At 67.7% G+C, this 54,465-nt stretch carries 59 protein-coding genes (1 of these 59 cut by a window edge); 31 read left to right on the top strand and 28 right to left on the bottom strand.

All coding sequences use genetic code 11. The annotated features are described in order from the left end of the window. Positions 1-40: 40 nt before the first annotated feature. The 6 genes from TSH64_RS14355 (at position 41) to TSH64_RS14380 (ending at position 6,587) form a co-directional block, all read left to right on the top strand. A complete protein-coding gene (locus tag TSH64_RS14355; protein ID WP_109445830.1) occupies positions 41-1,315 on the top strand; it encodes a pentapeptide repeat-containing protein in 1,275 nt (424 codons plus the stop codon). Positions 1,316-1,584: 269 nt separating this feature from the next. Then, a complete protein-coding gene (gene ihfB / locus TSH64_RS14360) occupies positions 1,585-1,866 on the top strand; it encodes an integration host factor subunit beta (protein ID WP_085090428.1) in 282 nt (93 codons plus the stop codon). A gap of 63 nt (positions 1,867-1,929) precedes the next feature. Continuing rightward, positions 1,930-2,331, top strand: coding sequence for a lipopolysaccharide assembly protein LapA domain-containing protein (locus TSH64_RS14365; protein WP_109445832.1), 402 nt, complete (start codon positions 1,930-1,932; stop codon positions 2,329-2,331). Positions 2,332-2,466: 135 nt separating this feature from the next. Continuing rightward, positions 2,467-3,426: an ornithine cyclodeaminase family protein gene (locus TSH64_RS14370; RefSeq protein WP_109445834.1), complete on the top strand. Its 960-nt coding sequence runs from the start codon at positions 2,467-2,469 to the stop codon at positions 3,424-3,426. A 179-nt stretch (positions 3,427-3,605) separates the two neighbouring features. Further along, positions 3,606-5,399: a histidine kinase dimerization/phosphoacceptor domain -containing protein gene (locus TSH64_RS14375; protein ID WP_109445836.1), complete on the top strand. Its 1,794-nt coding sequence runs from the start codon at positions 3,606-3,608 to the stop codon at positions 5,397-5,399. A 246-nt stretch (positions 5,400-5,645) separates the two neighbouring features. Then, the gene (locus TSH64_RS14380) at positions 5,646-6,587 is read left to right on the top strand and encodes a DMT family transporter (RefSeq protein ID WP_247872939.1); all 942 of its coding nucleotides are present in this window, start codon (positions 5,646-5,648) and stop codon (positions 6,585-6,587) included. Here TSH64_RS14380 and TSH64_RS14385 read toward each other — a convergent pair. Further along, positions 6,584-7,009: a YkvA family protein gene (locus tag TSH64_RS14385; protein WP_109445838.1), complete on the bottom strand. Its 426-nt coding sequence runs from the start codon at positions 7,007-7,009 to the stop codon at positions 6,584-6,586. The genes TSH64_RS14380 and TSH64_RS14385 overlap by 4 nt on opposite strands. A gap of 187 nt (positions 7,010-7,196) precedes the next feature. On the opposite strand from TSH64_RS14385, the gene TSH64_RS14390 reads away from it, so the two are divergent. Continuing rightward, positions 7,197-7,958: an SDR family NAD(P)-dependent oxidoreductase gene (locus TSH64_RS14390; protein WP_109445840.1), complete on the top strand. Its 762-nt coding sequence runs from the start codon at positions 7,197-7,199 to the stop codon at positions 7,956-7,958. 92 nt (positions 7,959-8,050) lie between these two features. On the opposite strand, the gene TSH64_RS14395 is transcribed toward TSH64_RS14390, so the two are convergent. Then, positions 8,051-8,248, bottom strand: coding sequence for a hypothetical protein (locus tag TSH64_RS14395; protein WP_109445842.1), 198 nt, complete (start codon positions 8,246-8,248; stop codon positions 8,051-8,053). A 342-nt stretch (positions 8,249-8,590) separates the two neighbouring features. Between TSH64_RS14395 and TSH64_RS14400 the strand changes: the two genes are divergently transcribed. Next, positions 8,591-9,139 carry an NAD(P)H-dependent oxidoreductase gene (locus tag TSH64_RS14400; RefSeq protein ID WP_109445844.1) on the top strand — a complete coding sequence of 183 codons (549 nt, stop codon included), beginning with the start codon at positions 8,591-8,593 and terminating at the stop codon, positions 9,137-9,139. Between the two features lie 69 nt (positions 9,140-9,208). Here the strand turns inward: TSH64_RS14400 and TSH64_RS14405 are convergent, their stop codons facing one another. Further along, entirely contained in the window at positions 9,209-10,414 is a 1,206-nt protein-coding gene (locus TSH64_RS14405; RefSeq protein WP_109445846.1) for an aspartate transaminase, read from the bottom strand. A gap of 383 nt (positions 10,415-10,797) precedes the next feature. Between TSH64_RS14405 and TSH64_RS14410 the strand changes: the two genes are divergently transcribed. Beyond that, positions 10,798-11,235, top strand: coding sequence for a cytochrome c (locus TSH64_RS14410; RefSeq protein ID WP_109445848.1), 438 nt, complete (start codon positions 10,798-10,800; stop codon positions 11,233-11,235). Between the two features lie 98 nt (positions 11,236-11,333). On the opposite strand, the gene TSH64_RS14415 is transcribed toward TSH64_RS14410, so the two are convergent. After that, positions 11,334-12,452, bottom strand: coding sequence for a cytochrome-c peroxidase (locus TSH64_RS14415; RefSeq protein WP_109445850.1), 1,119 nt, complete (start codon positions 12,450-12,452; stop codon positions 11,334-11,336). Positions 12,453-12,683: 231 nt separating this feature from the next. Continuing rightward, positions 12,684-13,382, bottom strand: coding sequence for a cytochrome b/b6 domain-containing protein (locus tag TSH64_RS14420; RefSeq protein WP_109445852.1), 699 nt, complete (start codon positions 13,380-13,382; stop codon positions 12,684-12,686). 238 nt (positions 13,383-13,620) lie between these two features. Between TSH64_RS14420 and TSH64_RS14425 the strand changes: the two genes are divergently transcribed. Further along, a complete protein-coding gene (locus TSH64_RS14425; RefSeq protein WP_098738845.1) occupies positions 13,621-13,857 on the top strand; it encodes a DUF4170 domain-containing protein in 237 nt (78 codons plus the stop codon). A 78-nt stretch (positions 13,858-13,935) separates the two neighbouring features. Then, complete coding sequence (locus TSH64_RS14430) at positions 13,936-14,466, top strand: metallophosphoesterase family protein (RefSeq protein ID WP_109445854.1); 531 nt, start codon at positions 13,936-13,938, stop codon at positions 14,464-14,466. Here TSH64_RS14430 and TSH64_RS14435 read toward each other — a convergent pair. The 6 genes from TSH64_RS14435 to TSH64_RS14460 form a co-directional block, all read right to left on the bottom strand. After that, positions 14,452-16,821: an EAL domain-containing protein gene (locus tag TSH64_RS14435; RefSeq protein WP_109445856.1), complete on the bottom strand. Its 2,370-nt coding sequence runs from the start codon at positions 16,819-16,821 to the stop codon at positions 14,452-14,454. The two genes, TSH64_RS14430 and TSH64_RS14435, sit on opposite strands and share 15 nt — an antisense overlap. Before the next feature lie 242 nt (positions 16,822-17,063). Next, the gene (locus tag TSH64_RS14440) at positions 17,064-17,864 is read right to left on the bottom strand and encodes a hypothetical protein (protein WP_247872940.1); all 801 of its coding nucleotides are present in this window, start codon (positions 17,862-17,864) and stop codon (positions 17,064-17,066) included. A 44-nt stretch (positions 17,865-17,908) separates the two neighbouring features. After that, positions 17,909-18,193, bottom strand: a complete 285-nt coding sequence (locus TSH64_RS14445) for a hypothetical protein (protein ID WP_109445859.1) — start codon at positions 18,191-18,193, stop codon at positions 17,909-17,911. Next, positions 18,186-19,727, bottom strand: coding sequence for a portal protein (locus tag TSH64_RS14450; protein ID WP_109445862.1), 1,542 nt, complete (start codon positions 19,725-19,727; stop codon positions 18,186-18,188). Before TSH64_RS14450 ends, TSH64_RS14445 begins: the two co-directional genes overlap by 8 nt. Further along, entirely contained in the window at positions 19,706-20,104 is a 399-nt protein-coding gene (locus tag TSH64_RS14455) for a hypothetical protein (RefSeq protein WP_109445864.1), read from the bottom strand. Before TSH64_RS14455 ends, TSH64_RS14450 begins: the two co-directional genes overlap by 22 nt. Next, entirely contained in the window at positions 20,101-20,505 is a 405-nt protein-coding gene (locus TSH64_RS14460) for a hypothetical protein (protein ID WP_109445866.1), read from the bottom strand. Before TSH64_RS14460 ends, TSH64_RS14455 begins: the two co-directional genes overlap by 4 nt. A gap of 162 nt (positions 20,506-20,667) precedes the next feature. Here TSH64_RS14460 and TSH64_RS14465 point away from each other — a divergent pair, with 162 nt between their 5' ends. Together TSH64_RS14465 and TSH64_RS14470 are read left to right on the top strand one after the other, a co-directional pair. Then, positions 20,668-21,300: a helix-turn-helix transcriptional regulator gene (locus TSH64_RS14465; protein ID WP_109445868.1), complete on the top strand. Its 633-nt coding sequence runs from the start codon at positions 20,668-20,670 to the stop codon at positions 21,298-21,300. Positions 21,301-21,386: 86 nt separating this feature from the next. Continuing rightward, a complete protein-coding gene (locus TSH64_RS14470) occupies positions 21,387-21,692 on the top strand; it encodes a hypothetical protein (protein ID WP_109445870.1) in 306 nt (101 codons plus the stop codon). Here TSH64_RS14470 and TSH64_RS14475 read toward each other — a convergent pair. Continuing rightward, positions 21,668-22,516 (bottom strand): branched-chain amino acid aminotransferase, encoded by an 849-nt coding sequence (locus TSH64_RS14475; RefSeq protein WP_109445872.1) that lies wholly within the window; start codon positions 22,514-22,516, stop codon positions 21,668-21,670. The two genes, TSH64_RS14470 and TSH64_RS14475, sit on opposite strands and share 25 nt — an antisense overlap. A 232-nt stretch (positions 22,517-22,748) precedes the next feature. Here TSH64_RS14475 and TSH64_RS14480 point away from each other — a divergent pair, with 232 nt between their 5' ends. Continuing rightward, complete coding sequence (locus TSH64_RS14480) at positions 22,749-22,958, top strand: hypothetical protein (protein WP_109445874.1); 210 nt, start codon at positions 22,749-22,751, stop codon at positions 22,956-22,958. A 67-nt stretch (positions 22,959-23,025) separates the two neighbouring features. Here TSH64_RS14480 and TSH64_RS14485 read toward each other — a convergent pair whose 3' ends face one another. From TSH64_RS14485 to TSH64_RS14515, 7 genes are all read right to left on the bottom strand, one after another. After that, positions 23,026-23,802 (bottom strand): succinate dehydrogenase iron-sulfur subunit, encoded by a 777-nt coding sequence (locus TSH64_RS14485; protein WP_109051847.1) that lies wholly within the window; start codon positions 23,800-23,802, stop codon positions 23,026-23,028. Between the two features lie 26 nt (positions 23,803-23,828). Continuing rightward, positions 23,829-25,613 (bottom strand): succinate dehydrogenase flavoprotein subunit, encoded by a 1,785-nt coding sequence (sdhA, locus tag TSH64_RS14490; protein ID WP_109051846.1) that lies wholly within the window; start codon positions 25,611-25,613, stop codon positions 23,829-23,831. 5 nt (positions 25,614-25,618) lie between these two features. Beyond that, complete coding sequence (sdhD, locus tag TSH64_RS14495) at positions 25,619-26,014, bottom strand: succinate dehydrogenase, hydrophobic membrane anchor protein (RefSeq protein WP_098738834.1); 396 nt, start codon at positions 26,012-26,014, stop codon at positions 25,619-25,621. 11 nt (positions 26,015-26,025) lie between these two features. Next, positions 26,026-26,415, bottom strand: coding sequence for a succinate dehydrogenase, cytochrome b556 subunit (sdhC, locus tag TSH64_RS14500; RefSeq protein WP_098738833.1), 390 nt, complete (start codon positions 26,413-26,415; stop codon positions 26,026-26,028). A 276-nt stretch (positions 26,416-26,691) separates the two neighbouring features. Further along, positions 26,692-26,955: a hypothetical protein gene (locus tag TSH64_RS14505; protein ID WP_014248979.1), complete on the bottom strand. Its 264-nt coding sequence runs from the start codon at positions 26,953-26,955 to the stop codon at positions 26,692-26,694. Positions 26,956-27,150: 195 nt separating this feature from the next. Beyond that, positions 27,151-28,320: a 23S rRNA (adenine(2503)-C(2))-methyltransferase RlmN gene (gene rlmN, locus TSH64_RS14510; protein WP_109445876.1), complete on the bottom strand. Its 1,170-nt coding sequence runs from the start codon at positions 28,318-28,320 to the stop codon at positions 27,151-27,153. A 78-nt stretch (positions 28,321-28,398) separates the two neighbouring features. After that, positions 28,399-28,965: an invasion associated locus B family protein gene (locus TSH64_RS14515; protein WP_109445878.1), complete on the bottom strand. Its 567-nt coding sequence runs from the start codon at positions 28,963-28,965 to the stop codon at positions 28,399-28,401. 232 nt (positions 28,966-29,197) lie between these two features. On the opposite strand from TSH64_RS14515, the gene TSH64_RS14520 reads away from it, so the two are divergent. From TSH64_RS14520 to TSH64_RS14545, 6 genes are all read left to right on the top strand, one after another. Further along, positions 29,198-29,572, top strand: a complete 375-nt coding sequence (locus tag TSH64_RS14520) for a response regulator (RefSeq protein ID WP_109445880.1) — start codon at positions 29,198-29,200, stop codon at positions 29,570-29,572. A gap of 65 nt (positions 29,573-29,637) precedes the next feature. After that, positions 29,638-31,299, top strand: coding sequence for a response regulator (locus TSH64_RS14525; protein ID WP_109445882.1), 1,662 nt, complete (start codon positions 29,638-29,640; stop codon positions 31,297-31,299). 134 nt (positions 31,300-31,433) lie between these two features. Next, positions 31,434-31,682: a DUF1272 domain-containing protein gene (locus TSH64_RS14530; protein WP_109445884.1), complete on the top strand. Its 249-nt coding sequence runs from the start codon at positions 31,434-31,436 to the stop codon at positions 31,680-31,682. Positions 31,683-31,805: 123 nt separating this feature from the next. Continuing rightward, entirely contained in the window at positions 31,806-32,441 is a 636-nt protein-coding gene (locus tag TSH64_RS14535) for a glutathione S-transferase C-terminal domain-containing protein (RefSeq protein ID WP_109445886.1), read from the top strand. Positions 32,442-32,522: 81 nt separating this feature from the next. Further along, positions 32,523-33,704: a M20 aminoacylase family protein gene (locus TSH64_RS14540; RefSeq protein ID WP_109445888.1), complete on the top strand. Its 1,182-nt coding sequence runs from the start codon at positions 32,523-32,525 to the stop codon at positions 33,702-33,704. A 7-nt stretch (positions 33,705-33,711) separates the two neighbouring features. Then, entirely contained in the window at positions 33,712-34,203 is a 492-nt protein-coding gene (locus TSH64_RS14545; protein WP_109445891.1) for a protease complex subunit PrcB family protein, read from the top strand. Positions 34,204-34,233: 30 nt separating this feature from the next. On the opposite strand, the gene TSH64_RS14550 is transcribed toward TSH64_RS14545, so the two are convergent. Continuing rightward, the gene (locus TSH64_RS14550) at positions 34,234-35,979 is read right to left on the bottom strand and encodes an EAL domain-containing protein (RefSeq protein WP_109445893.1); all 1,746 of its coding nucleotides are present in this window, start codon (positions 35,977-35,979) and stop codon (positions 34,234-34,236) included. Positions 35,980-36,499: 520 nt separating this feature from the next. Here TSH64_RS14550 and TSH64_RS14555 point away from each other — a divergent pair. The 3 genes from TSH64_RS14555 to TSH64_RS14565 all read left to right on the top strand — a co-directional run bounded on the left by TSH64_RS14555 (position 36,500) and on the right by TSH64_RS14565 (position 39,512). Next, a complete protein-coding gene (locus tag TSH64_RS14555) occupies positions 36,500-37,339 on the top strand; it encodes a universal stress protein (RefSeq protein WP_109445895.1) in 840 nt (279 codons plus the stop codon). Between the two features lie 330 nt (positions 37,340-37,669). Beyond that, complete coding sequence (locus tag TSH64_RS14560) at positions 37,670-38,590, top strand: replication protein RepA (RefSeq protein WP_109051836.1); 921 nt, start codon at positions 37,670-37,672, stop codon at positions 38,588-38,590. A 151-nt stretch (positions 38,591-38,741) separates the two neighbouring features. After that, positions 38,742-39,512 (top strand): sulfite exporter TauE/SafE family protein, encoded by a 771-nt coding sequence (locus tag TSH64_RS14565; RefSeq protein WP_109445897.1) that lies wholly within the window; start codon positions 38,742-38,744, stop codon positions 39,510-39,512. A 19-nt stretch (positions 39,513-39,531) separates the two neighbouring features. Here the strand turns inward: TSH64_RS14565 and TSH64_RS14570 are convergent, their stop codons facing one another. Continuing rightward, a complete protein-coding gene (locus tag TSH64_RS14570; protein ID WP_109445899.1) occupies positions 39,532-40,443 on the bottom strand; it encodes a methyltransferase domain-containing protein in 912 nt (303 codons plus the stop codon). Between the two features lie 111 nt (positions 40,444-40,554). On the opposite strand from TSH64_RS14570, the gene TSH64_RS14575 reads away from it, so the two are divergent. From TSH64_RS14575 to TSH64_RS14590, 4 genes are all read left to right on the top strand, one after another. Next, positions 40,555-40,821, top strand: a complete 267-nt coding sequence (locus TSH64_RS14575; RefSeq protein ID WP_109051833.1) for a flagellar biosynthetic protein FliQ — start codon at positions 40,555-40,557, stop codon at positions 40,819-40,821. Between the two features lie 12 nt (positions 40,822-40,833). Beyond that, positions 40,834-41,601, top strand: coding sequence for a ComF family protein (locus TSH64_RS14580; protein ID WP_109445901.1), 768 nt, complete (start codon positions 40,834-40,836; stop codon positions 41,599-41,601). 117 nt (positions 41,602-41,718) lie between these two features. After that, positions 41,719-41,982 carry a glutaredoxin 3 gene (gene grxC, locus TSH64_RS14585; protein WP_014248998.1) on the top strand — a complete coding sequence of 88 codons (264 nt, stop codon included), beginning with the start codon at positions 41,719-41,721 and terminating at the stop codon, positions 41,980-41,982. Continuing rightward, a complete protein-coding gene (locus TSH64_RS14590; protein WP_109445903.1) occupies positions 41,979-42,833 on the top strand; it encodes a carbon-nitrogen hydrolase family protein in 855 nt (284 codons plus the stop codon). The genes grxC and TSH64_RS14590 overlap by 4 nt, the downstream gene beginning before the upstream one ends. A gap of 15 nt (positions 42,834-42,848) precedes the next feature. On the opposite strand, the gene TSH64_RS14595 is transcribed toward TSH64_RS14590, so the two are convergent. From TSH64_RS14595 to TSH64_RS14615, 5 genes are all read right to left on the bottom strand, one after another. Next, positions 42,849-43,322 (bottom strand): DNA polymerase III, encoded by a 474-nt coding sequence (locus tag TSH64_RS14595; RefSeq protein ID WP_109445905.1) that lies wholly within the window; start codon positions 43,320-43,322, stop codon positions 42,849-42,851. Positions 43,323-43,332: 10 nt separating this feature from the next. Continuing rightward, positions 43,333-45,198, bottom strand: a complete 1,866-nt coding sequence (locus TSH64_RS14600; protein ID WP_109445907.1) for a DUF294 nucleotidyltransferase-like domain-containing protein — start codon at positions 45,196-45,198, stop codon at positions 43,333-43,335. A 254-nt stretch (positions 45,199-45,452) separates the two neighbouring features. Beyond that, on the bottom strand, positions 45,453-47,174 hold the full coding sequence (locus tag TSH64_RS14605) for a cation acetate symporter (protein WP_109445909.1): 1,722 nt from the start codon (positions 47,172-47,174) through the stop codon (positions 45,453-45,455). Beyond that, the gene (locus TSH64_RS14610) at positions 47,174-47,476 is read right to left on the bottom strand and encodes a DUF485 domain-containing protein (protein WP_109445911.1); all 303 of its coding nucleotides are present in this window, start codon (positions 47,474-47,476) and stop codon (positions 47,174-47,176) included. Before TSH64_RS14610 ends, TSH64_RS14605 begins: the two co-directional genes overlap by 1 nt. A 366-nt stretch (positions 47,477-47,842) precedes the next feature. Then, positions 47,843-48,430, bottom strand: coding sequence for a DUF1178 family protein (locus tag TSH64_RS14615; protein WP_109445913.1), 588 nt, complete (start codon positions 48,428-48,430; stop codon positions 47,843-47,845). A gap of 199 nt (positions 48,431-48,629) precedes the next feature. Here TSH64_RS14615 and TSH64_RS14620 point away from each other — a divergent pair, with 199 nt between their 5' ends. After that, on the top strand, positions 48,630-49,190 hold the full coding sequence (locus TSH64_RS14620; protein ID WP_109445915.1) for a methyltransferase domain-containing protein: 561 nt from the start codon (positions 48,630-48,632) through the stop codon (positions 49,188-49,190). 21 nt (positions 49,191-49,211) lie between these two features. Here the strand turns inward: TSH64_RS14620 and TSH64_RS14625 are convergent, their stop codons facing one another. Then, the gene (locus TSH64_RS14625; protein WP_109452670.1) at positions 49,212-49,796 is read right to left on the bottom strand and encodes an RNA methyltransferase; all 585 of its coding nucleotides are present in this window, start codon (positions 49,794-49,796) and stop codon (positions 49,212-49,214) included. A gap of 79 nt (positions 49,797-49,875) precedes the next feature. On the opposite strand from TSH64_RS14625, the gene TSH64_RS14630 reads away from it, so the two are divergent. Together TSH64_RS14630 and TSH64_RS14635 are read left to right on the top strand one after the other, a co-directional pair. Further along, positions 49,876-51,009: an asparaginase gene (locus tag TSH64_RS14630; RefSeq protein WP_109445917.1), complete on the top strand. Its 1,134-nt coding sequence runs from the start codon at positions 49,876-49,878 to the stop codon at positions 51,007-51,009. Positions 51,010-51,097: 88 nt separating this feature from the next. Continuing rightward, positions 51,098-52,336 carry a class I SAM-dependent methyltransferase gene (locus TSH64_RS14635; protein ID WP_109445919.1) on the top strand — a complete coding sequence of 413 codons (1,239 nt, stop codon included), beginning with the start codon at positions 51,098-51,100 and terminating at the stop codon, positions 52,334-52,336. Positions 52,337-52,363: 27 nt separating this feature from the next. Here the strand turns inward: TSH64_RS14635 and TSH64_RS14640 are convergent, their stop codons facing one another. Beyond that, positions 52,364-53,746, bottom strand: a complete 1,383-nt coding sequence (locus tag TSH64_RS14640) for an aspartate aminotransferase family protein (protein ID WP_109445921.1) — start codon at positions 53,744-53,746, stop codon at positions 52,364-52,366. Between the two features lie 224 nt (positions 53,747-53,970). Between TSH64_RS14640 and TSH64_RS14645 the strand changes: the two genes are divergently transcribed. After that, positions 53,971-54,465: the 5' portion of a glutathione S-transferase N-terminal domain-containing protein gene (locus tag TSH64_RS14645; protein WP_199237559.1), read on the top strand. Its footprint extends 141 nt past the window's final position; 495 of the gene's 636 nt are visible here — the first part of the coding sequence; the start codon lies at positions 53,971-53,973; its stop codon lies off the right edge, out of view.

Raw genomic sequence — 54,465 nt, forward strand, 5'->3', positions numbered from 1 at the left:
CTCGCAGGCCGACATCGACGCCTTGTTCGCGTGACCGGCCATGGCGCAAGACGGCAAATCCCGCATCCGACTGACCCAGGACCAGCTCGACCGTGTGTGCGAGCGTCATGTCCGATTCGCCGAGGGGCGTCCGAACGGCGCCCGCGCCAACCTGCCCTTCTTCGACTTGTCCGGCCTGTCGCTGGCCGGCCGTAACCTGACGGGCGCCCATCTGGCCGGCGCCATCCTGCGCGACGCGGACCTGCGCGGCACCGTGCTGGACCATGCAGACCTCTATGGCGCCGACCTGCGCGGGGCCGACCTGTCGGAGGCGCGGCTGTTCCGCACCGACATGCGCGGCGCCAACGTGCGCGGCGCCAAGCTCGACGGCGCCACCATGGTGGAGGTCGACCTGCGCGACGGCAGCATGGTCAACCGCAACAGCGCCGGCGAACTGAAGGTGGTGGGCTTCGATCCCGGTCCCGCCGACATGGCGTCGGCCCGCCTGACCAACGCCGACATGGCGCGGGCCAAGCTGTCAGGCAGCTTCGCCCAGGCGGCGGACTTCACCAACACCCGGCTGTCCGGCGCCCGGCTGGATCGCACCGACCTGCGCGGGGCCAACTTCTCCGGTGCCGACCTGCGCGGCGCCGACCTCAACGGCTCCGACCTGCGCGGCGCCATCCTGGAGGGGGCGAGCCTGGATGCCGATGGCCTGGAACAGGCGATCCGCACCGACGAGCAGGCCGTTGCTGCCCGGCAGGCGCCGCTCCAAGCCCCGGCGGCGGAGCCCGAACCGGAGGAATCCGTCGCAGACGAACTGCCGGCCCTGCCGGTGGACCAGCTGGACAGCATGCTGCGCCAGCACATGATCTGGCTGGGCACCAGCGGCAAGCAGGGCTGCCAGCTCGACCTGACCGGGCTGAACCTGGAAGGGGCGGACCTGACGGGCAAGATCCTGACGCTGGCCAAGGGCAGCGGCGCCCGGCTGCGCCACGCCCGGCTGAATGGCGCCCAGTTGCAGGCCGCCCAATTCGACGGTGCCGACCTGCGGTCCGCCGATCTCAGCCGCGCCGACCTGCGCGGGGTGAAGCTGGACCGCGCCATCCTGATCGACAGCCGGCTGGATGGAGCCAATCTGGGCATGCTGCTGGTCAGCGCCGGCGCCAAGGTGATGCGCGCATCGCTGGTGCGGGCGCGGCTGGCCGGCGCCTCGCTGGCCCAGACCAACCTGAAGGGCAGCGACCTGACCCTGGCCGACCTGACCGGCTGCGACCGCTCGTCGGCGGTGCTGGAGGGCGCCATCCTGGAAGGGACGCGGCTGAGCGGAGCCTGAGCCGGTTCCCGGGTTTTCTTTCGCGAAGCCGTTGATTGCTTTCAAATTTCCGTCACGATCCATGCCGGAGATTGCCGCCGCGCGCCCTGGAAGGAACAGGGTCTTTGGTGGCAAAACACTTTCCACCGTTCGGAAAAACGATTGTGTCGTAACGGCTTAGCACCGCGGGTGGGGCTTGACGCCTTATTCGCCCGGTGGCACGCTGCTGTCCAAGCGCGGCGCAATCCGACCAAAATGTGCCCGCATCTGATGGGGGAACGTCAACGGTCATGACCAAGTCGGAACTGATCCAACGGCTGGCGGAGCGGAACCCGCACCTGTACCAGCGCGACATCGAAAAGATCGTCGGCACCATCTTCGACGAGATCACCGAGGCGCTGGCGCGGGGCGACCGGGTGGAGCTGCGCGGCTTCGGCGCCTTCTCCATCAAGAAGCGGGACGCGCGCACGGGTCGCAACCCCCGGACCGGGGAATCGGTTGACGTCGGCGAGAAATGCATTCCTTTCTTCAAGACCGGCAAGCAGCTTCGCGAGCGTCTGAACACGGAGTGAGCGCCGGCCCGGCCCTGTCCCAGCGCCGTATTCCGGCCGTATCACTCTCAAGGAACCTTAGCCTTGCGCCATCTTTCCTGGATCGTCACCATTCCCGTGGCCCTCGTCGCGATCCTGTTCGCGATCTCCAACCGCGGTATCGTGACCCTGTCGCTGTGGCCGCTGCCCTTCACGCTCGAAACGTCGGTGTATCTGGCCACGCTGATCGCGCTGGTGGTGGGCTTCGTTGCCGGCGGCTTCATCGTCTGGAACAGCCAACGCCGCCATCGCCGCCGGGCCCGCCGCGAGGGCAACCGCGTGCTGTATCTGGAGCGTGAACTGAAGGAGGCGCAGGCCCGCGCCGCCGCGGCCGAGAAGCGTCTGGCCGAAAGCACCCGTCCGGTTTCCGGCCCGGTTTCGGGCACACTGCCCGGCTCCACCCTGCCGGTCGCGGCCGCCCAGGGCAGCGCGCCGACCGTTCACTGAACGTCACACTGGGCCTCATCGGTCGGAACCGTCGGCCTGAACCGTCGGCCAAGACCATCGATTGATCATCGGTTCAGGGGTTCCGCCCCTTTCCATCGGGGCGGAACGCGATGCCGGCCGGCGGGAGGGGGTTCCATGCGCACCGTCAGCGGCGCCGAGCTTCGATCCGTTCTGCACCACCGCATGCTGGTCGAACGCCTGCGGCAGACCTTTCGCGCCGGCGTGGAAGCCCCGCCGGCTCACCGCCATCGGGTCGAGACCTATGGCGCCAGCGACGCCGCACTGCTGCTTGCCCCCGCCTGGCAGGTCAATCAGGCGATCGGGCTGCGCATCGACACCGTCTTTCCCGACAATGCCGGCAGTGACCTGCCGCGGACCCAGGGCGTCTATCTGCTGGTCGACGGCAAGACCGGTGTGCCCCAGGTTCTGATGGACTCCTCCACTGCGCTCGGCCGGCGCAGCGGTGCCGCATCCTCCGCACTCGCCGCCTCCTATCTGGCGCGGCCGGACGCCGACCGGATGCTGGTGGTCGGCACCGGTCCGCTGGCCCTGGAACTGGTGGAGGCGCATACCGCGGTGAGGCCGCTCCGCCATGTGCTGGTCTGGGGGCGAGATCCGCAGAAGGCCCGCAAGCTTGCCGCCCGTTTCCACAGGCCGAAATTCCGCATCGAGGCGACTGCCGACCTCGAAGGGGCGGTGCGTGGCGCCGACATCGTCGTCTGCGCCACCGCGTCGCACAGCCCGCTGATCCGCGGCGACTGGCTGCAGCCGGGCCAGCATCTGGACCTGCTGGGCGGCGTGACGCCGGAGATGCGGGAGGTCGATGACGAGTGCATCCGCCGCGCGCGCGTCTTCGTCGATTGCCGCAACCGCACGCCGGACGAGGCCGGCGACATCGCACAGCCGGTGGCCTCAGGCGTGCTGACGTCCGACGACATCGCCGGCGACCTGTTCGAACTCGGCCGCGGCGAACGGGCCGGCCGGCGTTTCTACGACCAGATCACCCTGTTCAAGTCGGTGGGCACCGCCCTGGCCGACCTGTGCGCCGCCCGGCTGGCGACGGAGATGGTGCTGCACAACGATTCGATCCGCTGAAGCCGTTCGATCTTTGAATCGCTTCAGTTGCCGAGCCGGTCTTGCCGGAGCCAAGCGTAACCTTGAGTCTACGAAAGATAAGGTTACGGGCAGCCAACCCTGCGCTACTATTCCACGATTCCGCCCATCTGCCCGACAACCTGCATGGCGATCCGCATCGAAGGATAAGGAACGGCCGATTGAATGGCCCTGCCCTCCCCCCGCTTTCCGACGAGTCCACCGGTTCCGAACGCATTGCTGCGGACGGTTCGCTGCCTTTCCGCAAGCCGAGGCTGGAGGCCGCCATCGGCTGGCTGGCCGCCTGCGGCTTCCTGTTCCTCGCCGTCGTCACCGTGGTCGTCGGGGTGCAGTCGCGCGAACGGGCGATCGATGGGGCACAGGAACGCGCGCGGGCAGCCGTCCGTGTCCTGGCGGAACACGCCGCCCGCCTGTTCGATGCCGCCGACCTGCTGGTGGAATACGCCGCCCAGGAAAGCGCCGGACGGCCCTGGGCCGAGGTCGCACAGTCGCGCGCCCTGTGGGACAAGCTGAACGCCCAGCGCGCCCGGCTGCCCTTCCTGGACGCCATCTGGCTGAACGATGCGACGGGGCTGCTGCGGCTGACGACGGCAGCCTTCCCGGCACCTTATTCCGATGCGTCCGACCGCGAGATCTTCCTGTTCCATCAGCGCAACGCGCAGCAGGGCCGCCTGCTCGACCAGCCCCATGTCGGGCCCCGCATCATCGGCCGGGTGACCAACAAGGCCACCTTCCTGCTCAGCCGCCGGCTGTCCGAACCGGATGGTGGCTTCCGCGGCATCGCCTCCGTCACCATCGATCCGTCCTATCTGTCGGGCTTCTACAAGGAATTGGACCTCCCGCACGAGCCGGTGACCGTTCTGGTGCGGGCCGGCAGCCTCGACGTGCTGGTGCGCGAGCCCGACAGGTCCGCCGAGCCCGCCCCGCTGTCCGACACCGCCCGCCGGGCAATCGAGGTCGAGCCGGACGGCGGCGTCGCCCGGGACGGCGCCACCATCGTCGCCCATCGCCGGGTCGACAGCTGGCCCGTCCATGTGGTGGTCCGGCTGGATCTGGCACCGATTCTGGCGTCCTGGCAGCGGTTGATCGCGCCCTATGCCGGTTTGGCGGCGGCGGCGGCCATGGCGCTGGCCGCCCTCTCGGTCTTCGGCTTCCGGCAGGCCGGTGCCGCCCGTCAGGTTCAGCGCGAACTGGAGCGGCGGGTGCGCGACCGCACCGCCTCGCTGGAGCGGACCATCGGTGAGCGCGACGCGGTGCTGGCGCAGAAGGATTTGCTGATGCGCGAGGCCAACCACCGCATCAAGAACAGCCTGCAGGTGGTCTCCAGCCTGCTGAGCCTTCAGGGGCAGGCGGTCGGCGATGCGCAGCTGAGCGAGCATCTGCTGGAAGCCGGACGCCGCGTCCAGGCCATCGCCGACATCCACCGTCTGCTCTACCGCGTGGACGACGTCCATTTCATCCCCTTCCACGACTATCTGACCGAACTGTGCCGGGAGTTGGAGCGTTCCGCCCGTTCCGAAGGCGGCAACTGGCGGCTGGAATTGGTGGTTGAGCCGGTGGAGGTGCCGACCGACCATGCGGTGCAGTTGGGCCTGCTTGCCAACGAACTGGTGATGAACGCCATCAAGCACGCCTACCGGCCGCTTGCCTCCACCGTGGTCGGCGTGCCGGCCGCATCGCAGGCCGATGCTGCTGACCGAGCCCCGGAAAACACGAACGTCATCGTCGTCGGGCTGCGGCGGGACGGTGAGACCTTGCAGATGATCGTCGGCGACCGCGGTGTCGGCCTGCCGCCCGATTTCGACTGGCGCCGCAGCCGCAGCCTGGGCATGCGGCTGATCCACACCCTGTCCAAACAGCTGGACGCCATCCTATCGATAGAGAACGCCGATCCCGGGGTGCGCTTCACGGTCAGCCTGCCGCACCGCTTCGCCGCTGGCGGTATCCCGGAATAAGCCATCCTACCGAGAAAGAGGCCGAACTTCGCAACTTCCGAACCACCACTCGTCATACGGGAGTATAATAACGTCTCATTCCCGTATTTTGCTTGCGCTGGCGAGATTTCCTTCGGAGGATCGCTGTCACGGCACTGGCCGCGGGTGGTCCGACCGCAGATGGTCCTGACGGATCCATGTTTGCGCTAACGGCCTTCCGCGAGTCGGACCGGACCATCCGCCAACGGCTTGCCAGGGACGATGACCGTGACCGTCTCCGCCTCTTCCATGGACGCTGCCCCCCGCCTGCGGGCGCCGTCCAACCGGCTTCTGCTCGGCGCCGGCTTCATGCTGCTGTCGGCACTGCTGTTCGGAATCGGCAACACGGCGGTGCGGTGGGCCTCGACGGTGATGGACCCGCTTGAGGTCGTGTTCTTCCGCAACCTGTTCAGCCTGCTGTGGATGCTGCCCTGGGCACTGACGGCCGGTGCGCCCGCCTGCCGGGCGGTGCTGGCGGAACGGCGGCTCGGACCTTATGTGACGCGGGCGCTGACCACGCTCTGCGCCATGAGCGCCTGGTTCTACGCCATCTCCCAAATCCCGCTGCCCACCGCGACGGCGGTCAGCTTCGCCATCCCGCTGTTCGTGGCGGCGGGGGCGGCATTGCTCCTGGGCGAGCGGGTGCGGCCACGGCGCTGGGCCGCGGTCTGCGCCGGCCTGATCGGCGTGATCATCGTGCTGAGGCCAGGGGCGGCGCCGATCGATCTGGCCTTTCTGGCCCTGTTCGTCCATTGCGTCGCCGCGGCCGGCACTGTCCTGCAGATGCGGCTGCTCAGCCGGAAAGACAGCTCTCCGGTGATCGTGACCTTCCTCGGTCTGCTGGTGACCCCGATGGCCCTGGTGCCGGCGCTGTTCGTCTGGACCTGGCCGAGCTTGAGCACGCTGGGCTGGCTGGCGCTGCTGGGCGGCGTGCTGACACTGGGGCAGTTGGCGATGACGAAGGCGCTGTCGCTGGCCGAATCCTCGGCGATGATGCCCTACGATTATGCCCGGCTGCCCTTCACCGCCATCGTCGCCTGGATCGTCTTCGGTCAGACCATGGACTTGTGGGGCTGGGTGGGTGCCTTGGTGATCGCCGGCTCCGCCCTCTATACCATGCACCGCGACGCGGCGGACGGACGCAAGATGGCGCAGTCCAAGCCCAACTAGCCGGCGCTTTCCGTCTCTCCGCCCTTTTCGGCGCGCAGGGTTTCCTTCGCCCGCAGCCAATGGCCAGGGGTCAGGTTGGTGCGCACGGTCTGCACGGCGGCTGCCAGCACCGCGGCATCATCGGTGAAGCCGGCGATCAGCAGCCAGTCCGGCACCGCGTCCACCGGCAGCACGAAATAGGCCAGCGCCGCCAGCAGGATCGCCTTGGCCCGGTATGGGGTCGCCGGGTCGGTCGCGCAGAAATAGGCGGCCAGCAGTTCCTCCAGAAAGGGGACGCGATGCAGGTTGGCCCGCAGCTTCCGCCAGAATCGGCGGCGGACCAGCCGTTCGTCACGCTCGACCCGGTCGGGATCGGAAACCGCCAGCGCGGTGCCGGTGCCCAGAGAGCGGCCAAGCGAGGGAGAGACGGACGATGCGGTCATGGACGCGAGACTCCCTTTTGGAATTGGCCCGTTCGCAGATGGAAGATCGCGGCGTCGGCATGATGCCTCGCACCATACGGTGTGGTATGGTTCAGCGGCCATCTGGTAAACGACAAGTGCGATCGCATCCTGTTGGACACAAGGCCGGCGCCATACGCGGACCGGTCGCAATTAAGGAGGAGATGCCATGAACATCCAGGGACTGTCCGCAATCGTCACTGGCGGCGCCTCGGGCATGGGAGCGGCGACGGCGCGCCATCTGGCCGGGCTCGGCGCCAAGGTGACCGTGCTGGACGTCAACGAGGACGCGGTGCTGAAGACCGCGCATGAGATCGGTGGGCTGGGTCTTGTCTGCGACGTGACCGACGGCGCTTCGGCCGAGCGGGCGTTCGATCAGGCGCGCTCGGCCCATGGGCCGGCCCGCATCGCGGTGAACTGCGCCGGCATCGCGCCCGCCCAGCGCATCGTCGGCCGCGATGGCCCGATGCCGCTGGAGAATTTCCGGTCGGTGATCGAGATCAACTTGATCGGCAGCTTCAACATCCTGCGGCTGGCTGCGGCCGACATGGCCAAGCTGGACCCGTTGGAAAGCGGCGAGCGCGGCGTGATCGTCAACACCGCCTCGGTCGCCGCCTATGAGGGGCAGATCGGGCAGGCCGCCTATGCCGCGTCGAAAGGCGGCATCGTCGCCCTGACCATCTGCGCCGCCCGCGATCTCGCCCGCAACGGCATCCGCGTGATGACGGTGGCCCCCGGCCTGATCGGGACGCCCATGCTGCTGAACATGCCGCAGGAGGTCCAGGACAGCCTCGCCGCCACCGTCCCCTTCCCCAAGCGCTTCGGCAAGCCGGAGGAATATGCCCGCCTCGTGCAGCATATCCTGGAGAACGAGATGCTGAACGGTGATGTCATCCGCCTGGACGGCGCCATCCGCATGGCCCCCCAGTAAGGACATCGCATCGGTCAGGGGCGGCTCCCTCCATCAGGGTTGGGACCGCTCCTGCAACTGTCGATGTGGTGCCTTGGGATGAGGCGATGCCCTCAGACTTCCACCATGGCGGCTTCGTCAGCGCGTTCCGCCTCGCCCAGCAGGTCGATCAGCAGGGTGGTGCAGTGCTGAAGCCGCTGGTCGGCGGTGGCGGTCGCCATGTCGCGGCCGGTCATCTCCTGCCATTCCTGCAGCATCAGCGCCAGATGCTTCCGGACGTGATCGTCCCGATCCAGTCGCCGCGTCGCCATGTCGCCTCCCCATTTTTTCGATCCGTCGGAACCGAAGCCCGACTCCGATGGCCGCGCCCGGTGGCGCGTCCTACCCTTTGTGTGGCCTCTAAGTGGGTAGTCAACCAGCCAATCAACAGTCGCAGCCCAAGATGGTCACAGCCGGCATGCGTCGCTCTTCCGGGCTTGCTCCGATGGCAACGGGGGCATGACCTGTTGGAAAAGCTGGCCCTGTTGGAAAGCGGGGCCTGAACCGACCGTTTCAGTGCCATCGGATCCGTCCCACGGCTCCATCGACTGGACCGGGACCGGCAATTCCCCGTAAGAAAACAGATCGAAGATTAGAGGAAAGGCAACCGCTTCATGACCGATGCAACGGTGCGTGCCAAACTGCTGGGCCTGCCCGGCAGCCTGCGCAGCAACTCCAACTCGCTGGCCATCCTGCGCGGACTGCAGGACGCCCTGCCGGCCGGCGCCAGCATGGACATCCGCGACCTGCGCCTGCCGCTCTACGACCAGGACATCGACACGCCGGACGCCCCGGCGGAGGTGCATGCCTTCCGTCAGGCCATTGCCGACGCCGACGGCGTGGTCATCGTCACGCCGGAATACAATTACGGCATGCCGGGCGTGCTGAAGAACGCGCTGGACTGGGCCTCGCGCCCCTATGGCAAGTCGGCGCTGATCGGCAAGCCGGTGCTGGTGATTTCCAACTCTCCCGCCTTCACCGGCGGCGTGCGGGCGCACCAGCAGGTGAACGACACACTGCTGGCGCTTCCGGCCAAGCTGCTGGGCGGCCCCCAGGTCGTGATCGGCGGCGTCGGCGAGAAGATCAAGGACGGCAAGCTGGCCGACGAAGCGGTGCTGAAATTCACGCTTGGCGCCATCGACAGGATGATCGCCGCAAAGTAGCGCCCAAAGGAAAAGGGCCGGCCCCTTCCGGAGCCGGCCCTTTTCCTTGTTCGGGTCCTGCCGACGCGATCAGTCGCGCAGGTTGCCGCAGGCGCGCTGGATGCGCTTGCACGCCTCTTCCAGCGCTTCCGTCGAGGTCGCGTAGGAGATGCGGAAGTGCGGGGCGAGGCCGAAGGCCGAACCCTGGACGACGGCGACGCCTTCGGACTCCAGCAGGTAGGTGACGAAATCCTCATCGGTCTCGATCACCTTGCCGTCCGGCGTGGTCTTGCCGATGGTCCCGGCGCAGGACGGATAGACGTAGAAGGCGCCTTCCGGCTTCGGGCAATGCAGGCCATTGGCCTGGTTCAGCATCGACACCACCAGGTCGCGGCGCTGGCGGAAAGCCTCGCCACGCTCCTTGATGAAGTCCTGCGGACCGTTCAGCGCCTCTACGGCGGCGGCCTGGGCGATGGAGGTCGGGTTGGAGGTCGACTGGCTCTGGATGACGCCGATGGCCTTGATCAGTTCCTTCGGGCCACCGGCATAGCCGATGCGCCAGCCGGTCATCGCATAGGACTTCGACACGCCGTTGACGGTCAGGGTGCGGTCGTACAGCGACGGCTCGACCTGGGCCGGGGTGACGAACTCCAGGCCGTCATACAGCAGGTGCTCGTACATGTCGTCGGTCATCACCCAGACATGCGGGTGCTTGACCAGAACGTCGGTCAGCGCCTTCATCTCGGCGCGGGTGTAGGCAGCGCCCGACGGGTTCGACGGTGAGTTCAGGATCAGCCACTTGGTCTTCGGCGTGATCGCCTTCTCCAGCTCGGCGGGCTGTAGCTTGAAACCCTGCTCGGCCGGGCAGGAGACGAAGACCGGCGTGCCTTCCGCCAGCTCGACCATGTCCGGATAGCTGACCCAATAGGGCGCCGGGATGATGACCTCGTCGCCCTGGTTCAGCGTCGCCATCAGGGCGTTGTACAGCACCTGCTTGCCGCCGACGCCGACGGTGATCTGCTCCGGCGTGTAGTTCAGGCCGTTCTCGCGCTCGAACTTGGCGCAGATCGCCTTCTTCAGAGCGGGCGTGCCGTCCACCGCGGTGTATTTGGTGTCACCGGACTCGATCGCCTTGATGGCGGCGGCCTTGATGTTGTCGGGGGTATCGAAGTCCGGCTCGCCGGCACCCAGGCCGATGACGTCGCGACCGGCCGCTTTCAGTTCGCGGGCTTTGTTGGTCACGGCGATGGTCGGCGACGGCTTGATGCGGGACAGGCGGGACGCGATGATCGACATGGCGATGGGCCCCCTCAGGGCTATGGAGACGGTGTGGCGGAGACGTCGTTGGGACGCCTGCCCCTCCGGGTGGAAGGCGCGAGGCCGGACCTTACTTGCGCTCTACCCCGGTTGCAAGGCCGGTCGGCCGGTGAAAGCCGTGCGGTTCGGCGGTTTTTCCGCCCTGTGGCTGTGCTGTACCGGACCGAGCCCGCGGGTATTTCCAACCGTCCGCGGATCGGACCCGCAGCCCCGGCAAATCCCGCACCCGACCCTTTGCAGCATTATTTCTTACAGCACAAATGAACGCCATGACGGCACGGCAGCGTCATGGCCGCTTCACTTGACAGCTTTGGCGTTGCGGTGTGTAAGGTCTGGCGTTGGGGACAAAATTCAACGAAGGGATGAGAACCGTGTTTTCCCGTATCGTGCTTGCGGCCTCGGCCGCGCTGATGCTGACCGGCGGCGTTGCTCTGGCCCAGGACGTGATCCAGACCCGCAAGGCCGGGTTCGAGGACTACAAGAAGGCGATGGGCGAGATCAAGGACGCGGTGGGCAAGGGCGACCTCGCCGCCATCGGTCCGGTCACCGATCGCATCGACGCCTTCGCCGCCAAAATCCCCAGCCTGTTCCCGCCCGGCTCCGACAAGGGCAAGACCGCGGCCAAGGAAGTGATCTGGGCCAATTTCCCGGATTTCACCGCCAAGGCGCAGGGCCTTCAGGCGTCCGCGCAGGCCCTGAAGGTTGCCGCCGCTTCCGGCGACAAGGCTGCGACGGCCAAGGCGTTCGGCGCCATGGCCGACAGCTGCAAGGCCTGCCACCAGCGTTACCGCTCCGAATAAGCGGTGCTGCTGACGGAAAAGTCCTTCCCCACCGGCGTGGGGAAGGGCTTTTTCTTTGCCCGGTCTTTCTTCGGAACAGGCCTTCTTGAAGATGGGCCTTACTTGAAGACGGGTTGCGGCGTGGCCGGCGTGCTGGCCGGCAGCAGCGGGTAGTCGACACGCGGCTGCTGGCCGGTCAATGCGGTCAGGAAGGCGGTGATCTTGTCGATCTCCTGGTCGGACAGGGTGGCGCCGAGCTGGCTCGACCCCATCACCGCGACCGCCTGGCGCAGGTCCCACACCTTGCCGGAATGGAAATAGGGGGCGGTCAGCGCGACGTTGCGCAGGGTGGGCGCGCGGAAGACATACTCGTCGTCGGCGGTCTTGGTGACGGCGAAGCGGCCCTTGTCGACCGGCGGTAGGATCTCCGCCCCCGGCTTGGTCACGACGCCGAAGGGGAAGTAATCGTGGCCGCCGACATTGACGCCGTTGTGGCAACCGGAACAGCCCTTGTCGATGAACAGCTCAAGCCCGGCCTTCTGCGTGTCGGTCAGCGCGTCGGCCTTGCCCTCCAAATACTGGTCGAAGGGAGCGGCGGGGGTGGTCAGCGTCGCCTCGAACGCCTCGATCGCCATGGCGACATTGTCGAAGCTGACCGGGTTCTTCTCGTTCGGGAAGGCGTCGGCGAATTTGGCCTGATAGGCGGGAATGCTGTTCAGCACCGCCATCACGCGGTCGGGCGTGCTGTTCATCTCCACACCGGCCTGGATCGGCCCCTTGGCCTGGGCCTTCAGGTCTTCGGCACGGCCATCCCAGAACTGGGCGACGTTCAGCACGGCGTTCAGCACCGTCGGCGCGTTGCGCGGCCCCTTCTGCCAGCCATGGCCGACCGAGGTTTCCAGCCCGTCGACACCGCCGAGCCCCAGATTGTGGCAACTGTTGCAGGAGAAGATGCCGCTGGCCGACAGGCGCGGATCGAAGAACAGCATCTTGCCCAGCTCGATCTTCTCGCGGGTGACCGCGTTGTTGCGGACCACGGGCAAGGTGGCGGGCAGCGGCTTGAACAGTTCGCGCGCGCGGCCCATCAGGGCGTCGCCGCCCGCAGCCGGCGGATCGGCGGCCGGCGCGGTGCCGGCGCTGGCGGCAAGGATGCCCAGGGCAGCGGTGGCGGCGACCAGAAGGCCTTTCAGTCCGGCGGTTGATTGGGCGGCTGGGCGGTGTCCGGTGTGTGCGTGCATGACTGGCGGTCCCCCGGCCGGCCGACATCCCCACCACAACCTGAAGGTTTGTCTAGGCAAAGGGCGATCGATCCGGGAAATCGGGCCGGCATCATTGGTTTCGTGGTGTTTTGTGCGGATCAATCTGGAGTTATTCTAAACTGGAAGACGTCCAGTCCCAGATGGCGCATTGTCGCACACAACCAACGGCATATGTCGCGGAAGACAGCCCGGCGGGAGCCGCCGACAGTCTCAGCCGGCAGCGCGCAGCACCAGGAAGACCAGTCCGGCCGACGTCGCCAGGATCGCCAGCGCCAGCGCCGCCGGGGCACGGCGCGGCTCCGTCGCCGCCAGCCTCGCCGGCAGGGTCTTGCGACCGGTGAGCATGGGACGGATCAGATTGTCCTTCCTGACCAGCAGATAGAAGAACACCGCGGCCACATGCAGCCCGATCAGCACGAAGATGCCGTTGGCGAGCAACCGGTGCAGCGAACCGAGCAGCGACACCGTGGCGCCGGATGCCAGCGGCACCAGTGGACCGTCGACCAGGATGTCGTCGCTGGTGAACAGACCGCTGCCCGCCTGGACCAGCAGCACCAGCAGGAGCGCCACCACCATCAGCGCGCCCAGCGGGTTGTGGCCCAGGGTGAAGGCGGCCTCCCCACCCGCGCGGGAACGCTTCAGATAGTCGTGGATCGCCCCCGGTCCCTTTACGAACTCGGTGAAGCGGGCGGTCTGGCTGCCCACCACGCCCCAGACCAGCCGAAACAGAACGAGAATCAGAACTGTTTCGCCTGCCAACATATGAACGGCAAGCACACCAAGCTCGGCCGACAGAATCGCGACCGCCACCGCGGCGACAAGCGCCCAATGAAACAGGCGGGTCGGCAGGTCCCAGACCCGCAGCTCCCGTCCATGTTTCTCCCGAGTCGCGGTATGACCACTTGCCATCGCTCGATCCTCGCAGTGTTCGGCCATGTTTTCGGCCCCCGTCATCTGCGGCAAATGGACGGATTCTTTATCCTGATCCTGAAAACGCCGCGGTCTCGTGGTGGCAAAGGTCGATGGACGTGTCAACAGGCTTGAAGCGCCGCCCGGACGACGGATATGAGAATGCGACGCATCAGCCGGCCTGCCGGCGCAAAGACAGCCAGAACTCCCCAATCACCCCGGTTATAAGGACCCCGCCATGCCCGACAAACAGCTCCTCCACCTCGTGTTCGGCGGCGAACTCGTGCGTCCGGACTCGGACCAGTTCGTCGATCCGTCGAAGCTGCACATCGTCGGCATCTTCCCGAGCTATGAGGACGCCTACAAGGCATGGCGCGGCGCCACCGGCCAGACCATCGACGACGCCCACACCCGCTACTACATCGTCCACCTGCACCGCTTCCTCGATCCGGCGGCTGGCGATCACAAGCACTGATGCCGGCATCCGGCGGCGCGCCCGAAGCGGGATCCCAGGGTTGGGAACCGCCGGGGGCGCGCCGACGTTGACCGGTCGATGACCGCATACTTCACCAGCGACACCCATTTCGGCCATGGCGGCGCCCGCGGCCGTTTCCGCCGTCCCTTCGAGTCCACCGCCGAGATGGACGCGGCGATGGAGGCGAACTGGAACGCCACCGTCGGCCCCGGCGACGAGGTCTGGCACCTCGGCGATTTCGCCCTGCACATGAAGCCCGACGCCATGGCCGCCCTGCTCGGCCGGCTGAACGGCACCAAGCACCTGATCGCCGGCAACAACGACGGCCCGGAGACGCTGGCGCTGCCCGGCTGGGCCAGCGTCGGGCATTACGCCGAACTGACGCTGGACGGCATTGATCTGGTGATGTGCCATTATGCCTTCCGCACCTGGAACGGCATGCACCGCAAGGCGCTGAACCTGCACGGCCACAGCCACGGCCAGTTGAAGCCGCAGCCGCGGCAGATCGACGTCGGCGTCGATGTCTGGAATTTCCGCCCGGTCACCCTGTCCGAACTGACGGTCCCCCGCCCGCGGCGCAAAGCGTTGCCGGTGTCAGGCAGCCCCTAACGCCGCCGTCTGCCGCAGACGCTCAATCAACAGGCGGCAGGCGGCGTCGGCCGGCACCGGGCGGCCGGTCAGCCAGCCCTGGACCTGGGTGCAGTTGTGGTGGCGCAGGAAGTTGGCCTGCTCGGTCTTCTCCACCCCTTCGGCGACCACATGCAGGCCCAGCATGTCGGCCATGGCGATGATGGTGGAGACGATGCCGGCGTCCTCGCGCTCGTTCGGCACGCCGTTGATGAAGGAGCGGTCGATCTTCAGCGTGGTGATCGGCAGCCGCTTCAGGTAGCTCAAGGACGAATGGCCGGTGCCGAAATCGTCCACCGCAACCCGGATCCCCATTGCCTTCAACGCCGCCAGCACCGCCAGCGCATGGTCGAGATCCTGCATCACCGCGCCTTCGGTGATTTCCAGCTCGATCAGGCCGGGAGGCAGGCCGTGGCGGTCGATGATGCGGCGGAAATCCTCGGCGCTGCGATTGCGCAGATGCTTGGGCGAGATGTTGACGGCGACCGGCACCGGCTCCATCCCGGCATCCAGCCATTCGCGCATCTGGCGGCAGGCCTCGTCGAGTACCCAATCGCCGAGCGGGACGATGAAGCCGGTCTCCTCGGCCACCGGGATGAACTCGCCGGGCGGGATCATGGTTCCCTGAGTTTGCCCCTGCCCCGGCTTCTCCCAACGCAGCAGCGCCTCGAACCCTTCCAGCGAGTAATCGATCAGCGACACCTTGGGCTGGTAATGCAGGCGGAACTGCTTCAGCGCCAGTGCCGCCCGCAGATCGCCGTCCAGCGCCAACTGACGCCGCGCCTGTTCGGCCAGTTCCGGACGGAAGAAGGCATGGCGGCGTCCCCCCATCCGCTTGGCGGCGTAGAGAGCCGTTTCGGCCGCGCGCAGAAGCACCTGCGGGTCGTCGCCGTCCCCATGGTCCCCGGCAAGATCCGTCGGGTAGACGGCGATGCCGATTGCCGGCCGGACGTAATGCTCGCAACCCGGCAGGGTGACCGGCGCGTCGAAGGCGTCGAGGATGCGCCCGGCGATTGTCGCCGCCTCGTCGGCATCGCGGATTTCCTCGAGCAGCACGGCGAAATCGTCGGTGCCGATGCGGCCGACCAGATCGGCGGCACGCACCGAGGCGACGATCCGGTGCGCAACCTCCTGCAACAGCGCGTCGCCGGCCTGATGGCCCAGCGTGTCGGTGATCAGCTTGAAGCGGGACAGGTCCAGGCACAGCACGGCGAAGGGACGCCGGTACCGGCGGCTGCGCTCCACCGCCGCTTCCAGCAGCGATTCGATCATCGCGCGGTTGGGCAGGCCGGTCAGCCGGTCGCGGGTGGCCAGCCGCATCAGTTCGCGTTCATGGCGCACCCGCTCGGTTACGTCGGCCAGCGCGCAGACGAAGCCGCGCCGCCCCTGCACCACCAGCGGCGAGACGCTGAGCGAGGCGTCGATCCGCTCGCCGCTTTCGGCGCGCTCGATCGCCAACGCCTCCTCCCGCACCGGCTCGGGCACACCGGTGTCGGTGGCCATGCCGGCCAGCAGCGCATCGATCCGCACCCGGTCGGAGGCGGCGAACAGCCCGGACAGCGGACGGCCGCGCAGTTCCCCGGCAGGCACGCCGAACAGGGCGACGGCGGCGGGGTTGTGTTCCTCGATGCGGCCGCGGGCGTCGACCAGCAGGATCGCCTCGCCGACATTGTTCATGATGCCGGCCAGCCGCTCGTCCCGCTCGATCAGGGCGATGGCGGCGCGGCGGAAGAACTCCATGGCGCGGGCCATCGCACCGAATTCATCGCGGCGGTCGCGGCCGGGAATGTCGATGTCGGTCCGTCCTTCCGTCAGCAGGCGCATGCGGTCCGAGAGCGCCTCCAGCGGCCCGACCACATGCTGCGACAGAAACAGCGATCCCGGCCAGCTCAACACCAGCAACGCCGCCAGGAACAGCAGGAAGCCCGACGCCTCGATCAGGAAATCGCGGTCGAGGTCGCCGATGTCGCCGGCGGCGGCGATGGCCCAACCCCAGGCTTCGAAGCGCCCCTCCGCCGTGACCGCACGGTCGATGGCCGGCCAGCCCGACGGGACGATGCCGTCCGTGAAAATTTTGACATGAAAGGGTTTGGCCGACAGGGCCAGCAGGGCCGTCCGCGCCCGGTCGCGCGCCTCGTCGCCGGAGATCGCACCGGATGCCGCAGACTGTTCCAGATCCCGCAGAAGCAGCCCGGCGGACTCCACCAGGGCGGCGGCAAGCTGGCCCCGCTCGGCGATCATGCCCTGCCGCAGCAGGTAGAGCGCGGGGATCGCCGCCATCAGGCAGCCGATCAGGCCGATCCAGGTCAGCCAGCGGATCTTGCGGCGCAGCGTCATCGGGCTTGGCGTCGCTCTCTGGTCCGTTCGATAAACGGACGGTTGGTGATGTGAAAGGGAAGGTGACGACTTCATTTCAGTCGTGCAACGCAATTTTTCTTCGCACGCGCAAGATACGTCTGTCCAACCCATACGAAGGTTGCATGCTGCGACGCTTTGTCTCTGCTCCGCCTTCCGGTCCCCCCTGCCACTCCCCCGCCGGACAGCGAGCGGCGGGGGAGAACGGCCGGTACCGCTTCACCTCACCCCTGGCCGGGATAAAGGCGCTGGAAGCCTTCGGTGACGCGGGCGATCACCGCCGGATCGCGCTCCCGCCAATAGCGCGGGTCGCGCATCAGGGTGCGCAATTCCGCCTCGCCCTCGCCGCCGCCCGCGCGGTTGCCGGCCATCGAGAGCGCCGCCGGCTCGCTGCCGGTCATCATCGCATAGAGCGCCATGACACCTTCGTAGGTGGTCGCCAGCCCTTCCACCGCAGCCGGCGGCAGGGTCTTGCCTGCCCAGGCCAGGAGCTGCCGCGACACCTCGCGCCAGCGCTCCTCTCCGCCGAACCGGGCGACCAGCCGCTCGACCTCGCGCTCCGCCTGGAATTCGGCGGCCATGGTCTGGATCAGCGGCACCATCCGCTCGGCGGCGAGATCATAGAGAAGCTGGGCCTGATCCGCGGTGTAGCCGGCTTCGTGCAGGCGTCCGTTGATTTCCGGGTCGGACTGGAACAAGCCATGGTCGCAGGCGATGCTGTAACCGTCCGGCGTCTCCGGCGCTCCCAGCAGCCGGCGGCGCTGTGCCGGGTCGAGCATGGCCAAATCGAAGCTGGCCGGATCGAGGGAAGCGGCCTGGGGAGGCGAGTCTGACGCGGTGTCCGGCGGTGCCTGCCGGGACTGGCCCTGCGACGACAGGCGGCGCTCCAGCTCCAGATAGGATTTCAGCAGGGCTTCGACCCGAAGGGCGCCGGTCTTGGGGTCGCGGAATTTCTCCGGAACCGGCAGCGGCGGCACCGTATCGGCGGCAGCGGTGGATTCGGTCAGCAGAGTGTCGGCCATCATCAACTCCTGCAAGGAAGGGGAAAAAAGGGCGGCAGAACCGCCGATCAGCCGGCCCGTCCCCGCGCGGCCAGCGCGAGGATGGTGGCGACCAGCTGGCGCTGCCCTTCGAGGTGACGGAGCGTCGCTTCCGACGCGTCGGGCCCCAGTGCGCGGTCGAGCGTCATTGCCCGCAGCACCGCCAGCACCCGCTCCCCGTCACGTCCGGCGAAGCAGCGGGCGAAGCTGGGCGCCGGGTCGGCATCCGCTGCCGCACCGATTTGCGGATCGGCAGGAAGCGTCGCCTCCAGCCAGTCCCAGCCGGCCTGCTCTATCGTCGGGCGGTCAGCCATTGGAGCCACCGGCACCCGCTCCGGCGTCCAGCCCGGCGCCGGCAACCTGCGCCCGCATCAGCTTGGCCGGCACGCCGAAGGCCTCGCCCAGCCAATGCGCGGTCGCCGCCGCATCCACAGTGGCCTCCGCCTCCGGCCCCAGCGCCTTGACGCTGTCCAGCCAGCGCAGCGTCGCCTGGACGTCGCGCTGCGCCTGCGCCTGGGCGAGCGGGGAACGGTGCTGCAACTCCACCAGCCGGCCGTCCACGGTGATGTCCGGGATCTCGCCGCGCCGGCGCAGGATCGACACTGCCCGCAGCACCAGCGGCGTCATCAGCTCGGCCTGCAGGCGGCCATAGGTGGCGCCCAGCAGCCGCGCCATCTCGACCGAGCGTTCCAGCACCTCGGTCGCGGTCATCCGCGCCGACTCCACCGGCCCCAGCCGGTCGACCAGCAGCGCATGGCGGATGCGGCCGCGCAGATCGTCCAGCACCAGCTGCGACACGTCGAACCGGCCGGGGTTGGCCAGCGGCGTCAGGCCGGCGGACCCTACCGCCTTGGGGATGATGGTGCCGGGCACCAGCCGGATGGTGGTGGGGTTCAGCACCCCGTCATCGTCAGCCTGCCAGATGCCGGTGACGGCGATGGAGGCGTTCTTCAACACCAGTTCCACCACCTTGTTGGCGGTCTTGATGTCGGGCAGCGCCTTCATCACCGGAGAGCGGCCATAGGTCTCGCCCGGTGCCTTGAGCCAGCGGAAATTGACGAAGGGGGACTGGGCGAAGCGCCCCTGCGCCAGCCAGGACGGTTCGGCGAGCCCGCTGTCCAGCACCACGCCCCAGCGATAGGCAGTCCCGTCGGGCAGCACCGCCTCGACCAGCGGGAAGCGGCTGTCGGGCTCCCCCGCCGCCTGCTTCCGCACCTCATCCGGCAGGTCCGCACCGGGGAAGCGCTGGAGGATCTGGGCCAGCGTCGCCTCGCTGCGGCGGAACGTGGCGTCCAACCGGCCGTCCGGCCCCTCCTCCAGAACCGCCTCGGCCAGCGGGACGGCGGTGAAGCGCAGGCTGGACGGGGCGCCGGGGGCGGCCTCCTCCATCAAAAGGCTGGCGGTGCCGACGGCGACGAGGTCGAGGAAGGACTGATGGATCTCCACCGCGAAGTTGGAGCGGTCGAAATGGGCCTGGACGATGCCGGCGGCACGGTCGAGCAGCGGAGCGACCCGGTCGCGCTCCGCCCCGGTCAGGGTGGGACCGGGCTGGAAGCCGAACCAGCGCGACCAGGGCGGCGTCAGTTCCGACAGCAGGCTGGCGGCCAGCTGCTCGACCGCGTCGGGGGCGGTGCCGTCGAACAGCCGGTCGACCCGGCGTTCGCCCGGCGTGCCGCCGCCGCGGAAGGGCCGGCCGTTGGGCAGCGCATGGTCGTAACACTCCTGCCAATGGCTTTCCCACACGCTGCGCCGTTCGCGGGCGACGCGGTAGCGGTCAAGCAGGGCTTCCGGTTGCGACAGGTCACCCTTCCGCCGGGCGGACGGTTTCATGGCTGCGGATGCGGGCATGCGCGATCTCCTCCAGTCAGGTGGCGGTGCAGTTGCCAGGGAGTCAGCACCCGGCGGGCGCGCAGGCCGATCAGGCGCTTGACCGCCTCGACGCAGGTGAAGGGCCCCCAGGGGGCGGGGCCGGCTGGGCGGCGCAGCGGGGCGGCGTCGACCGTCAGCCCCTGGGCGCGGTACCAGCCCGGCAGGTCGAAGTCGGCGGACAGGTCCAGCACCGCGATGTCGGTGAAACCGGCCAGCGGATCGACCGCCACCCAGCGCCGACCGTCGGTCAGCAGGGCCAAGCAGTGGCGGAAGCCCGGCTTCAGCAACCGCAGCCACCACAAGGGCGCTTCGCCGCGATAGACGATCCAGGCGGCGGTCCAGGGGGCGGCGCTCATCGCGCGATGCCTTTGTTGCGCAGCGCCGGGGCGATCACGGTGAACGCCTCCTGCCACAGCGAATGGGCCCGCTGTTCGCGGAAGCGGTCCGGTTCCGGCGCGCTCTGGCGGCGGCCGTAATGGACCAGCACATGCAGGTGGTCGCGCATCAGCTTGCGCGCCCGGTACAGGCGGTCGACCACCTGAAGAAGGTCCTGCGGCTCGCAGGGCCGCGCGACCTGCCCACAGCCGGCGACAACCCGCGCCCCGGCTGCCTTGGCCTCATGCGCCTGCACCGCCCAGAACCACGCCTCCTCCGCATCGGCAAAGGGTTGGCCCTCGACGCTGTAGGGCTCCGGCTTCAGCGGAACGGTCCGGGAAAGGCTGGTTGCAGGCAAAGCGGTGGCGGCCGGACGCAGCATGCTGGTCTCCTTGCGGCTTCGGATTTTTTGGGAAGAGAGACACCGGACCTGCTTCGCGGCCGCGCCTTCTGTTTGCGTTATGTTCCCGCCACTGCCCGCGGTCAATGGTTTTATGAAAAAGTTCCTAGGGACGCTGTCGCCGCTTTATGAGATTATCGTCCCATGCTGAAACATACGGACATCTGGCGGGCCATCGACCGCCTCGCGGCACAGCACGGGCTCTCCGCCTCCGGGCTGGCACGGCGCGCCGGACTGGACCCGACCACCTTCAACAAGAGCAAGCGCACCACCAACGACGGCAAGCTGCGCTGGCCGTCGACGGAAAGCATCTCCAAGGTGCTGGACGCCACCGGCGCCTCCCTGTCGGAGTTCGTGTCGCTGGTCGGCGACGGCGCCGGCACCACCCCGCTCCAACGGGTTCCGGTGATCGGCTATGCCCAGGCCGGGTCGGCCGGCTATTTCGACGATGCCGGCTTCCCGGCCGGCAGCGGCTGGGACGAACTGCTGTTTCCGAGCCTGGGCGACCCGCATGCCTATGCGCTGGAGATTTCCGGCGACAGCATGGAGCCGGTCTATCGCGACGGCGACACCATCATCGTCTCGCCTGCCGCGCAGATCCGCCGCAACGACCGCGTCGTCGTCCGCACCAAGGGCGGCGAGGTGATGGCCAAGCAGTTGATGCGCGAGACGGCGACCAAGATCGAACTGCTGTCGATCAACCGGGCCCACCCCGACCGCAGCATCCCGCTGTCGGACGTTGCCTGGATGGCGCGGATCATCTGGGCGAGCCAGTGAGGGGGGCAAACACCTCCCCACCCGGCGCGCGATCCTAGGAAAATTTGCCTTTACCGCATATCCCGACAGGCGCTATCGTCCATTCCATGGACCGTGCCGCCCGCCTGGACAGCCTTCACCGCACCCATGACGCCAAGCCGCCGAAGCAGGAGCTTCGCTCCGCACTGCTCGGCGGTCCAGGCCGCGCCAACGCCCTCAAACGCGCGGCAACGCTCCGTCTGCACAGCACGCTCGCGGCGGAAGCACGCCTCGCCACGGCCCGGCGCCGCGGCGCGTTGACCGCCGCGACCTGCCGGACCGACGCGTGGCTGGCCCGGCTGGCCGCCACGCTGGCCCACCACCGCCGGGCGGCGGTGGCGCTGCTCGATCAGCGGAAAGCGTATTCCCAGTAAAGCGCCCGCGCCCGCTGGAACAGCGGTCCCGCCGCAAGGCTGCGGTCCTCCACCTTGATCACCGGCACGCATTTGGCGTGGTTGCCGGTGGAAAAGACCTCGTCGGCTTCCAACACGTCCTGCGGGGTCAGGGTGCATTCCTCCACCGTCACGCCATCATTGCGCAGCAGGGCGATGATGCGCTGGCGGGTGATGCCGTTCAGGAAGCAGCCGTTCGGCACCGGCGTGCGCACCACCCCGTCCTTGGCGATGAAGAGGTTGGACGTGGCAAACTCGGCCACATTGCCGATGGCGTCCAGCATGATGGCGTTCTGGAAGCCACGCTTGCGCGCCTCGGTCAGCGCCAGCCCGGCGTTCGGATAAAGACAGGCAGCCTTGGCCTCGGTCGGGGCCATGGTCGGGATCGGCCGGCGGCGGGTGGAGATGCAGGCGGCGAAGCCCGTCGGCTGCGGCAGCGGGTCCTCGTAGATCGACAGGACGAAGCGCGTGCTCTCCGGCGCCGGGGCGACGAAGCCGTCGTCGGCGTAAAACATCGGGCGGATGTACAGTTCGGCTTCCTTGGGAAAACGGCGGATGCCGTCCCAGCACAGCTCTTCGATCTCACCGGCGGTGACCATCGGCTCCAGCCCCATCACCTGGGCGGACCGGATGGCGCGGGCGCAGTGCAGGTCGAGGTCGGGGGCCACGCCCTGGAAGGCACGCGCGCCGTCGAAGACCGTCGAAGAGAGCCACAGCGTGTGGGACAGCGGTCCGACGATGGGCGGATTGCCCTCCACCCACTCGCCCTGGATCCAGCTCCACGCCTGGCCTGCCATGCCGCCCATGATTTCGGTCCTTCCCTAGAAAGAAAATGTGTCCCTACGCGGGGCGACGCCGGCCGGCACCGCCCATTCGTGGTTCGTGGTCGTTGGTGATCTCCCGAAGAGCATACCCCCTCGCCGCCATCGGTCAACCGGTGCGCACGCAATCGTCCCGTGCGATGGAGCGGATTGCGGCTTCGGCCGTTGATAGGGAAGAGCGAGCAACCGCAATCCACCGACAGAGGGAAACCGCCTCATGCCGATCGCCGATCCCGGCCTCAGCGCCGCCCCGCAGACCTTCTCCTCTGGCCCTTTCCCCGGCCCGCACGAGGATATTCCCGGCGTCGATCTGCCGGGCACCGACAACCCCGACCTGCCCAACCCCGGCGGCCCCGGCACCACCGACAGCCCGGCTCCCGGCAACGACCTGCCGCCGTCGCGCCCGACCGACCCGGACTTCGTCTAGAAGCCCCAAAATGAAAAAGGCGCCCCCGAGGGGGCGCCTTTTCCGTGTCGCGAACGCTTGTCCGCGATCAGCGGCGCGCAACCATCAGCTTCTTGATCTCGGCGATGGCCTTGGCGGGGTTCAGACCCTTCGGGCACGCCTTGGTGCAGTTCATGATGGTATGGCAGCGGTAGAGACGGAACGGATCCTCGAGGTTGTCGAGGCGCTCGCCCGTCATCTCGTCGCGGCTGTCGGCGATCCAGCGATAGGCCTGGAGCAGGATCGACGGGCCGAGGTAACGGTCGCCGTTCCACCAGTAGCTGGGGCACGAGGTCGAGCAGCAGAAGCACAGGATGCACTCGTAGAGGCCGTCCAGCTTGGCGCGGTCCTCCGGCGACTGCAGCCGCTCGCGGCTCGGGGCCGGCGACTGCGATTGCAGCCACGGCTTGATCGAGGCGAGCTGGGCATAGATGTGCTTCAGGTCGGGGACCAGATCCTTCACCACCGGCATGTGCGGCAGCGGGTAGATCTTGACGTCGCCCGGAACCTCGTCGATCGCCTTCAGGCAGGCCAGCGTGTTCGTGCCGTCGATGTTCATCGCGCACGACCCGCAGATGCCCTCGCGGCAGGAGCGCCGGAAGGTCAGCGTGCTGTCGACCTGATTCTTGATGTAGATGATCGCGTCGAGGATCATCGGCCCGAACTTGTCGAGGTCGACCACATAGGAGTCGACGCGCGGGTTCTGTCCGTCGTCCGGGTTCCAGCGGTAGATCTTGAAGGTCTTGGCCCGCTTGGCGCCGCTCGCGACGTTCACGGTCTTGCCGACGCCGACCTTGGAGTTGGCTGGCAGGTTGAATTCAACCATGGCTGATTTCCTTTATCCGGCGGGCCTTAGTACACACGGGCCTTGGGCGGGAAGACCTCGACCTCATCGGTCAGCGTGTACATATGGACCGGGCGGTAATCGATCTTCGTCTCGCCATTGTCCGCGACCCAGATGACGGTGTGCTTCATCCAGCCTTCATCGTCGCGGTTCGGATAGTCCTCACGGGCATGGGCGCCGCGGCTCTCCGGACGGTTCTGGGCGGAATGCAGGGTGGCGACCGCCTGGCCCAGCAAATTGTCCAGCTCCAGCGCCTCGACCAGATCGGAGTTCCAGACCAGCGAGCGGTCGGAGATGGCGATCTCGCCCTTCTTGGCATAGACCGCGTCGATCTTCTTGACGCCCTCGTCCAGGACCTCACCGGTGCGGAAGACGGCGCAGTTGTTCTGCATCGTCCGCTGCATGTCCAGCCGCAGGTCGGCCGACTTGATCGAGCCCTTGGCGTTGCGGATGCGGTCGAACCGCTCCAGCGCCTTGTCGCAAGCGTCCGGCTTGACCGACGGGGCCTTGCCCGGCTGGACGATCTCGGCGGCGCGGATGGCGGCCGCACGGCCGAACACCACCAGATCGAGCAGCGAGTTGGAGCCCAGGCGGTTCGCGCCATGGACCGACACGCAGGCCGCCTCGCCAATCGCCATAAGGCCCGGCACCACCTGATCCGGGTTCGAAGCGGTCGGCGACAGCACCTCGCAGTGAACGTTGGTCGGGATGCCGCCCATGTTGTAGTGGACGGTCGGCAGAACCGGGATCGGCTCCTTCGTGACGTCCACGCCGGCGAAGATCTTGGCCGTCTCGGCGATGCCGGGCAGGCGCTGGTGGATGATTTCCGGCGGCAGGTGCTCCAGGTGCAGGTGGATGTGGTCCTTGTGCTCACCCACACCGCGGCCTTCGCGGATCTCGATGGTCATCGAGCGGGACACGACGTCGCGCGACGCCAGATCCTTGGCCGACGGGGCATAACGCTCCATGAAGCGCTCGCCGTTGGAGTTGGTCAGGTATCCGCCCTCGCCGCGCACGCCCTCGGTGATGAGGCAGCCGGAGCCGTAGATGCCGGTCGGGTGGAACTGCACGAACTCCATGTCCTGCAGCGGCAGGCCGGCGCGCAGGACCATGCCGCCGCCGTCGCCGGTGCAGGTGTGGGCCGACGTCGCCGAGAAGTAGGCGCGGCCGTAGCCGCCGGTCGCCAGCACCACCAGCTGGCCGCGGAAGCGGTGCAGCGTGCCGTCGTCCAGGTTCCAGGCCAAGACACCCTTGCAGACGCCGTCCTCCATGATGAGGTCGAGCGCGAAGTATTCGACGAAGAACTCCGCCTCATGCTTCAGCGACTGCTGGTAGAGGGTGTGCAGGATGGCGTGGCCGGTGCGGTCGGCGGCGGCGCAGGTGCGGTAGGCCTGGGTCTTGCCGTACTGCGCGGTCATGCCGCCAAAGGCGCGCTGGTAGATCTTGCCTTCCGGCGTGCGCGAGAAGGGCACGCCGTAGTGCTCCAGCTCGATGATCGCCGGGATGGCCTCGCGGCACATGTACTCGATGGCGTCCTGGTCGCCCAGCCAGTCCGACCCCTTCACGGTGTCGTACATGTGGTAGCGCCAGTCGTCCTCGCCCATGTTGCCGAGAGCGGCCGAGATGCCGCCCTGCGCCGCCACGGTATGGGAGCGAGTCGGGAACACCTTGGTGATGCAGGCGGTCTTCAGGCCCTTTTCGGCCATGCCGAAGGTGGCGCGCAGACCGGCGCCGCCGGCGCCGACGACGACGACGTCATAGGTATGGTCGATGATGTTGTAGGCGGTCGCCATGGTCGTCAGGCTCCGATGAAGATCTTCACGACGGCCAGCACGCAGGCGGCCGCCAGGGCGAAGGACAGGAACTTGACGCCGATGATCAGCGCCATCTTCTGCCATTCGGCATGCACGTAGTCCTCGATGACCACCTGGAGCCCGGACTGGGCGTGGTGGAAGGTGACCACGGCGGTGAGGATCATCATCACGGCCGAAAAGGGCGACTTCATCCAGGCAATGAAGGCGGCGTGATCGGCACCCAGATGACGGATGACGCCGAAAACGAACCAGACGGTCAGCGGGACCAGGGCGATCGCGGTCAGACGCTGCGACCACCAATGTTCGGTGCCATGCTTGGCGGAACCCAGACCGCGTGCGACCTGCAACGGCGAGCGGAGGGTCTTGCTATTGGACGCCATGTCTTATCTCCTCACCACACGGCCAGGCCGACGATCCAGGTCAGCACGGTCAGCACTGCCGTCGCGCCGAGGACGACCTTGTTGTTGCGGTCGGCGTCGGTCAGCTCGAACGACTTGCCGGCGTCCCAGACCAGGTGGCGGATGCCGTTGCACAGGTGGTAGTAGAGCGCCGCCGACCAGCCGAACATCAGCAGCAGGCCGAAGAAGGAGCCGATGAAGCCCTGCGCGCGCGCAAACGCTTCCGGACCGGCAGCGGCGGCAACCAGCCACCAGACCAGCAGGAGCGTGCCCACAGCCAGCCCGACGCCCGTGATGCGGTGCGTGATGGACATGACTGCGGTCAACGGGAGTTTGTAGACTTGAAGGTGCGGGGAGAGCGGCCGACCGCTGCCGTTTGCCATTGCGTCGTCCTCTGTTCGCGGCCGGACGCGGCGCAACATGACGATTGCCGCGGCGGCTGGGTGGTGCGTGCCCTTTTGAGACGGCTGTCCCGTCCTATTGGTTGGCGCAATGAATTACGCTCACGCAGCATCCGAGTCAACGGCGGGGGGTGGCCGAAAGTGCTGGTGTGACGATTTTGGCGCAGCGCGGGAAGTGGCTGAAAAGAAACGGCCTTCCGGTCCTGTGGTAATACCAGCCAATGAGGACAGTCCGGGACCGCCGCGCTTGCGCTGGCGCTACTTGTCGAAGCGCCGCACGTTCTCGACCATCATCGAGTACATCTGCGTAATCAGTTCCGCCGGACGCAGACGACCGAACGGAATGTTGTCCTTCGCCCATTCGACCAGCCCCGGCGGCGGCTTCACCGGCGCCACCTCGTACCCCGCCTTCTTCAGGGCGGCGGTCACCGCCTTCGCCTGCTTGGCATAATCCTCGTTGAAGAAGGACTTGTCGGCATCCTTGATCGCCTTGGCGATGATGTCCTCGATGGGGGCGGGCATGCCGATGCTGGAACCGGATCTGGTTGGCGGACGTGGCGACACCCTGTCACAGCGCGGAGCCGTCCGCAATTCCGGGGGGAGGCGGACGGCATCGGCGAAGCCCTCGAACATACAGGGAACATGGATGCCCGGCGGCTGGATTTCAACACGCCCGGCCTAAAGCCCCTCGTCATCGAAAGTATCGTCGGCTGTCCCTTACGAGACCAGCGCCGCGTCCTTCTCCGCGATGACGTTGGCGATGGCGGCGCGTTCGGCGGCGGTCAAGCGCAGGCTGGCGCTCTTCAGCTGGCCACAGGCGGCCATGATGTCCTCGCCGCGCGGGGTGCGGACCGGGCTGGCATAGCCGGCATTGTTGACGATGTCGCCGAAGACCTGGATCGCCTTTGCGGTCGACCGCTCATAGGGAGCGCCCGGCCATTCGTTGAAGGGGATCAGATTGATCTTGGCCGGAACGCCTTCCAGCAGCTTGACCAGTGCCCGCGCATCGGCCGGCGTGTCGTTGATCCCCTTCAGCATCACATATTCGAAGGTGATGCGGCGGGCGTTCGACAGGCCCGGATAGTTCCGGCAGGCGTCCATCAGCTCGCGCAGCGGGTATTTGCGGTTGATGGGCATGATGATGTCGCGCAGCTCGTCGGTCACCGCGTGCAGGCTGACCGCGAGGTTCACGTTCAGCTCCTGGCCGCAGCGCTCCATCATCGGCACGACGCCGGAGGTCGACAGGGTGATGCGCCGCTTGGAGATCGAGATGCCGTCGCCGTCCATCACGATCTTCAACGCCTTGGCAACGTTGTCGTAATTGAACAGCGGTTCGCCCATGCCCATCATGACGATGTTGGACAGCATGCGCCCGTCGGGCGGCGCCGGCCATTCGCCCAGCATGTCGCGCGCCAGCATCACCTGCGCCACGATCTCCGCCGCGTCCAGGTTGCGCACCAGACGCTGCGTGCCGGTGTGGCAGAAGCGGCAGGTCAGCGTGCAGCCGACCTGGGAGGAGACGCAGAGCGTGCCGCGATCCTCCTCGGGGATGTGGACGCTCTCCACCTCCTGCCCGTCGGGCATGCGCAGCAGCCACTTACGGGTGCCGTCCGCCGACTTGAGATCCGTCACCACCGTCGGCCGCGCCACGATATAGGCGTCGGCCAGCTTTTCCCGCACCGGCTTGGCCAGCGTGGTCATCTCGGTGAAATCGGTGGAGCCGCGGTGGTAGAGCCAGTGCCAGAGCTGGCGGGCCCGGAACTTTTCCAGGCCGATCGACAGCATCTCGGCTTCCAGCTCTTCGCGGGACAGGCCGACAAGGTTCTTGCGTCCGTCGGCATCGGTCGCCGGCAGAACGAAGGCGGAGGCATGATTGGAGGCGCTCATGGCCCCATTACATAGGGCCATGAGCGCGCGGAGTCAAAAGACTCGAAGGCAAAAAGACCAAGTAATCCGCTGCGGCGATCAGCGCTTCACGCCGCAGGCCTCGTTGATGGCGTCATAGGCCTGCCCGACGCCGGCCAGGCTGTAGGTGTCGGTCGTCTTGGTGCCACGGCCGGACACGCCCTTCACCACCATCTGCTTGCCGTTGCGCAACGCCGCGGTCACGGTGCGGTCGGCGTCGGCATCGCGGGCCCAGGCGGTCTCGCCATCGGTGAACAGCTTGAAGTCCTTGCCGTCGATGCTGACCTCGGCCTCGCTGCCCTTCTTGAACGGATAGCCGACGATGACGCTGACGACGTCAAGGGCCTTTTCCGCCGGGCGGTGGGTGACCAGCGTGTAGATGTCGCCGCGCTTCGCCTTCGGCTCCGACTTCTTGGGCTGGCTGGAGATGTAGCACACCTTCTGGCCCTTCTCCTCGAACAGGAACGCGTTCCAGTCCTTGAAGGTGCCGAGGTGGCGCGGGTCGGCCGCGGCGGCCGGCGCGGCGGTCATGCCGGCGGCCAGAAAGCCGGCGGCGAGGATGGAAGAGACGACAGAACCGGCAAAGACGGCCCCGGCAAATCGGCGGACGGCGTTGGGAAGCAACATCGGTCTTGCGTCTGCTCGTTGTTGGTCCGTGGGGTGCGGGCGGACACTACCCCAAACGGACTGACCATTCCAAGACCGCCGGGCCGGTGCAGGGTCGTTTCTCACAGGCCGCCCTGCTCGCCGCGTGACATTTTGACACGCATAAGCACAATGGAGGGTCATAAACTTGCCGCTGGCGTAACCAGGGGTTCACGCTATACCTGCGCCCGGCATGAATGCGACGGGGACTGGCATGGCCAAGCTGCTGGTGGTGGACGACGATCCGGTCACGCGCAATCTGATCCGCGCGATCCTGACCCGCGAAGGCCATGACCTGACCCTGTGCTCCAGCGCCCCGGAAGCCATCGGTATCCTTTACGTCCAACAGTTCGACCTCGTCCTCACCGACATCATCATGCCGGACCATGACGGGTTCGAGGTCATCAAGGCCGCGCGGACGCTGCGTCCGGAGATGCCGGTCGTCATCCTGTCGGCCATCGACGACAAGGTGCCGGCCGAACTGACATCCGCCGCCTTCGCCAAGCTGGGCGTGTCGCGTGTCATCTCCAAGCCGGTCAATCCCGGCCTGCTGGCTTCGGAGCTGTTGGCAGCACTTGTCGCCGGTTGAATGAATCGTGCAATGGGATTACTTTGCCGGACGCGCACCGCAGACGCGCAACCGCTGGGAATGCCATGCTCCACGACGATGCACGGCCGGAGATGGCCGATCCGGTCGCCAAACCACCTTTCAAGGTTCTGGTCGTCGATTCCGATCCGTCGCTGCTGGCCAAGGCACGGTCGGCGCTGGAGGGGCTGTCGATCGACGGCGCCGGGGTCGAGCTGACCGGCGCCACCTCCGCTGCCGAGGCGCGCGACGCCCTGCAGCGGCATCCCGACACCGCCCTGATCCTGCTGGAAACCGCGCTTGAAGGCCCGAAGGCGGGGTTGGAGCTGGTGGCCTATCTGCGGCGCGAACTGGGCAACCAGCGCACCCGCATCCTGGTCTGCACCGATGAACGGGAGGACGAAGCCGGGAACGGGGATACGGGAAGCGAGGATGAGGCCATCGCCGCCAACGACGTCGGCGACTGGCGGGTCAAAGCGGAGCTGACGCCGCGCGCCCTGCGCACCGCCGTTGCTGGCCAGCTGCGCACCTTCGCCAGCCTCCAGACGCTGGCGGCGGGGCGCAAGGGGCTGGCCCGCATGCTGGTGGCCACCACCGGCCTCTTGGAGATGCGCACGCCCGACGTGCTGTTTCCCAACATCCTGCCGCGCGTCGTCGGACTGCTCGGCATCGGCCACCATGCGCTTCTGTGCATCCAGGGCGACACTCTGCCGCGCGACCGCAAGATCCGCGTGCGCGCCTCCACCGGCCGCTTCGCCAAGTGGAAGGACGTGGAGGTCGCGGAGCTTGGCGAGCCGCGGGTGGAGGCGGCGCTGGAGCGGCTGTCGCCCAGCAGCGAGACGATCATCGAGCCGGATTTCTGTGCGCTGCGCCTGCGCGCCAACGGCGGCATCACCGGCATGATCTATGTCGAGGGCCGCAACGACGGCACCGCCCGCGAATGGCAGCTGATGGAGCTGTTCCGCAACAAATGTTCCATCGCCTTCGAAAACGCCCTGCTGATCGAGGAACTGAACACCTCGCAGAAGGCCACCGTCCTGGCGATGGGCGCGCTGGCCGAATACAAGGACAACGCCGCCACCGGCCATCTCCAGCGCATCGAGAAGCTGGTGGGCTCCATCGCCCGCGAGTTGCACCAACGCGAGAAGTTCCGGGACGAGCTTGATGCCGACTTCGTCGAGAAGGTCGGGCTGGCGGCCCTGCTGCACGATGTCGGCATGCTGAGCGTGTCGGACGAGACGCTGGGCATGCCGGGCGAGCTGACCGGCATCGACATGCAGATGATCCAGCGCCACACCGAGATCGGCCACCGCATCCTGGCCGAGGCGGCGGTGCCGCTGCGTGGCCGGTCGCTGCTGTCCATCGCGGCGGAGATCGCGCGCTACCATCACGAACGCTACGACGGATCGGGCTATCAGGAGGGTCTGCGCGGCAGCGCCATCCCCATCGGCGCCCGCATCATGGCGGTGGCCGACGTGTTCGACGCGCTGATCACCAGCCGCCAGTACCGCAGCGCCTGGGCGGTGGAGGATGCGATGGCCTGGATCGTCGAACGGTCGGGCCGCGACTTCGACCCCGACGTCGTCGATGCCTTCGTGCACGTTGTCCGCCGTTTCCAGACCGACGACCCTGGCTGGTTCCCAAAGGCGGGGGGTGGCCACGGCATGCTGGGCGGCGCCATCGGCCGCAAGCTGCGCGCCCTGTTCGGCCGCCGGGCGGAGGCGATGTAGCCTCCCCCAGGGAGGGCATGGAAGCGCGCGTCACTTTGGCAGGATTTGGACGCCCATCGGCACTTGCGCCACTCACCCCGGCGCACGAAGCCCGCTATTCTCCCCGGCACATCGCCCAAGCCGGAGACTGTGCCATGCTGGACCTGCGCCCCAATTGTGAATGCTGCGACCGCGACCTGCCGCCCGAGGCGACGGACGCCTATATCTGTTCCTTTGAATGCACCTTCTGCGCCGATTGCCGCGCCCGGCTGCCGGGGGAGCGCTGCCCGAACTGCGGGGGCGAGCTGGTGCGGCGGCCGATCCGCCCGGTGGCGAAGCTGGCGGCCAACCCGCCGTCGGCCACGCGCATCGTGAAGCCGAACGGCTGCACCCCGCTGTTCTAGCCCTGACGGATCGAAGGCCCGGATCGGCAGTGCTGTCGCTGGCGTTCGCCGCGCAAATCGGCCAGACTGGCGCCATCGCTCCCGGGGATCCGCCCCCGGACGGAGCGCAGGGACCGTCGCAGCATGCTCACGCTCTACAGCTTTCCCACGCCCAACGGACGCAAGGCCTCCATCCTGCTGGAGGAGTTGGGACTGCCCTACACCGTCCACCGTGTCGATCTGGCCGCCGGCGAGAACAAGCGGCCGGACTTTCTGGCGGTCAGCCCGATCACCAAAATCCCGGCGCTGGCGGAAGAGCTTCCGGGCGGCCGGATGCGGCGCCTGTTCGGCTCCGGCGCCATCCTGCTGCATTTCGCCGAGCGCACTGGCCGGCTGCTGCCCGAGGATGAGGACGAGCGGGCCGAGGCGATGAGCTGGTTCATGCTGGGCATCAGCGACCTCGGCCCCACCGCCATTGACATGCAGCGCTTCGCCGCCCGCTCTCCTGACCGCATCCCCCATGCCATCGACCTGTACAAGGGCGAGCTGATGCGCTGCTATGCGGCGCTGGAGGAGCGGCTGGGCGCGGCGGAGCATTTGGCCGGCGCCTCCTACTCCATCGCCGACATCGCCTGCTTCCCCTTCATCGCCGCCGCGGCGGTGGCGGGCGGCGGATTGCTGGAACGCTTCCCCAACCTGAAGCGCTGGCACGACACCGTCGCCACAAGGCCGGCGGTCCAGCGCGGAATGTCGGTGCCCGATCTGGCCGCTTCCGGCTGAGCGGACGATCCTCGCCCCTCAGCCGTCCTCACCCGGTTTTCCCCGAACGTCCTCCGGCCGTTCCAACCAGACGTCAGAGACATGCCGATCAACAACCGCATCGCCGCCTTCCAGGACGACATGACCGCGTGGCGGCGCGACATCCACGCCCACCCGGAACTGGGGTTCGAGGAAAAGCGGACCTCCGACATCGTCGCCACGAAGTTGGCGGAGTTTGGCATCGCGGTGCATCGCGGCCTGGGCGGGACCGGCGTGGTCGGCACGCTGACGGGGCTGGGCACCGGCAGCGGCCGGACCATCGGGCTGCGCGCCGACATGGACGCGTTGCCGATGCCGGAGGCCAACGACTTCGACCATGCCTCGCGCCATGCCGGCAAGATGCACGCCTGCGGCCATGACGGGCACACCACCATGCTGCTGGGTGCCGCCCGCTATCTGGCGGAGACCCGCAACTTCGACGGCACCGTCCACTTCATCTTCCAGCCGGCCGAGGAAGGCCTGGGTGGGGCGAAGCGGATGATCGACGACGGGCTGTTCCGGCAGTTCGACTGCGAGCAGGTCTATGGCCTGCACAATTGGCCGGAGCTGCCGGCCGGCCGGATCGCCGTTCATCCCGGCCCGGTGATGGCCGCGGCCAACCAGTTCGAAATCCATGTGACCGGCCACGGCGCCCACGCCGCCATGCCCCATCGCGGCATCGACCCGGTCCTGGTGTCGGCCCACATCATCACCGCAGCGCAGAGCCTGGTCAGCCGCGGCACCAACCCGGCCGAGAGTGCCGTCGTGTCGATCACGGTGGTGGAGGCCGGGACCGCGGCCAACGTCATCCCCGACAGCGCGCGGATGCGCGGCACCATGCGCACCTTCTCGGAAGAGAACCACAGCCGCATCCAGGAGCAGTTCGGCCGCCTCGTCTCCAGCATCGCCGAAGGTCTGGGTGCCACGGCGGAGTTGCGCTTCCGCCCCGGCTATCCCGCCACGGTCAACAGCGAGCCGGAGGCGCGCATCGCCGCCGCTGCCGCCGCCAAGGTGGTTGGCGAGGAGAATGTCGTCTGGGCGCCGGACCCGACCATGGCGGCGGAGGATTTCGGCTATATGCTGAAGGAGCGGCCGGGTGCCTACATCTGGCTCGGCCATGGCGGCCATCTTGGATCCTCCTGCCGTCTGCACAACCCGCATTACGACTTCAACGACGCGATCCTGACCACCGGCGCCAGCTATTGGGCGTCGCTGGTCGAGACGATCCTGCCGCGGAGCGCCTGACCGTCCCATGAAGCTGCCGTCCCGTCCCCGCCAGATCCCACATCCAATCCCGCATCTGATCCCGCTGCTGTTCGCCCCTGCCCTTCTGCTGGCCTCCTGCCAGGGCGGCAACGACCGCGCCGACGGCAATCTGCTGCCGGCGCAGGCGGAGGCCGGCACCGTCTGGCAGGGCGACCACAGCAGCGCCGCCGAGCGCGCCTATGTCGTCGCCCGCGACTCCGGCGAATGGTCGGCATTGTGGGCGCGGGTCGGCGAACCGGCCCCGTCCTCCTTGCCCGGCGGGCGGATGGCGGTGGCGGTGTTCCTGGGGCCGCGCGACAGCGCCGGCTACGGCGTCGCCATCGACAGCGTGCAGCAGAAGGGCGCCGACCTGATCGTCGGCTATCACGAGATGGTGCCCGGCCCCGCCCAGGCGGTGGCGCAGATGCGCACCAGCCCCTACGCCATCCGCCTGCTGCCCGGCACGGCGGGGACGCCGAAGTTCGTTCGGGGGAAGTAGAAGGCGGGAGGTGGCGTCAGACCGCCACCTTCACCGCGGCATCTGCCACGGCAACTCCCCGCCGACCAGCTTGCCGGCATCCGCCGACGGCAGCGGGCGGGCGAAGTGATAGCCCTGGCCGTAATCGCAGGCCAGCGCCCGCAGCAGATTGGCGTCGGCGCTGGTCTCGATGCCCTCGGCGATGACGTCGAAGCCCAGCAGGCGCGCCAGATCCATGATGATGCGGACGATGGCGCGGTTTTCCTCCGACTGGTGCATGGCGGAAACGAAGGAGCGGTCGACCTTCAGGCTGTCGATGGGCAGCTTGTGCAGATAGGACAGCGACGAATAGCCGGTGCCGAAATCGTCGATCGACAGCTTGATGCCCAGCGCCCGCAAGTCGCGCAGCAGGCGGATCGACTGTTCCGCCTTGTCCATGACGGCACTTTCCGTCAGCTCCAGCTTGATCCAGGACGGCTCCACCCCGGTCTCGCGCAGAACCTCGCGCACGACCTGGACGAAGTTGGGATCGGACAGCTGGTGGGTGGACAGGTTGACGCTCATGAACAGCGGGGCGGAGCCCGGTTCGCGGCGGTCCTGCCACTCCGCGATCTGCAAGCAGGCCTGCCGCAGCACCCAGGTGCCGAGCGACACGACCAGACCGGTGCTCTCGGCGATGGGGATGAAGATGCCGGGCGGGATGTTGCCGCGTTCCGGGTGGTTCCAGCGCATCAGCGCCTCGAACCCCGCCAGCCCGCCGGTCACCATCTCCACGATCGGCTGATAGGCGACCCACAGGTCGCTGCCGCCGTCCAATGCGCTGCGCAGGTCATGCTCCAGCCGCACCTGCTCGACCACATGGGAGTGCATCGCCGGGTCGAACCAGGCCTGCCGCCCGCCGCCCTGTTCACGGGCGCGGGCGGTGGCGATCTCGGCATCGCGCAGCACGTCGTCGGGCCGTTCGTGGGTCGGCGCCGCGATGGCGACGCCGATGCTGGCGGACAGGAACACCGTACCGCCCGAACTGGAGCGGGCCGAGCGCACCACCGCCGCCAGCTCCTCGATGGCGCCCTCCAGCACCGGCCGGTCGCAGGCGCCGCCGGCCAGCATGGCGAAGGCATGGTCGCTGACGCGGGCGATCAGGTCGAAGGCGGCGGCCTGCGCCGCCATCCGCTGGGCCAGACCGTCCAGCACCTCGTTGGCGAAGCCCTGGCCCATGCTGCTGCGGATTTCCGCGAAACGGTCGATGTCCAGGATGACGAGGGTGAAGGGCTCGCCCATGTTGCGGTAGTCCGCCATGTGCTTCAGCAGCATCAGGCGGTTGGCCAGCCCGGTCACCGGGTCGTAATAGGCGAGGCGGAACAGGTCGTCCTGCACCTGACGGCGTTCGGTCATGTCCTGCAGGATGACGAAGTAGCCGGCGATGGCGCCGTCTTCCGCCCGGTGCGGCGCATGAAGCCGCGTGACGTAACGCTGCTGCCCGTCGGCCTGGGTGATCCAGCCTTCCGTCTGCACCGTCTCGCCCGCCAGCGCGCGCTTGGCCGCCCCGACGGTGTTGCGCAGTTGGTCCTGCCCCAGCAGGTCGCCGATGGTGGTGCCGACCGCCTTCTCCAGAGTTGTCCCCATCATCTCCAGATAGGCGCGGTTGGCATAGATGTGCCGCCTCTGCGGGTCCATCAACGCGACCTTCACCGTCATGGCGTCGAGAATCTGACGCAGGGCGTCGAGCCCCGGCGCGCCGGATGTGGCACCCGATAAAGCGTCGGCCAGCGCGGTGATTCGGGGATCAGGACTCATGGCGAGGATAGAGTGGGGTACTCATCAGGAAATCGATACCCAACACTTACGCGAAGTGTCACCCGCCCGTCAAAACCAAAGCTGCCTTAGTGCAACAGAGCTTGAACGTTTCTATAGCCGATCCATCGGAGACACGGCTGCATATCCATGGGCATATCATAGTATTCATTCAAGCGCGGGTTGCACCACCGCCGAACGCACAATCCCGCTTTTCTGTTTCTCACTGTGCGAATAGAGGAATGGGTTTCGTTTTCTATCGGGGTGTCTGCGGCCTGCGATTGCATCTCAAGTCGAATGTTCGGCGGACAATCAGTCTTGTGCGGTGCAGGAACGCGGCAAAGGCATGGCTGTGCCCTGTAATGGAAGGACATCGGCGGGCAGGCGCGGATTTATACTGCCAAGACAAGTGGGGACAACGACGTCGAGGATGTCGCCCGACCCGGCGCCGCCTTGCCGCAAATCCCATGATGAAAAGCCCCAATGACGGGCAACCATCACCATTCTGGGCAGGAACCACGCCATGGCTCTCAAGGACTTCCTGGTCGTCGTCGACGATACGCCCGCGTCCGCAGCGCGTCTCGACCTCGCAGCACGGCTCGCAGCGCGGTGCGATGCGCACCTGACCGCGCTCTATGCCTTCACCGACACGGTGTTCCCCGGCTACATCGAAGCCGAAATCCCGCAGGAATTGCGCGAAAGCCGCCGCCAGAGCCGCAAGGACCAGACGGACCGGATGCAGGCGGCCTTCGACGACGTCATGCGCCTGCACGGCATGACCGACCGATCCGAATGGCTGGCGCAGGAAGCCGATCCGACCATCGCCGCCGCGGTCCGCGGCCGCTATGCCGATCTGGTCGTGGTCGGCCAGCCCGATCCGGACCGCGACCGCGACCAGCTCGTCGCCCAGCCGGCGGACCTTCTGTTCGAATGCGGCCGGCCGCTCTTGGTCGTGCCCTATGCCGGCCGTTTCTCCACCATCGGCGAGCGGGTTCTGGTCGGTTGGAACGGCAGCCGCGAGGCGGCGCGCGCCATCGGCGACGCCATGTCCCTGCTGACCGCCGCCAAGCGCGTCGTGGTGATGGCGGCCAATCCGAAGCCCGGCCCGAACGGCCTGGGCGACGAGCCCTGCGCCGACATCGCCCGCCATCTGTCCCGCCACGGCTGCCGCGTGGAGGCCACCCATGTCGCCACCGACGTGGTGGAGCCCGGCGACACCCTGCTGAACATGGCCGCCGACGAAAGCTGCGACCTGCTGGTGATGGGCGCCTATGGCCGTTCGCGCTTCCGCGAGCTGGTGCTGGGCGGCATGACCCGCTTCATGTTGCAGCACATGACCGTTCCGGTGCTGATGAGCCATTGAGGGGGTGCGGCTTCCGGCTGCGCCCTCCCCGACCCGTGGGGTTAAGCGACCGCCCGCGTCTTCCCCGAGTCCCTCCGCAACCATCGCGAGTCGCTCCTCCCAGCCCGTGGGGAAAAGCGACCGCGCCTCTTTGTCCACCCTGATCCCCTTGGGGAAAAGCGGCGGATTCGTGGGGAAAAGCGGCGCGACTCGGGGTTTCCCCATGGGGACAAGCGGCGACTCAACTAATAAGTCTAACAACTAACCGTCGACTAGCACGGTCGCCTAACCCCACATTGACTCCATCGGCCGCCGCTCACCAGGATGCCACAACATCCGGGTGAGGCTGCTATGGGCGACATACACAGGCTCGTGATCGAGCATGGCCGGGACAAGGCGCGCGCCCTGGTCCGGCCCGAAGAGCGGACGCTGGTGGACATCGCCGCCGACATCCTGGCGGACGAGAACCAGCATCTCGGCATCACCTACAGCGGCTTCTGCCTGACCAGCCTTCCGCACAAGAAGCTGGCCGACGACATGCCCTGGGAAAAGCGCGGCCATCAGGTGACGCTGCTGGTCGAACCGGGCCGGCTGAAGGTGAACGGCAAGATGAAGCTGTTCGGAGTGCCCTATGGCGCGCGGGCGCGGATGATCCTGATCTATCTGCAAACCCAGGCCGTGCGCACCGGCCGCCGCGAAGTCGAACTCGGCCGCTCCATGCGCGACTGGCTGACCCGGATGGGCATCAGCGTCGGCGGCGAGACTTTCCGCGGCTTCCGCGAACAGTCGCTGCGCATCTCCGCCTGCTCCTTGAAGTTCTTCTGGGACGGCGAGGACGCCGACGTCTTCGAGAAGGGCGGCATCGTCAAGCGCGGCCTGATCTTCCATGACGCTCTCGGCGACGACCGCCAGGGCACGCTGTGGAACGACGTGGTCCAGTTGGACGAGACCTTCTTCCAGGCCCTGCGCGACCATCCGGTTCCCCTGCTGGAGGAAGCGGTGCGGCAGTTGAAGGACCGTTCGCTGAGCCTGGATCTCTATGTCTGGCTCGCCTACCGGCTGCATTCGCTGAGCCGGCCGCAGCCGATCTCCTGGCCGTCGCTCTATGCGCAGTTCGGTGCCGGCTATGACCAGATGAAGCATTTCAAGCCGCGCTTCGTCCAGGCCCTGCAATATGCGCTGGCCGCCTACCCGGACGCGAAGGTCGAACCGGCCGACGACGGCGTCGTCCTTCATCCCAGCCGCCCGCCCATCGCCCGCCTGCTGGCGTAAGGGCGTGGGGTTAAGCGACCGGCACAGAATCGTTCGCGGTCGCTTTGCCCCACACCCCGGCAAGCCTGCCCACCATTGACCCACGTCATTGGGGGGCCCCCTCCCCTCCTCCTAAGATCGCCGCCAGTTCCCGAACCGGAGAGGCTTTGCCTTGGACGCCCTGTCGCTGCTGGATGCCGGACTGAACCAGTGCGCCGTGGTCATCGACCGCGACGGCGGGCTGCTGCTGGCCCTGCTGACCGCCGGACTGGTCGGCGGCACCACCCATTGCGCCGGCATGTGCGGCCCCTTCGTCCTGGCCCAGGTGTCGGCGCGGCTGGAGCGGGTGCCGCTGTCGGCAATGTCGGAGTTCCGACGCCTGACCGGGGCGGCGGTGCTGCCCTATCATGCCGGCCGGGCGACGACCTATGCGCTGGTCGGCGCGCTGTCGGCCTCGGTCGCCGGCCATGTCGGGGCGCTGCCGGGACTGCGCTGGCTGTCGGTGGCGCTGCTGGCGCTGGCGGCACTGTTCTTCCTCGGCTATGCCGCGCGCGGCGTCCTGTCCTGGCTGCCCAAGGCTCCTTCGCTGGGAAGCAACGGAGTACAACGCTGGTGGAGCGAGCGGGTGTCCGGCCTCGCCCGGCCGCTGTTCGGCAACCCGACGGGCTGGCGCGGCTATGGGCTGGGGGTGGCGCTGGGCTTCATTCCCTGCGGGATGCTCTATGGCGCCATCGCGGTGGCGGCGGCGAGCGGCAGTGCGCTGACCGGCGCACTCGGCATGGCGGCCTTCGCGCTCGGCACGGTGCCCAGCCTGCTGGCGGTCGGGCTGGCCGGCCATATCGCCGGCCGCACCTGGCGCACCGCGGTCGCCCGCGTCGCCCCGGCGATCATGCTGGTGAACGCCGGGGTGCTGGGTTGGATGGCCTGGAAGCTGGTTGCGTAAACCAGCCCCTCGCCCTGTTTCAGTGGATACCGCCGCCCTTCAGCGCGTCGCCCAGCGGAACCTGCCCGCTGCCGGGCTTCAGCGGCTGCTGCTGGCTCTCATGCGGCGACCAGCCGGCCAAGTAGAGCACTTCGAAGGTCACCGGGATCCGCCCGTCCGGCTCGGCATAAAGCTCGGCATAGCGCCGGGCCGCGTCGAACAGCAAGGCACGGGTCGCGGGGACCTTGCGCCGCGCCAGCACGGCATTGGTCTCGCCCATGCCGCGCAGTTCGCGCATCAGGGCGAAGGCGTCGGAATAGGTGACGGTGATCACGTCGCTGTCGACCACCGGCAGGGCGAAGCCGGCGCGTTGCAGCAACCCGCCGGCATCCTTGATCTCGGCGAAGGGCGACACGCGGGGGGAGACGCCGCCCGACACCTCCATCTCCGCCTCATACAGGCAGCGGCGCAGCTCGGCCAGGGTCTGGCCGCCCAGCATGGAGGCGCAGAAGAAGCCGTCGGGCTTCAGCGCCTGCCTAATCTGCACCAGGGCGCCCGGCAGGTCGTTGACCCAGTGCAGGCTGAGATTGCTGACGGCCAGATCGAAGCTGCCGGGGGCGAAGGGCAGGAACTCCTCGTCGGCGGCGATGGCGGCGGCGACCGCGGGATTTCCGGGAGCGAGGGCTGCACGGGCGAACTCCGGCGACAGGTCGCAGGCGACCAGCCGTTCGATCCCCTTGCGGCCTTTCAGGATCCGGCCCATCGCCCCGTCGTGGCAGCCGACGTCGAGCGCCAGCGGGAAGGGACGGATCACGTCCTCCAGCCGGTCGGCAAGGCGGTCGGCGATCTCCTTGAACAGGAAGGCGTGGTCGGTGAATTCGGCGACGGCGCGGTCACGGCGGCGGCGGACGAGCGCACGGTCGAAAACGGTCATGCTGTCGGGGCTTGTCATGGCCGCACTATACCCCAGGCCGGCGGCACGACAACCGTGCTACACTCGCAGCCCAGCCACCTTCTCCACAGCAGCGCTCCCGAATGGGAGGAAAACCGGACAGGCATCGGAATGGGCATCGACGAGGCCATTGCCGTCAGTCATGAAGCGCTGATGGTCATCCTGAAAATCTCGCTGCCGACGCTGGGCATCACGGCATTGCTGTCGGCCGGGCTGATGCTGTTCCAGAGCGCCACCAACATCAACGAGTCGTCGTTGCAGCAGGACATGAAGTTCTTCGCCACCCTGCTGATCCTGTTCGTCACCGGCCCGGCGATCTATCTGGCGCTGCGCGACTATACGGCGGTGATCTTCGAGCGCATCGCCATGCTGCAGTGACGGACCGGGCCGATGCAGGCGCCAGCGCCGCTTTCCGGACTTGGCCGCATCGCCAGCGGTGCGGCGGCCCTGCTGCTGGACGCGCTGCTACCGCCGCGCTGTCTCAGCTGCGGCGAGGCGGTGGACCGGCAGGGCGGCCTGTGTGCGGCCTGCTGGGTCAAGCTGACCTTCATCGCCCCGCCGCTGTGCGCCTGCTGCGGCCTTCCCTTCGAGTATGAGGCGCAGGAGGGCGCGCTGTGCGGCGCCTGTCTGGCGGCCCCGCCGCCTTTCGCCCGCGCCCGCGCCGTGCTGGCCTATGATGACGGCAGCCGGCCGCTGGTCCTCGGCTTCAAGCATGGCGACCGCATCCATGCCGCCAAATCCTATGGCGTCTGGCTGGCGCGGGCCGGCAAGGAGCTGCTGGCGGATGCCGACCGGCTGCTGCCGGTGCCGTTGCACCGCGGCCGCCTGTTCCGCCGCCGCTACAACCAGGCGGCCCTGCTGGCACAGGCGCTGTCGCGGCACAGCGGCGTTCCCGCCACGCCCGACCTGCTGCAACGCCACCGCTCCACCCCGACCCAGGGCGGGCTGGACCGCCAGGGGCGCCACCGCAACGTCAAGGGCGCCTTCCGCCTGCGGCCGGGACAATCGGCAAAGGAACAGGTGACGGGACAGCGGCTGGTGCTGATCGACGACGTGATGACCACCGGGGCGACGCTGGCGGAATGCACGCGGGTCCTGCTGCGCGCCGGCGCGGCGCGGGTGGACGTGCTGACCCTGGCGCGTGTGGTGCAGCGCTGACGCTTGAAAAGGGCCGCGGCCGGCGACGCTGACCGGCGTTGCACGCGGGCTGCAACGTCTGGCGCCCCTCGTGGGTTGACCTTATAGTTTCTCCACGTCCAAAAGGAGCCCAGTGGCATGGCCGACGTCGTCATCTACACCACGCCCTTCTGTCCCTACTGCATGCGGGCCAAGAGCCTGCTCGACGGCAAGGGCGTGACATACGAGGAAATCGACCTTTACGCCCAGCCGGGCCGCCGCAGCGAGATGATCGAGCGGTCGGAAGGACGGACCACCGTCCCGCAGATCTTCATCGACGGGAAGCCGTATGGCGGCAGCGACGACATCCACGCGCTGGATCGCGCCGGCAAGCTCGACCCGCTGCTCGGCATCGCCGCGTGAGCGGGGGCGCCGCCGGCACCGGCGTGCTGAAGGCCGCCTGCGTCCAGGTGAATGCGGGCACAGAGCTTGAGCCGAACCTTCGGGCGGCGGGCGATCTCGTCCGCCGCGCCCGCGACGCCGGGGCGGACTTCATCGCCCTGCCGGAGAATGTCGGTTGGATCGTCCAAGGCCGCGACAAGACCATGCAGCGCGTCCGCAGCGAGGCGGAGCATCCCGGCATCCCCTTCTTCGCCGATCTGGCGCGGGAAACCGGGGCCTGGATCCTGGGCGGCACCCTGCATGTCCTGCTGGAGGACGGGCGCGCCGCCAACCGCAGCCATCTGTTCGATGCCGGGGGGCGGGTCGTCGCCTCCTACGACAAGATTCACATGTTCGACGTCACGCTGAAGGACGGCGAATCCTATCGCGAGTCGGCCACCTTCCGGCCGGGCGAGCGCGCGGTCGTCGCCTCCAGCCCATGGGGCGGCATCGGCATGACCGTCTGCTACGACGTGCGCTTCGCCTATCTCTACCGGGCGCTGGCCAAGGCGGGAGCGTCGATCCTGACGGTGCCGGCCGCCTTCACCGTGCCGACCGGCCGCGCCCACTGGCACACGCTGCTGCGCACACGCGCCATCGAGACCGGCTGCTTCGTCGTTGCCCCGGCCCAGACCGGCAGCCACGACCAGGGCCGCCAGACCTACGGCCATTCCCTGCTGATCGCGCCGTGGGGCGAGGTGCTGGCCGATGCCGGCACCGATGTCGGCTTCATCACTGCCGACCTCGACCTCGACCGCATCGCGGAAGCCCGCAGCATGGTACCGTCGCTGACCCACGACCGTGCCTTCGAGGTGGAGCGGATCGGGTTCTGACCCGTCCGCTACTCCTCAGCGGCCGTCCTGTGTCAGCCGCAGCCACGCCATCGCTGCGGTCAGCGCAATGCCGAAGGCACCGTCAGGCCGCACCGGAAGGTCGAGGTCGTTGACCAGACTGTCCAGCCGCAGATCGACCGCCTGCTTCGACAGGCTGCGGATCTTGCGGTCGTAATAGAGGCTCGACACCTCCGTCCGCTCCTCCGGCAACGGACGGCCGGTCAGGCGTTCCGCCATGGCGATGGAGAAATCCAGGTAATATCCGACCAGCGGCCGGCCGCCGATGAAGGCATGCAGCAGGTCGCCGGCCTCGGCCGTCCCGGTGTTGCTGCCGGGATGGAGCAGCAGGGCGCTGCCGGTCAGGATGCGGTGACCGCGGATGCGGATGGCGGCGAAGGTCAGCGGCCTTGCCGACTCGGGGTCGAAGCTGGTCGCCTCGCAATGGATCGCCACGCTTTCCCGGCGGTCGGTGTGAAGGAGGTACGCCATCGCCGCCGCCTCAATGGTTCAGGCGGAAATGGTGGGCGATCAGCTCCTTGAAGCTCTTCACCAGGGACAGACAGTCCTTGAACTGGTCGCGGTCGAGCTTTCCCAGCCGGTCGGGGTACACGAGGTTGTCGACCGCCAGTTCCGCTCCCTCCTCAGGCCCGTCATCGGGAAGATCGACACGCGCCTTCAGGCGGATGGTCGACAGGATGGTGAAGGCCTCCACCAGATCGGTGGCCATCTTGCGGTCCAGTGCCCCCAGTTCGGCCAGCACCTGGATGCGCTCCACCGTGTTGGTTTCCGCCCGGTGCTTTTCCAGCGCCAGCGCTCGCACACCATGGACGATGGGGAAGATGCCGGCCTTCTTGATGTCGACCGCTTCCGCCCGGCGCCGCTCGAACAGGGCGGCGAACAGGCCGCTCGGCGTGTCGAAGGACAGGGCCGGACGGGCGAACTGGGTGAAGAACATCTGGTTGTCCTGCAGGCGGCCCAGCAGATAGTCCTTCGCCTCGGCCAGCAGGGTGGCGTCGCCGGCCACCGGGGCGGCGTCGTAGAAGATGGCGAGGTTCATCTGCGCCGCCTCGTCCGGACGGTGGATCCAGTTGAACAGCGCGTCCTTGTAGCCGGCGAGCGGCCGGGTCCAGTCCGGGTTCGACACCATGATGTTGCCGGGACAGGGCGGATAGCCGAACTCCACCAGATGGCGGGTGAAGTCGGCGGCGATCCTCGGCAGATAGGGACAGTCGAAGCCGTCGCGCAGGATCAGGCCGTTGTCCTGGTCGGTCTTCAGCAGCTGTTCGCCCCGCCCCTCGCTGCCCATCACGATCAGGCAGCTGTTGGCCAGCAGGTCCGGCGGAGCCAGCAGTTCGAACAGCTTGCGGAAGATTCGGCGGTTCAGCTCGGTCACCAGATCGGCGATGAAGGAGACCTTGACCCCGGTGGCATGCAAGGTGCGGATCAGCTCGACGATGGAGCGGCTGGCCCGGCACAGGTCGGCGGGATCGGCGGCATGCTCCACCTGCAACCCGATGACCTGGGAATGGTTGGACAGCACCGCCAGCAGGTCGCTTTGCCCCAACAGCCCGACGATGGCGCCGTTTTCCGTCACCACCACCCGACGCACCGCATGCTTGGTCATCAGCACCAGCGCATTGAACAGCAGGTCGTCGCGGTCGAGCGTCAGCAGTCCGTAGCGGGCGAGCGGCCCGACCGGCTCGCTCACCGGCCGGCCGTCCAGCACCACGAGGTCACGCAGGTCGGTGCCGGTCAGGATGCCAACCGCTCCATCCGCCCCGCGCACCAGCACGCTGCTGGCACGGTTCTGCCGCATCGCCTCGGCCGCGTCGCGCAGGCTGGCGGAGGCGTCGACGAACAGCGGCGGGTGGAGATAGGCCTGCCGGATACGCGCCATGGTCAGCGCCGCCATCTCGCGGTTGGACCTCAACGCCGCCAGATCGCGCATGCGCTGGGCGAAATCGCCGATGATGGCGGCGCCGAATTCGGGGTTGTCCGCCGCCAGCGCTTCCAGTGCGGGGCGCGGGATCAGGTGGCAGGCGCACTCCTCGGCCGCGACGAAACGCCGGGCGGTGCTGCCGCCAGCGCCGGCACCCGCGGCGCCATAGAGAGCCTGCAAGCCGAAACGGTCGCCGGGTCCATGGACCGCCGCCACCTCGCCGCCGCGGCGCTCCTGCACGGTACCGCGCAGCACGACGAACATCGCATCGGTCGGCTCCTCCCGCGACAGCAGGACGGCGTCGCGCGGGTAGAGCGCGATGTCCAGCGCACCCGCCAGCGCCGTCCGCTGATCGTCGGTCAGCAGGTCGAAGGGGGGCTGACCGAAATCGAAGTCCGGGGAGGCGGTCGGCATCGCGTGCTGCACGGGGCAGGCTCCGTCACAGGAGGGCGGGGCATCGGGAAAAGGAGGCATAAAAAAGCGCCTCCGGACCGGATCCGGAGGCGCTTTCCAGGATACACCCGCCGGGCCCGAGGCCGAAAGCGGGTGCGACATTTGGCGGCGTGGTTCGGTCACCGCACGGGTTTGGGCCTTCCCCGAAGGGGGGAAGGGACGCGGTGCGAGACGCGATCCCTTCCCTGTTCTTGTTGCTCTGCCCGCTTCGTTCGAACGCTTGACGTTTAGTGGGCGGACGCACCCTCGGCACCCAGGCCGGTCTGCGACCGGATGTACTGGGCCTCGAAGTCGCGACGCTCCTTCTGCGCCTGCTCGCTGTTGTCGGTAATCGAGAAGAACCAGATGCCGGCGAAGGACAGCAGGATCGAGAACAGGCCCGGGTTGTCGTACGGGAAGATGGCGGTCGGGTTGCCCAGCACGGCCTTCCACACGGTCGGACCCAGAACCAGCAGGACGATCGCCGAAACCAGCCCCAGGCCGCCGCCCAGCACCGCGCCGCGGGTGGTCATCTTGCCCCAGAACATCGACATCAGCAGGATCGGGAAGTTGGCCGAGGCGGCGATGACGAAGGCCAGACCGACCATGAAGGCGACGTTCTGGTTCTCGAAGGCGATGCCCAGCACGATCGACAGGATGCCGATGGCGACGGTGGTGATCTTCGACACGCGGATTTCGTCGGCCTCGTTGGCGCGGCCCTTGGCGAAGACCGAGGCGTAGAGGTCATGGGAAACCGCCGAGGCGCCGGCCAGCGTCAGACCGGCAACCACCGCCAGGATGGTGGCGAAGGCGACCGCCGAGATGAAGCCGTAGAACAGGTCGCCGCCGACCGCATGGGCGGTGTGGATGGCCGCCATGTTGGTGCCGCCGATGACATTGGCGATCACCGCCTTGGCGCCGGCCGCCGGGGCCGCCGTCAGGAACGGATAGGCGCCGTTGGCGTCGGGGGCCAGGATCATCAGGATGGCGCCGAAGCCGATGATGAAGGTCAGGATGTAGAAGTAGCCGATGAAGCCGGTGGCGTAGAAGACCGACTTGCGGGCTTCCTTGGCGTCGGCGACGGTGAAGAAGCGCATCAGGATGTGCGGCAGGCCGGCGGTGCCGAACATCAGAGCCATGCCCAGCGAGATGGCCGAGACCGGATCGGTGACCAGGGCGCCCGGCGACATGATCGCCAGACCCTTCGGGTGCGCCTCGACGGCGGCCTTGAACATCGCCTCGGGGCTGAAGCCGAACTTCGCCAGGATCATGAAGGCCATGAAGGAGGCGCCGGACAGCAGCATCACCGCCTTGATGATCTGCACCCAGGTCGTCGCCAGCATGCCGCCGAAGGTCACGTAGCCGATCATCAGCACGCCGACGATGATGACGGCGACCATATAGTCGAGACCGAACAGCAGCTGGATCAGCTTGCCGGCGCCGACCATCTGGGCGATCAGGTAGAAGGTGACGGTCGCCAGCGAGCCGCAGGCCGACAGCGAACGGATCGGCGTCTGCTTGAAGCGGTAGGAGGCGACGTCGGCGAAGGTGTACTTGCCGAGGTTGCGCAGCCGCTCGGCCACCAGGAACAGCACGATCGGCCAGCCGACCAGCCAGCCCACCGAATAGATCAGGCCGTCGAAGCCCGAGGCGTACACCAGGCCGGCGATGCCCAGGAAGGACGCGGCCGACATGTAGTCGCCGGCGATGGCGAGGCCGTTCTGGAAGCCGGTGATGCCGCCGCCGGCGGCGTAGAAGTCCTTGGCCGACTTGGTGCGGCGGGCCGCCCAGTAGGTGATGCCCAGCGTGAACAGCACGAAGGCCAGGAACATCAGGATGGCCGACCAGTTGGTCGCCTGCTTCTGCACGGCGCCGCCGATGGCGTCGGCCAGGACCGTGGTCGGAACCAGCGCGCCGGCGGCAGCCGCCACAGCGGCGACCGGAGCGGCAAGACGGGTGGTGGCGCGCATCACTTCGACTCCTCCAGGATCTGGCGGTTCAGTTCGTCGAATTCGCCGTTGGCCCGATGGACGTAGATGCCGGTCAGGATGAAGGCGGACACGATGGTGAAGACGCCGACGGGAATGCCCCAGGTCGTGACGCCGGAGCCGATCGGCGTGCCCAGGAACGACTTCCCGAATGCCACCAGCAGGATGAAGCCGAAATAAATAACGAGCATGGCAATCGACAAAGTCCAGGCGAAGGCGGACCGTTTCGCCACCAGTTCCTGGAACTTTGGATTGTTCACAATCCTTTGTGCGCTTTGACTCATGTGCGTCCCCTCATCGAGTGCCGGCAATCTTCTGCGATCCATCCAGACATCGTCTTCGGGATCAGCGGGCATTTGCCGTCCGGGCGGTCGCGTCCGGGTTTCTTCCCGTAATTCGTACGCCCTTGACCTGCCCAATTGTTTGATACAGATCATTGTTGGGCGCACCCCCTACCTTGGTCGATGGGGTGGGCGCAGAGGGGGCGGACAGCTCTGAAAAAGCAAGCGCGGGCAAGGCTGTAGCGCCATACGGGAAAGGCGCCCCCGTTGCCGGGTGCGCCTTTCAAACAGTCAGCTTTTCAAACGGCTTCGTTGGGAATCAGTGGCGGGGCCGCGCGGTGGCGCCACCCTGCCGGGACTGGCTGCCCTTCAGGAATCGGTGCGCGGAATCCACGGGATGCGGTGAAATGTCACACCTTCCTCGTGGAGTTCGGAGACCTCCTCGTCGGACGCCTCGCCATAGATACCGCGCGGGTCGGTCTCGCCGTAATGGATGCGCCGCGCCTCCTCGGCGAAACGGTCGCCGACATAGTCGCAGTTCTTCTCCACGCTGCGCCGCACCTCGGTCAGCTGCCGCATCACCTCGGCCACCGCCTCGCGCTGGGCGTCGTTCAGGCTCGGCGGCAGGGCGGCGACCACGTCGGCGGCGTTCGGCAGCGGGACCGGCGCGGGAAGCGGCGCCGGAAGGGGCACCGGCACCGCATTGGGGGGAGCAGCCGGCGGCGCCACCGACGGGGCGCTGGCCGCAACGGCTTCGGCCTGCTCGCGGGCACGGTCGGCGGCCTTGGCGACGCCCTTGGCGATGCGCGGAGCCATCGGCGCCTTGCCGACCACAGTGTCGCCGCAGATCGGACAGGCGATCTGATGGCCCGCCGCCTGTTCGTCATAGGCGGCACCGTTGCGGAACCACGCCTCGAACTGGTGGTCGGCCGAGCATCTCAACGCGAAGAGGATCATATCCCCACAAGCCCCAACTGACCCGCAGCAGGAAAGACAAATCCGTGCACGCCGGTCCGGGTTGCGGCGCGACTCGGGAATCGTCCTAATTCAGCACGGCCGGGCCGCGCCGTCAAACGCCGGACGGGCCATAGGCGCGTACCTCCTGTGATATCGTTCCCGACACCATCGAAAAAAGTCCGGATAAGGGAGTTTCCCCATGCCCACACCCCATCCGCTGTCGCCGCCCTCCCCCTGGGTGGAGCGGTTCGCCCCGCTGGTGCGGACGGGCGGGCGGGTGCTCGACCTCGCCTGCGGCGGCGGACGGCATCTGCGCCTGTTCCATCGCCTCGGCCATCCGGTGGTGGGGTTGGACCGTGACCTAGGCGGCGTCGCCGACCTGGAGGGCGGCACGAACGTCACCCTCGTTCAGGCCGACCTTGAAAGCGGCGACTCGGGCATTTCCGCCAATTCCCTGCCGGTTGACGGCACCTTCGCCGGGATCGTCGTCACCAACTACCTGCACCGCCCGCTCTTCCCCGCCATCCTGGCGGCGCTGGAGCCGGGCGGCGTGCTGATCTACGAGACCTTCGCCGACGGCAATGCCCGCTTCGGCCGCCCGTCCTCGCCCGACTTCCTGCTGCGGCGGGGGGAGTTGCTGGAAAGGGTGCATGGCAGGCTTCAGGTGGTGGCCTTCGAACAGGGCGAGCTGTCGGTGCCCAAGCCCGCGGTGGTGCAGCGGATCTGCGCCGTCGCCGGGGACGATCCGCTGCCGCTCTGACGGCGTCCTTACGCGTCGCACTCACTCGTCGCTGTCGTCGGCGACCGGCTTCTGCTCGCCGCGGATGCGGCGGCGGCGGTCCTCCTTGCGCATGATCTGCTTGCCATGCTTGTGCTGGGCCGGCCCTTCCAGCGGGCCGCCGGGACGCACCGGCCGCTCGGCGAAGCGGCCGAGCGAGATCATGCGGTCGTACATCACCAGCGCCCCGGCGACGCCGACATTGATGCAGAAGGACATCGGGATCTTCACCACATGGTCGCAGCGCGCCAGCAGCGCGGGCGACAGGCTGTCGCGCTCCGGCCCCAGCACATAGGCGGCGCGCAACGGGTGACGGAAGCTGGGCAGTTCCACCGCGTCGTCGGTCAGTTCCACCCCGACCAATGTGCAGTCCCTGGGCAGGGTGAAGTCGGCCACCCGCTCGTGGATGTAGAGCGGCAGGTGCAGCGTGGCGCCCGAGGTGTCAACCAGCTTCGTCTCGCGCAGGTCCGGTTCCGGATCGATGGCGAAGAAGAAGGAGGCGCCGAAGGCATGGGCGGTGCGCATCAGGTTGCCGACATTGCCCGGCTTGCTGATCCGTTCCACCCCGATTCCGAAATAGCCACGCATGAAGAGCCCGCTGATCTGGGTAAGGATATGACCGGGCGGGAGCTTGCCGTCGCAGCCCGCCCGAGGCAAGCTTGCCGGCATGAGCCCAGACAATCCTCACGACCATTCCTCCTGCTGCAGCGGCGATCACCACCACGGCCATTCCCACCCTCATGGCCACCGGCCTGGCGAAAGCGCCGAAGGCCGCGCCGATCTCTCCGGCCCGGCGGAAAGCCCGATCACCGTCGAGGTGACGCGCGGCAGCCTGGTGGAGTCGGTCCACCGTGCCCGCGCCTGCATCGTCGATGCGGGCGGCCATGTGCTGGCGCGCTGGGGCGACATCGATGGACCGGTCTACCCGCGCTCCGCCATCAAGTCGCTGCAGGCGATCCCGCTGGTGGAAAGCGGCGCGCTCGACGCCTTCGGGCTGGGGGACCAGGAGTTGGCGCTCGCCTGCTCCTCCCACAACGGCGAGGCGCGGCATACGGAATTGGCGCGGTCCTGGGCCGAACGGGTCGGGCTGACGCCGGGCGATTACGAATGCGGCGCGCAAATCCCCTACGATCCCGCCACCGCCGAGGATCTCGTCCGCCGCGGCGAGGCGCCGACCGCCTTCCACAACAACTGCTCCGGCAAGCACAGCGGCTTTCTGACCACCGCCAGGCACAAGGGCGAACGGCTGAAGGGCTATGTCCGCTACGAACATCCGGTGCAGCAGCGCATCCTGGGCGTGATGGAGCAGATGACCGGACAGGACCTGTTCGGGGCGCCTTGGGGCGTCGACGGCTGTTCCATCCCCACCATCGGCATCCCGCTGGGCGCCATCGCCTATGCCATGGCCCGCATCGCCGACCCGGTCGACCTGCCCGACGCCCGGGCCGAGGCCGTCACCCGCATCGCCGCCGCCTGGGGCAAGCACCCCTTCCTGATCGGCGGCACCGGCACCTTCGATACGGCGCTGATGGAGGCGGCCGGCGGCGCCGTGCTGGTCAAGGGCGGGGCCGAGGGCGTCGGCTGCGCCGTGATCCCCGAGCAGGGCATCGGCATCGCGCTGAAGATCGAGGATGGCGCCGCCCGCGCCCGCGAGGTGGCGCTGGCCGCCCTGATCCGTTCGACCCAGGCGCTGACCGAGGCGCAATGGGCGCGCGTGCCGCAGCTGCTGACCACTCCGCTGCTGAACCGCGCCGGCGCGCGGGTGGGCGAAGTGCGGCCGGCGACGGGGTGGCCGGGCTGAGGCACTGACACTCATCAATCCGGCAGGTGCGATGCGGGCGGGCGCGGTGCTATGGTCGCCGCGCCCTTTTCCCCGCTGAGCGGTTCCCATGAGCATCGACGACCTGCGCGCCCAGTATGAAGCCTATCCCTATCCGGCGCGCAATCCGGCTGACGAGGCCGGACGGCTGATCACCGGCTCGCCCAGCCACCTGGACGAGCTGGTGCAGCATGTCTTCGGCGGCCGGATCGACCATAGCAAGCCGCTGCGGGTTCTGGTGGCCGGCGGCGGCACGGGGGACGGCACCATCATGCTGGCGCAGCAGATGGCCGATGCCGGCAATCCCGGCCGCATCGCCTACATCGACCTGTCCGACGCCAGCCGCGCCGTCGCCGAAGCGCGGGCCAAGGCGCGCGGCCTGACCAACATCGACTTCCACCGGGGGTCGCTGCTGGAGCTGGGCGGGGTCACGGCGGAAGCGGGGCCGTTCGACTACATCGACTGCTGCGGCGTGCTGCACCATCTGGACGACCCGGCGGCCGGCCTGCGCTCGCTGGCCGGCGCGCTGGCACCCGGCGGCGGTATCGGCATCATGGTCTACGCGCCCTACGGCCGCACCGGCGTCTACCCGATGCAGGAAGCGCTGCGCGGCATGACCGAGGGGTTGCCGCCCGCCGAAAAGGTGGCGCTTGCACGCCGGCTGATCCAGGCGCTGCCGCCGACCAACTGGCTGCTGAACAACCCGCACATCAGCGATCACCGGCTGGCCGACGCCAACCTCTACGATCTGCTGTTGCACAGCTGCGACCGCCCCTACAGCGTGCCGCAGTTGGCGGAGCTGGCGGAGAGCGCGGGGCTCGCCGTTGCGACGCTGATCGACCCGCTGCGCTACGAGCCGTCGCTGTGGGTCAAGGACGCCCGCATCCTGAAGCAGCTGTCGGGGCTGGGCATGCTGGAGCGCGCCGCCTGGACCGAGCGCATCACCGGTGCCTTCACCAAGCACATCGCCTATCTGCTGCGTCCCGCCGATCTGGAGGCCGCCCGCATCCAGCCGGACGGGCCGGACGTGGTCCCAGTCCTGCGCGACATCGATGGAAAGACTGTCGCCAAAGCCGTTCCGCCCGGCGGCAGCCTGGAATTCGACCTGATGGGCAGCGTGGTGTCGCTTCCCCTGCCCCGGCTGGCCGGCCCGATCCTGTCTAGGGTCGACGGCAGGACCAGCCTGGGCGCGCTGCACACCGCAATCGAGCCGACAACGAAAGTCACCTGGGAGCAGTTCCTCGCCCAGTTCTGCCAGCTGTTCGACGCGCTGGGCGGGCTGGGCAAGATGCATCTGCGGCGGGGATAGGGCGACAGCCCCACCCCCGGCCAGCCCTTACCCCCGTAGAACCGGCACCGCGGCGTCGAGCGCCTTGGTCAGCCGGTCGAAGACCTGGTGGATTTCCGCCTCGGAAATCACCAGCGGCGGGCAGAGCGCGATGGAATCACCCATGGCGCGAACAATCAGGCCATTGTCCTGGGCCAGACCGTTGACCAGGGCGCCGGCGCGGCCGGGCGGGTCGAAGGGGAGCTTGGTCGCCTTGTCAGCCACCAGTTCCAGCGCGCCGATCAGGCCGATGCCGCGGGCCTCGCCGACCAGCGGATGGTCCGCCAGCGCCTTCAGCCGCGACTGGAAGGCCGGGGCGACCGAGCGGACATGCCCGACGATGTCGCGCTCCTCGTAGATGTTCAACGTTTCCAGCGCCACCGCTGCCGCCACCGGATGGGCGGAATAGGTGTAGCCATGGCCGAAGGTGCCGATCTTCCGGCTTTCCTCGACGCAGGCGCGATAGACGGCGTCACTCACCATCACGGCGGAGATCGGCAGATAACCGGATGACAGCTGCTTGGCGCAGGTCAGGATGTCCGGCTGCATGCCCGTGGTCTGGCTGCCCCAGAAATTGCCGGTACGGCCGAAGCCGCAGATCACCTCGTCGGCGACCAGCAGGATGTCGTATTTCTTCAACACCGCCTGGATCTTGGCGAAGTAGGTCGCGGGCGGAACCACGACGCCGCCGGCGCCCATGATCGGCTCGGCGAACATGGCGGCGATGGTGTCCGGCCCCTCGGCCAGGATCAGCGCCTCCAACTGTTCGGCCAAGCGGGTGGCGAAGGCCTCCTCGCTCTCGCCCTCAAGCCCGTTCCTGTAGTGGTGCGGGCAATCGCCATGGATGATGCGGGCGATCGGCAGGTCGAAGTCGCGGTGGTTGTTGGGCAGCCCGGTCAGGCTGGCGGTCGCCACCGTCACGCCGTGATAGGCACGCTGGCGCGACAGGATCTTCTTCTTCTCCGGCCGGCCGAGCGCGTTGTTGTAGTACCAGATCAGCTTGATCGCAGTGTCGTTGGCTTCAGAGCCGGAATTGGCGAAGAAGACCTTGGACATCGGCACCGGCGCCAGCCCGATCAGCTTTTCGGCCAGATCGATGCCGGGCTCGTGCGACTTGTGGCCGAAGATGTGATAGGTGGACAGCTGCCGCATCTGCTTGGTCGCCGCCTGGACCAGCCGCTCTTCCCCCCAGCCGAGCGAGACGCACCACAGGCTTGCCATGCCCTCGATGTAATCCTTGCCGCCATCGTCGAAGACGTGGATGCCTTCGCCACGCTCGATGATCATCGGCCCCTGCGTCTCATGGGCGTGCAGGTTGGTGTAGGGATGGAGGACGAAGGCCTTGTCGCGGCTGGCGGCAGAGTTGCCGGCGGTGCTGCCCGGAGCGGTCATGGAGTGGGTCTTCCTGTTCGGTCTTGTCGGGTTCGTTCCCCCGGATGGCCGTAGCAGCCCACCGCAGGGTGTTCGATTTGTTAAACAGTATCGCCGATCATACGCACAGTTTCGCCACTCGACAAACCCGCTTCACCGTCATCCGTGCCATGCGTGCAAGACGCTGGCGGGACGCCAAGCCGGATGGGACAGCTTGACCGGAACGACGAAAGGGAGGAGCCGCCTTGCGCACGCTTTACGGTATGGTCAGCACGGCCGCGATGGCGCCGCACATCCTGCTGCGCGAGATCGGCGACCCTTTCGAATTGCGGCTGCTCGACCGCGACAAGGGGGAGCACAAGAGTGCGGCCTATCTGGCGCTGAACCCGCATGGCCGGGTACCGACGCTGGTGGATGGCGATCTGGTGCTGTACGAGGCCGCCGCCATCTGCTTGCATCTGGCCGACAGCCATCCGGAGGCGAAGCTCGCCCCGGAGGTCGGCGCGTCAGAGCGGGCGGAATTCTACAAATGGCTGGTCTATCTGACCAACAGCGTCCAGGCCGAGATGCTGCTGTACTTCTACCCCGAGCGTTACGTCGAGGGCGCGGAGGCGCAGGCTGCCTTCAAGGCGGCGACCGAGGCGCGGCTGAACGGTCATTTCGATGGGCTTGACCGCGCGCTTGAAGGGCGTACGTGGCTGTTGGGCGACACGTACAGCGCTGTCGACCCGTACCTGTTC

Source organism: Azospirillum sp. TSH64, from assembly GCF_003116035.1.
Lineage (GTDB): Bacteria > Pseudomonadota > Alphaproteobacteria > Azospirillales > Azospirillaceae > Azospirillum.

What these genes read in the sequence shown, in the direction of transcription:
- TSH64_RS14355 (WP_109445830.1), top strand. Translation starts at nt 41, where the DNA reads ATGGCGCAAGACGGCAAATCCCGCATCCGACTGACCCAGGACCAGCTC.
- ihfB (WP_085090428.1), top strand. Translation starts at nt 1,585, where the DNA reads ATGACCAAGTCGGAACTGATCCAACGGCTGGCGGAGCGGAACCCGCAC.
- TSH64_RS14370 (WP_109445834.1), top strand. Translation starts at nt 2,467, where the DNA reads ATGCGCACCGTCAGCGGCGCCGAGCTTCGATCCGTTCTGCACCACCGC.
- TSH64_RS14385 (WP_109445838.1), bottom strand. Translation starts at nt 7,009, where the DNA reads ATGACCGCATCGTCCGTCTCTCCCTCGCTTGGCCGCTCTCTGGGCACC.
- TSH64_RS14390 (WP_109445840.1), top strand. Translation starts at nt 7,197, where the DNA reads ATGAACATCCAGGGACTGTCCGCAATCGTCACTGGCGGCGCCTCGGGC.
- TSH64_RS14395 (WP_109445842.1), bottom strand. Translation starts at nt 8,248, where the DNA reads ATGGCGACGCGGCGACTGGATCGGGACGATCACGTCCGGAAGCATCTG.
- TSH64_RS14400 (WP_109445844.1), top strand. Translation starts at nt 8,591, where the DNA reads ATGACCGATGCAACGGTGCGTGCCAAACTGCTGGGCCTGCCCGGCAGC.
- TSH64_RS14405 (WP_109445846.1), bottom strand. Translation starts at nt 10,414, where the DNA reads ATGTCGATCATCGCGTCCCGCCTGTCCCGCATCAAGCCGTCGCCGACC.
- TSH64_RS14410 (WP_109445848.1), top strand. Translation starts at nt 10,798, where the DNA reads ATGAGAACCGTGTTTTCCCGTATCGTGCTTGCGGCCTCGGCCGCGCTG.
- TSH64_RS14415 (WP_109445850.1), bottom strand. Translation starts at nt 12,452, where the DNA reads ATGCACGCACACACCGGACACCGCCCAGCCGCCCAATCAACCGCCGGA.
- TSH64_RS14420 (WP_109445852.1), bottom strand. Translation starts at nt 13,382, where the DNA reads ATGGCAAGTGGTCATACCGCGACTCGGGAGAAACATGGACGGGAGCTG.
- TSH64_RS14425 (WP_098738845.1), top strand. Translation starts at nt 13,621, where the DNA reads ATGCCCGACAAACAGCTCCTCCACCTCGTGTTCGGCGGCGAACTCGTG.
- TSH64_RS14430 (WP_109445854.1), top strand. Translation starts at nt 13,936, where the DNA reads ATGACCGCATACTTCACCAGCGACACCCATTTCGGCCATGGCGGCGCC.
- TSH64_RS14435 (WP_109445856.1), bottom strand. Translation starts at nt 16,821, where the DNA reads ATGACGCTGCGCCGCAAGATCCGCTGGCTGACCTGGATCGGCCTGATC.
- TSH64_RS14440 (WP_247872940.1), bottom strand. Translation starts at nt 17,864, where the DNA reads ATGATGGCCGACACTCTGCTGACCGAATCCACCGCTGCCGCCGATACG.
- TSH64_RS14445 (WP_109445859.1), bottom strand. Translation starts at nt 18,193, where the DNA reads ATGGCTGACCGCCCGACGATAGAGCAGGCCGGCTGGGACTGGCTGGAG.
- TSH64_RS14450 (WP_109445862.1), bottom strand. Translation starts at nt 19,727, where the DNA reads ATGCCCGCATCCGCAGCCATGAAACCGTCCGCCCGGCGGAAGGGTGAC.
- TSH64_RS14455 (WP_109445864.1), bottom strand. Translation starts at nt 20,104, where the DNA reads ATGAGCGCCGCCCCCTGGACCGCCGCCTGGATCGTCTATCGCGGCGAA.
- TSH64_RS14460 (WP_109445866.1), bottom strand. Translation starts at nt 20,505, where the DNA reads ATGCTGCGTCCGGCCGCCACCGCTTTGCCTGCAACCAGCCTTTCCCGG.
- TSH64_RS14465 (WP_109445868.1), top strand. Translation starts at nt 20,668, where the DNA reads ATGCTGAAACATACGGACATCTGGCGGGCCATCGACCGCCTCGCGGCA.
- TSH64_RS14470 (WP_109445870.1), top strand. Translation starts at nt 21,387, where the DNA reads ATGGACCGTGCCGCCCGCCTGGACAGCCTTCACCGCACCCATGACGCC.
- TSH64_RS14475 (WP_109445872.1), bottom strand. Translation starts at nt 22,516, where the DNA reads ATGGGCGGCATGGCAGGCCAGGCGTGGAGCTGGATCCAGGGCGAGTGG.
- TSH64_RS14480 (WP_109445874.1), top strand. Translation starts at nt 22,749, where the DNA reads ATGCCGATCGCCGATCCCGGCCTCAGCGCCGCCCCGCAGACCTTCTCC.
- TSH64_RS14485 (WP_109051847.1), bottom strand. Translation starts at nt 23,802, where the DNA reads ATGGTTGAATTCAACCTGCCAGCCAACTCCAAGGTCGGCGTCGGCAAG.
- sdhA (WP_109051846.1), bottom strand. Translation starts at nt 25,613, where the DNA reads ATGGCGACCGCCTACAACATCATCGACCATACCTATGACGTCGTCGTC.
- sdhD (WP_098738834.1), bottom strand. Translation starts at nt 26,014, where the DNA reads ATGGCGTCCAATAGCAAGACCCTCCGCTCGCCGTTGCAGGTCGCACGC.
- sdhC (WP_098738833.1), bottom strand. Translation starts at nt 26,415, where the DNA reads ATGGCAAACGGCAGCGGTCGGCCGCTCTCCCCGCACCTTCAAGTCTAC.
- TSH64_RS14505 (WP_014248979.1), bottom strand. Translation starts at nt 26,955, where the DNA reads ATGCCCGCCCCCATCGAGGACATCATCGCCAAGGCGATCAAGGATGCC.
- rlmN (WP_109445876.1), bottom strand. Translation starts at nt 28,320, where the DNA reads ATGAGCGCCTCCAATCATGCCTCCGCCTTCGTTCTGCCGGCGACCGAT.
- TSH64_RS14515 (WP_109445878.1), bottom strand. Translation starts at nt 28,965, where the DNA reads ATGTTGCTTCCCAACGCCGTCCGCCGATTTGCCGGGGCCGTCTTTGCC.
- TSH64_RS14520 (WP_109445880.1), top strand. Translation starts at nt 29,198, where the DNA reads ATGGCCAAGCTGCTGGTGGTGGACGACGATCCGGTCACGCGCAATCTG.
- TSH64_RS14525 (WP_109445882.1), top strand. Translation starts at nt 29,638, where the DNA reads ATGCTCCACGACGATGCACGGCCGGAGATGGCCGATCCGGTCGCCAAA.
- TSH64_RS14530 (WP_109445884.1), top strand. Translation starts at nt 31,434, where the DNA reads ATGCTGGACCTGCGCCCCAATTGTGAATGCTGCGACCGCGACCTGCCG.
- TSH64_RS14535 (WP_109445886.1), top strand. Translation starts at nt 31,806, where the DNA reads ATGCTCACGCTCTACAGCTTTCCCACGCCCAACGGACGCAAGGCCTCC.
- TSH64_RS14540 (WP_109445888.1), top strand. Translation starts at nt 32,523, where the DNA reads ATGCCGATCAACAACCGCATCGCCGCCTTCCAGGACGACATGACCGCG.
- TSH64_RS14545 (WP_109445891.1), top strand. Translation starts at nt 33,712, where the DNA reads ATGAAGCTGCCGTCCCGTCCCCGCCAGATCCCACATCCAATCCCGCAT.
- TSH64_RS14550 (WP_109445893.1), bottom strand. Translation starts at nt 35,979, where the DNA reads ATGAGTCCTGATCCCCGAATCACCGCGCTGGCCGACGCTTTATCGGGT.
- TSH64_RS14555 (WP_109445895.1), top strand. Translation starts at nt 36,500, where the DNA reads ATGGCTCTCAAGGACTTCCTGGTCGTCGTCGACGATACGCCCGCGTCC.
- TSH64_RS14560 (WP_109051836.1), top strand. Translation starts at nt 37,670, where the DNA reads ATGGGCGACATACACAGGCTCGTGATCGAGCATGGCCGGGACAAGGCG.
- TSH64_RS14570 (WP_109445899.1), bottom strand. Translation starts at nt 40,443, where the DNA reads ATGACAAGCCCCGACAGCATGACCGTTTTCGACCGTGCGCTCGTCCGC.
- TSH64_RS14575 (WP_109051833.1), top strand. Translation starts at nt 40,555, where the DNA reads ATGGGCATCGACGAGGCCATTGCCGTCAGTCATGAAGCGCTGATGGTC.
- TSH64_RS14580 (WP_109445901.1), top strand. Translation starts at nt 40,834, where the DNA reads ATGCAGGCGCCAGCGCCGCTTTCCGGACTTGGCCGCATCGCCAGCGGT.
- grxC (WP_014248998.1), top strand. Translation starts at nt 41,719, where the DNA reads ATGGCCGACGTCGTCATCTACACCACGCCCTTCTGTCCCTACTGCATG.
- TSH64_RS14595 (WP_109445905.1), bottom strand. Translation starts at nt 43,322, where the DNA reads ATGGCGTACCTCCTTCACACCGACCGCCGGGAAAGCGTGGCGATCCAT.
- TSH64_RS14605 (WP_109445909.1), bottom strand. Translation starts at nt 47,174, where the DNA reads ATGCGCGCCACCACCCGTCTTGCCGCTCCGGTCGCCGCTGTGGCGGCT.
- TSH64_RS14610 (WP_109445911.1), bottom strand. Translation starts at nt 47,476, where the DNA reads ATGAGTCAAAGCGCACAAAGGATTGTGAACAATCCAAAGTTCCAGGAA.
- TSH64_RS14615 (WP_109445913.1), bottom strand. Translation starts at nt 48,430, where the DNA reads ATGATCCTCTTCGCGTTGAGATGCTCGGCCGACCACCAGTTCGAGGCG.
- TSH64_RS14620 (WP_109445915.1), top strand. Translation starts at nt 48,630, where the DNA reads ATGCCCACACCCCATCCGCTGTCGCCGCCCTCCCCCTGGGTGGAGCGG.
- TSH64_RS14625 (WP_109452670.1), bottom strand. Translation starts at nt 49,796, where the DNA reads ATGCGTGGCTATTTCGGAATCGGGGTGGAACGGATCAGCAAGCCGGGC.
- TSH64_RS14630 (WP_109445917.1), top strand. Translation starts at nt 49,876, where the DNA reads ATGAGCCCAGACAATCCTCACGACCATTCCTCCTGCTGCAGCGGCGAT.
- TSH64_RS14635 (WP_109445919.1), top strand. Translation starts at nt 51,098, where the DNA reads ATGAGCATCGACGACCTGCGCGCCCAGTATGAAGCCTATCCCTATCCG.
- TSH64_RS14640 (WP_109445921.1), bottom strand. Translation starts at nt 53,746, where the DNA reads ATGACCGCTCCGGGCAGCACCGCCGGCAACTCTGCCGCCAGCCGCGAC.